Annotated in this window: 55 protein-coding genes and 1 tRNA gene (2 of these 56 cut by a window edge); 49 read left to right on the top strand and 7 right to left on the bottom strand. The window is 44.2% G+C overall.

The genetic code is table 11. The features are described 5' to 3' along the window. The 14 genes from gspG to AAKU61_RS06350 all read left to right on the top strand — a co-directional run. Positions 1–397, top strand: partial view of a type II secretion system major pseudopilin GspG gene (gspG, locus tag AAKU61_RS06415; RefSeq protein ID WP_354330616.1) — the 3' portion only. The gene continues 83 nt to the left of window position 1, outside the view; the window shows 397 of its 480 coding nt (coding positions 84–480); its start codon lies beyond the left edge, outside the window; its stop codon occupies positions 395–397. Positions 398–405: 8 nt separating this feature from the next. Beyond that, positions 406–879 (top strand): GspH/FimT family pseudopilin, encoded by a 474-nt coding sequence (locus AAKU61_RS06410; protein WP_354330614.1) that lies wholly within the window; start codon positions 406–408, stop codon positions 877–879. 2 nt (positions 880–881) lie between these two features. Further along, positions 882–1,286 (top strand): type II secretion system minor pseudopilin GspI, encoded by a 405-nt coding sequence (gene gspI, locus AAKU61_RS06405; protein ID WP_322119106.1) that lies wholly within the window; start codon positions 882–884, stop codon positions 1,284–1,286. A 46-nt stretch (positions 1,287–1,332) separates the two neighbouring features. Continuing rightward, entirely contained in the window at positions 1,333–2,004 is a 672-nt protein-coding gene (locus tag AAKU61_RS06400) for a PulJ/GspJ family protein (protein ID WP_354330612.1), read from the top strand. Beyond that, on the top strand, positions 2,001–3,059 hold the full coding sequence (gene gspK / locus AAKU61_RS06395; protein ID WP_354330610.1) for a type II secretion system minor pseudopilin GspK: 1,059 nt from the start codon (positions 2,001–2,003) through the stop codon (positions 3,057–3,059). The genes AAKU61_RS06400 and gspK overlap by 4 nt, the downstream gene beginning before the upstream one ends. Before the next feature lie 50 nt (positions 3,060–3,109). Next, complete coding sequence (gspL, locus tag AAKU61_RS06390) at positions 3,110–4,441, top strand: type II secretion system protein GspL (RefSeq protein ID WP_354330608.1); 1,332 nt, start codon at positions 3,110–3,112, stop codon at positions 4,439–4,441. Further along, the gene (locus AAKU61_RS06385) at positions 4,438–4,941 is read left to right on the top strand and encodes a type II secretion system protein M (RefSeq protein WP_354330606.1); all 504 of its coding nucleotides are present in this window, start codon (positions 4,438–4,440) and stop codon (positions 4,939–4,941) included. Before gspL ends, AAKU61_RS06385 begins: the two co-directional genes overlap by 4 nt. A 1-nt stretch (position 4,942) precedes the next feature. Further along, a complete protein-coding gene (locus tag AAKU61_RS06380) occupies positions 4,943–5,722 on the top strand; it encodes a type II secretion system protein N (RefSeq protein ID WP_354330604.1) in 780 nt (259 codons plus the stop codon). 29 nt (positions 5,723–5,751) lie between these two features. Further along, positions 5,752–7,905 carry a type II secretion system secretin GspD gene (gene gspD / locus AAKU61_RS06375; RefSeq protein WP_354330602.1) on the top strand — a complete coding sequence of 718 codons (2,154 nt, stop codon included), beginning with the start codon at positions 5,752–5,754 and terminating at the stop codon, positions 7,903–7,905. A gap of 4 nt (positions 7,906–7,909) precedes the next feature. Beyond that, entirely contained in the window at positions 7,910–9,340 is a 1,431-nt protein-coding gene (gene gspE, locus AAKU61_RS06370; protein ID WP_354330600.1) for a type II secretion system ATPase GspE, read from the top strand. A gap of 6 nt (positions 9,341–9,346) precedes the next feature. Further along, complete coding sequence (gspF, locus tag AAKU61_RS06365; RefSeq protein WP_322119098.1) at positions 9,347–10,567, top strand: type II secretion system inner membrane protein GspF; 1,221 nt, start codon at positions 9,347–9,349, stop codon at positions 10,565–10,567. A 138-nt stretch (positions 10,568–10,705) separates the two neighbouring features. Further along, entirely contained in the window at positions 10,706–11,290 is a 585-nt protein-coding gene (locus AAKU61_RS06360) for a type II secretion system protein N (protein WP_354330598.1), read from the top strand. Between the two features lie 65 nt (positions 11,291–11,355). After that, entirely contained in the window at positions 11,356–12,156 is an 801-nt protein-coding gene (locus AAKU61_RS06355; protein WP_354330596.1) for a uracil-DNA glycosylase family protein, read from the top strand. Between the two features lie 211 nt (positions 12,157–12,367). Further along, a complete protein-coding gene (locus AAKU61_RS06350) occupies positions 12,368–13,615 on the top strand; it encodes a cyclic di-GMP phosphodiesterase (protein ID WP_354330594.1) in 1,248 nt (415 codons plus the stop codon). 395 nt (positions 13,616–14,010) lie between these two features. Here the strand turns inward: AAKU61_RS06350 and AAKU61_RS06345 are convergent, their stop codons facing one another. Beyond that, entirely contained in the window at positions 14,011–14,991 is a 981-nt protein-coding gene (locus AAKU61_RS06345) for an NADPH:quinone oxidoreductase family protein (RefSeq protein ID WP_354330593.1), read from the bottom strand. Positions 14,992–15,099: 108 nt separating this feature from the next. On the opposite strand from AAKU61_RS06345, the gene surE reads away from it, so the two are divergent. The 22 genes from surE (at position 15,100) to trhA (ending at position 38,201) form a co-directional block, all read left to right on the top strand. Beyond that, entirely contained in the window at positions 15,100–15,849 is a 750-nt protein-coding gene (gene surE, locus AAKU61_RS06340) for a 5'/3'-nucleotidase SurE (protein WP_354330592.1), read from the top strand. After that, positions 15,846–16,733: a protein-L-isoaspartate(D-aspartate) O-methyltransferase gene (locus AAKU61_RS06335; protein ID WP_354330590.1), complete on the top strand. Its 888-nt coding sequence runs from the start codon at positions 15,846–15,848 to the stop codon at positions 16,731–16,733. The genes surE and AAKU61_RS06335 overlap by 4 nt, the downstream gene beginning before the upstream one ends. A 43-nt stretch (positions 16,734–16,776) precedes the next feature. Beyond that, positions 16,777–17,754, top strand: a complete 978-nt coding sequence (locus AAKU61_RS06330) for a peptidoglycan DD-metalloendopeptidase family protein (RefSeq protein WP_354330627.1) — start codon at positions 16,777–16,779, stop codon at positions 17,752–17,754. Positions 17,755–17,868: 114 nt separating this feature from the next. Further along, positions 17,869–18,918, top strand: coding sequence for an RNA polymerase sigma factor RpoS (rpoS, locus tag AAKU61_RS06325; protein ID WP_354330588.1), 1,050 nt, complete (start codon positions 17,869–17,871; stop codon positions 18,916–18,918). A 165-nt stretch (positions 18,919–19,083) separates the two neighbouring features. Next, positions 19,084–20,418 carry a 23S rRNA (uracil(1939)-C(5))-methyltransferase RlmD gene (gene rlmD, locus AAKU61_RS06320; protein ID WP_354330586.1) on the top strand — a complete coding sequence of 445 codons (1,335 nt, stop codon included), beginning with the start codon at positions 19,084–19,086 and terminating at the stop codon, positions 20,416–20,418. Positions 20,419–20,767: 349 nt separating this feature from the next. Next, positions 20,768–21,193 carry a nucleoside-diphosphate kinase gene (ndk, locus tag AAKU61_RS06315; RefSeq protein WP_354330584.1) on the top strand — a complete coding sequence of 142 codons (426 nt, stop codon included), beginning with the start codon at positions 20,768–20,770 and terminating at the stop codon, positions 21,191–21,193. Positions 21,194–21,258: 65 nt separating this feature from the next. Further along, positions 21,259–22,416 (top strand): dual-specificity RNA methyltransferase RlmN, encoded by a 1,158-nt coding sequence (gene rlmN, locus AAKU61_RS06310; protein ID WP_354330582.1) that lies wholly within the window; start codon positions 21,259–21,261, stop codon positions 22,414–22,416. Continuing rightward, positions 22,413–23,213: a type IV pilus biogenesis/stability protein PilW gene (gene pilW, locus AAKU61_RS06305; protein ID WP_354330580.1), complete on the top strand. Its 801-nt coding sequence runs from the start codon at positions 22,413–22,415 to the stop codon at positions 23,211–23,213. The genes rlmN and pilW overlap by 4 nt, the downstream gene beginning before the upstream one ends. Beyond that, the gene (locus AAKU61_RS06300) at positions 23,206–24,231 is read left to right on the top strand and encodes a RodZ domain-containing protein (RefSeq protein WP_354330578.1); all 1,026 of its coding nucleotides are present in this window, start codon (positions 23,206–23,208) and stop codon (positions 24,229–24,231) included. The genes pilW and AAKU61_RS06300 overlap by 8 nt, the downstream gene beginning before the upstream one ends. A 2-nt stretch (positions 24,232–24,233) precedes the next feature. Beyond that, the gene (ispG, locus tag AAKU61_RS06295) at positions 24,234–25,499 is read left to right on the top strand and encodes a flavodoxin-dependent (E)-4-hydroxy-3-methylbut-2-enyl-diphosphate synthase (protein ID WP_354330576.1); all 1,266 of its coding nucleotides are present in this window, start codon (positions 24,234–24,236) and stop codon (positions 25,497–25,499) included. 38 nt (positions 25,500–25,537) lie between these two features. Then, positions 25,538–26,899: a histidine--tRNA ligase gene (gene hisS / locus AAKU61_RS06290; protein WP_354330574.1), complete on the top strand. Its 1,362-nt coding sequence runs from the start codon at positions 25,538–25,540 to the stop codon at positions 26,897–26,899. Between the two features lie 12 nt (positions 26,900–26,911). Further along, positions 26,912–27,577: a YfgM family protein gene (locus AAKU61_RS06285; RefSeq protein ID WP_354330572.1), complete on the top strand. Its 666-nt coding sequence runs from the start codon at positions 26,912–26,914 to the stop codon at positions 27,575–27,577. A gap of 12 nt (positions 27,578–27,589) precedes the next feature. Beyond that, positions 27,590–28,738 (top strand): outer membrane protein assembly factor BamB, encoded by a 1,149-nt coding sequence (gene bamB, locus AAKU61_RS06280; protein WP_354330570.1) that lies wholly within the window; start codon positions 27,590–27,592, stop codon positions 28,736–28,738. 6 nt (positions 28,739–28,744) lie between these two features. After that, positions 28,745–30,088 carry a ribosome biogenesis GTPase Der gene (gene der, locus AAKU61_RS06275; RefSeq protein WP_354330568.1) on the top strand — a complete coding sequence of 448 codons (1,344 nt, stop codon included), beginning with the start codon at positions 28,745–28,747 and terminating at the stop codon, positions 30,086–30,088. A 142-nt stretch (positions 30,089–30,230) separates the two neighbouring features. Then, positions 30,231–30,467, top strand: coding sequence for an RNA chaperone Hfq (gene hfq, locus AAKU61_RS06270; RefSeq protein ID WP_322119080.1), 237 nt, complete (start codon positions 30,231–30,233; stop codon positions 30,465–30,467). A gap of 38 nt (positions 30,468–30,505) precedes the next feature. Beyond that, a complete protein-coding gene (gene hflX / locus AAKU61_RS06265; RefSeq protein WP_354330567.1) occupies positions 30,506–31,630 on the top strand; it encodes a GTPase HflX in 1,125 nt (374 codons plus the stop codon). Between the two features lie 62 nt (positions 31,631–31,692). Beyond that, complete coding sequence (gene hflK / locus AAKU61_RS06260) at positions 31,693–32,982, top strand: FtsH protease activity modulator HflK (protein ID WP_354330565.1); 1,290 nt, start codon at positions 31,693–31,695, stop codon at positions 32,980–32,982. Then, entirely contained in the window at positions 32,982–33,893 is a 912-nt protein-coding gene (gene hflC, locus AAKU61_RS06255; RefSeq protein WP_354330563.1) for a protease modulator HflC, read from the top strand. The genes hflK and hflC overlap by 1 nt, the downstream gene beginning before the upstream one ends. A 133-nt stretch (positions 33,894–34,026) precedes the next feature. Beyond that, positions 34,027–35,178 carry an ATP phosphoribosyltransferase regulatory subunit gene (locus tag AAKU61_RS06250; protein WP_354330561.1) on the top strand — a complete coding sequence of 384 codons (1,152 nt, stop codon included), beginning with the start codon at positions 34,027–34,029 and terminating at the stop codon, positions 35,176–35,178. A gap of 3 nt (positions 35,179–35,181) precedes the next feature. Beyond that, a complete protein-coding gene (locus AAKU61_RS06245) occupies positions 35,182–36,495 on the top strand; it encodes an adenylosuccinate synthase (RefSeq protein WP_354330559.1) in 1,314 nt (437 codons plus the stop codon). Positions 36,496–36,532: 37 nt separating this feature from the next. Then, the gene (locus AAKU61_RS06240; RefSeq protein ID WP_322121577.1) at positions 36,533–37,072 is read left to right on the top strand and encodes a phosphoribosyltransferase; all 540 of its coding nucleotides are present in this window, start codon (positions 36,533–36,535) and stop codon (positions 37,070–37,072) included. A gap of 511 nt (positions 37,073–37,583) precedes the next feature. Beyond that, the gene (trhA, locus tag AAKU61_RS06235; protein WP_354330557.1) at positions 37,584–38,201 is read left to right on the top strand and encodes a PAQR family membrane homeostasis protein TrhA; all 618 of its coding nucleotides are present in this window, start codon (positions 37,584–37,586) and stop codon (positions 38,199–38,201) included. A gap of 390 nt (positions 38,202–38,591) precedes the next feature. Here the strand turns inward: trhA and AAKU61_RS06230 are convergent. Next, positions 38,592–38,676, bottom strand: a tRNA-Leu gene (locus tag AAKU61_RS06230). A gap of 175 nt (positions 38,677–38,851) precedes the next feature. Between AAKU61_RS06230 and rnr the strand changes: the two genes are divergently transcribed. The 3 genes from rnr (at position 38,852) to cysE (ending at position 43,192) form a co-directional block, all read left to right on the top strand. Then, positions 38,852–41,326: a ribonuclease R gene (rnr, locus tag AAKU61_RS06225; RefSeq protein ID WP_354330555.1), complete on the top strand. Its 2,475-nt coding sequence runs from the start codon at positions 38,852–38,854 to the stop codon at positions 41,324–41,326. Positions 41,327–41,535: 209 nt separating this feature from the next. Continuing rightward, entirely contained in the window at positions 41,536–42,279 is a 744-nt protein-coding gene (gene rlmB, locus AAKU61_RS06220; RefSeq protein ID WP_354330553.1) for a 23S rRNA (guanosine(2251)-2'-O)-methyltransferase RlmB, read from the top strand. A 169-nt stretch (positions 42,280–42,448) separates the two neighbouring features. After that, positions 42,449–43,192, top strand: coding sequence for a serine O-acetyltransferase (cysE, locus tag AAKU61_RS06215; RefSeq protein ID WP_354330551.1), 744 nt, complete (start codon positions 42,449–42,451; stop codon positions 43,190–43,192). A gap of 246 nt (positions 43,193–43,438) precedes the next feature. Here cysE and AAKU61_RS06210 read toward each other — a convergent pair whose 3' ends face one another. From AAKU61_RS06210 to AAKU61_RS06190, 5 genes are all read right to left on the bottom strand, one after another. Then, entirely contained in the window at positions 43,439–44,248 is an 810-nt protein-coding gene (locus AAKU61_RS06210; protein WP_354330549.1) for a UDP-2,3-diacylglucosamine diphosphatase, read from the bottom strand. Between the two features lie 29 nt (positions 44,249–44,277). Further along, positions 44,278–44,766, bottom strand: a complete 489-nt coding sequence (locus tag AAKU61_RS06205; RefSeq protein ID WP_354330547.1) for a peptidylprolyl isomerase — start codon at positions 44,764–44,766, stop codon at positions 44,278–44,280. Positions 44,767–44,824: 58 nt separating this feature from the next. Next, positions 44,825–45,496, bottom strand: a complete 672-nt coding sequence (locus tag AAKU61_RS06200) for a peptidylprolyl isomerase (protein ID WP_354330545.1) — start codon at positions 45,494–45,496, stop codon at positions 44,825–44,827. A 16-nt stretch (positions 45,497–45,512) separates the two neighbouring features. Further along, on the bottom strand, positions 45,513–46,697 hold the full coding sequence (locus tag AAKU61_RS06195; RefSeq protein ID WP_354330543.1) for a L,D-transpeptidase family protein: 1,185 nt from the start codon (positions 46,695–46,697) through the stop codon (positions 45,513–45,515). An 83-nt stretch (positions 46,698–46,780) separates the two neighbouring features. Then, positions 46,781–47,815 carry a L,D-transpeptidase Cds6 family protein gene (locus AAKU61_RS06190; RefSeq protein ID WP_354330541.1) on the bottom strand — a complete coding sequence of 345 codons (1,035 nt, stop codon included), beginning with the start codon at positions 47,813–47,815 and terminating at the stop codon, positions 46,781–46,783. A 206-nt stretch (positions 47,816–48,021) separates the two neighbouring features. Between AAKU61_RS06190 and cysS the strand changes: the two genes are divergently transcribed. From cysS to motB, 10 genes are all read left to right on the top strand, one after another. Continuing rightward, positions 48,022–49,413: a cysteine--tRNA ligase gene (gene cysS / locus AAKU61_RS06185; protein WP_354330539.1), complete on the top strand. Its 1,392-nt coding sequence runs from the start codon at positions 48,022–48,024 to the stop codon at positions 49,411–49,413. After that, positions 49,410–50,066 (top strand): DNA-3-methyladenine glycosylase family protein, encoded by a 657-nt coding sequence (locus AAKU61_RS06180; RefSeq protein WP_354330625.1) that lies wholly within the window; start codon positions 49,410–49,412, stop codon positions 50,064–50,066. Before cysS ends, AAKU61_RS06180 begins: the two co-directional genes overlap by 4 nt. Before the next feature lie 72 nt (positions 50,067–50,138). Then, positions 50,139–51,113 carry an acetyl-CoA carboxylase carboxyltransferase subunit alpha gene (locus tag AAKU61_RS06175; RefSeq protein ID WP_322119064.1) on the top strand — a complete coding sequence of 325 codons (975 nt, stop codon included), beginning with the start codon at positions 50,139–50,141 and terminating at the stop codon, positions 51,111–51,113. Continuing rightward, positions 51,110–52,507: a tRNA lysidine(34) synthetase TilS gene (gene tilS, locus AAKU61_RS06170; RefSeq protein ID WP_354330537.1), complete on the top strand. Its 1,398-nt coding sequence runs from the start codon at positions 51,110–51,112 to the stop codon at positions 52,505–52,507. Before AAKU61_RS06175 ends, tilS begins: the two co-directional genes overlap by 4 nt. Positions 52,508–52,832: 325 nt before the next feature. Continuing rightward, positions 52,833–53,561 carry a DNA polymerase III subunit epsilon gene (gene dnaQ / locus AAKU61_RS06165; RefSeq protein ID WP_354330535.1) on the top strand — a complete coding sequence of 243 codons (729 nt, stop codon included), beginning with the start codon at positions 52,833–52,835 and terminating at the stop codon, positions 53,559–53,561. A 558-nt stretch (positions 53,562–54,119) separates the two neighbouring features. Next, positions 54,120–54,437, top strand: a complete 318-nt coding sequence (flhD, locus tag AAKU61_RS06160) for a flagellar transcriptional regulator FlhD (protein ID WP_262836001.1) — start codon at positions 54,120–54,122, stop codon at positions 54,435–54,437. 55 nt (positions 54,438–54,492) lie between these two features. Then, entirely contained in the window at positions 54,493–55,044 is a 552-nt protein-coding gene (flhC, locus tag AAKU61_RS06155) for a flagellar transcriptional regulator FlhC (RefSeq protein ID WP_322119061.1), read from the top strand. A 24-nt stretch (positions 55,045–55,068) separates the two neighbouring features. After that, positions 55,069–55,872: a class I SAM-dependent methyltransferase gene (locus AAKU61_RS06150; protein WP_354330533.1), complete on the top strand. Its 804-nt coding sequence runs from the start codon at positions 55,069–55,071 to the stop codon at positions 55,870–55,872. Between the two features lie 458 nt (positions 55,873–56,330). Beyond that, positions 56,331–57,191: a flagellar motor stator protein MotA gene (gene motA, locus AAKU61_RS06145; protein WP_322119059.1), complete on the top strand. Its 861-nt coding sequence runs from the start codon at positions 56,331–56,333 to the stop codon at positions 57,189–57,191. Between the two features lie 22 nt (positions 57,192–57,213). Beyond that, positions 57,214–57,671, top strand: the start of a protein-coding gene (motB, locus tag AAKU61_RS06140) for a flagellar motor protein MotB (protein ID WP_322119058.1). Its footprint extends 472 nt past the window's final position; 458 of the gene's 930 nt are visible here — the first part of the coding sequence; its start codon is at positions 57,214–57,216; its stop codon lies off the right edge, out of view.

Here is a 57,671-nt window from a genome sequence, read left to right as displayed (position 1 = left end):
GATTGAAATCATGGTTGTTGTCGTTATCATGGGGATTTTGGCAGCCTTAGTCGTGCCTAAATTAATGGGGCGCACAGACGATGCTCGTATTGCTGCTGCCAAGCAAGATATTTCAACCTTGATGCAAGCGCTCAAGTTATATCGCCTTGACAATCAACGTTACCCAACCACTGAGCAGGGCTTGCAGGCCTTAATCGTAAAACCAACTTCAGGCCCTGCTGCCAATGGTTGGAAAACTGGTGGCTACATCGATAAACTCCCGAAAGATCCTTGGGGTAATCCTTACCAATATTTATCTCCTGGAATTAAAGGGGAGGTTGATATTTTTTCCTTGGGCGCAGATGGTCAGCCTAATGGTACTGGCAACGATGCAGATATCGGTTCGTGGGATCTGTAAGTTTCTCCGTGTCGCGCTCTTCTCGCTATAACTCAGGTTTTAGTTTACTGGAGTTGCTGGTGGTGCTGGTAATCGCCGGCATTATGCTGGGTGCCGTGTCATTCAATGCGATGCAAAGTAGCCGTCAGCGTTTGCAAACAGATGCGCAACGTATTGCTTTGCTGTTGCAATTAGCCCGGGAAGAAGCAATTGTCCGAAACCATCCTATTGCATTCGAGGCAGATCAAAATCGGTACCATTTTTTAGTACGTAACGATCTGACATGGGAGCCAATCCTTGATGTTGACATGTTGCGCGAACGCGAATTCTCTATGAGCCCAGTTCAACTGGCTATTGATCCAGTATCACTTGCCAACACTACCGACCTGCGGATTGTATTTGGTCGTGAACCAGTTGATAAGCCATTTGTCCTGAGTATGATTGTCGGGGAAGACAAGATAGTCATACGTGCAGATGGCATTGGCCATTTTGTGGTGGAGTAGGTATGAAGTTGAGTACGTATTGCGCGACGCCATATCAATTGAAAAAAACTTCAGGCTTTACTTTGCTTGAGGTTCTAGTTGCGCTAGTGATAGTCGGGACCGCATTAGGGGCGAGCTTGCGTGCGATAGGAAGCCTGACTCAAAATAGTAATGATTTACGGGCTGCAATGATGGCTAGTTGGTCAGCAGAAAACCGATTGGCGCAAATCAGGCTTGGTTCCGAATGGCCTGCCGTTGGGGAGCGTTCTTTCCCTTGTCCTCAGGGTGAGTTGAATCTGGTTTGTGAGGAGCATGTATTGGCAACGCCAAATCCTTTGTTTAGACGAGTGGAAGTTTATGTATTTGATGCCAATCATCCAGAACGAAGGATTGTTAAATTAACGCAGGTGGTGCCCAATGCCATCTAATAAAAATCGCTTCAACATTTCGACTGATCTTTCGACTGATCTTTCAATGAATTGCTCAACTAATAACAGACCAAAACAAGTAAAAAAAATAGTTGGTTTTACTTTGGTTGAGTTGCTCGTCGCAATTACTATTTTGGCGATTGTTGCTGTTCTCGGCTGGCGTGGTCTGGATAGTATTGTCAGGGCGCGTATCACTTTGACCAATGAACTTGAGCAGTCTCGTGGAACGCAGATTAGTTTTGCTCAGTTAGAAAACGACAGCGCGCATCTTGCCGGGACAGATTTGCTTGCGACCCGTGAGAGTCTTCGAGCATCACCGCAAGGCTTGTACATGATACGTACAGTGTTTGATGATAACCAACCGTTGCGCTTGCAAATAGTCGCCTATCGCCTGAAAGATGGGATCTTGAGTCGTCGAGAGTCTGTCGCTACCCGTGACTTAAAAATGCTGGATGCCGATTGGCAAAATGCCCTTAACGAGACTGACAATATGTCTATCGTTGTATTGCAAACAGATGTCGCATCCATCTCTATGCGTACCTGGAATAAGGATGAGAATACTTGGAGGGTAGCAGGCACTGATATTGATACATCACAAAATGCCACAACAGGTTCTGCAAGTAAGCCCATCCCTCTGAAAAGTGGGCTTGAGGTATCGCTCCAGCTATTGGGGCGCGAGAACGTGATCTTAAAAGTATTCTTGCTGGGGGCGGCGTGAAAAAACTGCCACATTATCAAGCTGGTGTCGCCGTTGTGACGGCGCTATTGCTGACAACGCTAGCCATCACCATTGTTGCTAGTTTATTTTGGCAGCAGCAAGTTCAGGTTCGCTCAATTGAAAATCAACGACTGCAACTGCAAAAAAAATGGGTCTTGCGTGGTGCTTTAGATTTGGCTCGTCTGATTTTGCGTGAGGATGGTCGTGGAAGTAACGTTGATCATCTTAAAGAAGCCTGGGCGACGCCTTTGGCAGAAACTCGTCTTGATGAATATGTTGAAAATGGTCGTGCGGATACCGAGGCCTCTGACGCTACTTTATCCGGTCAAATTACGGATGCTCAGTCTCGTTTTAATATAAATAATCTCTCTACGGATGGGGTCATTAACCCTAAAGAGGTAATTGCATTTGAGCGTTTACTTACCAATATCAAGCTAGACCCCTCTCTGGCCGCTGCAACAGCTACTGCTGTAGCTAATTCCCAAACAAAAAAAACAACTGCTCCTAGTGGTCCCTCAATAGTAACCAGCGCTGCTAGCGCATCTAGTGTTGCTGATACTTCAACGGCTACTGTAACGAATACAACAGATGCATCAAAAAGTGCGAGCAATACTGGACAAGCGTCAACTGATGCAATTCCTGAAGTACAATTCTTGCGCTTTACTCAGATCGACGATGTGTTGTCGGTCCCAGGATTTACTTCAGATATGTTGTTAAAACTGAGGGATTTTGTGACGGTGCTTCCGCATGCCACGCCCATCAACGTGAATACGGCATCGGCAGAAGTACTATCGGCAAGAATTGCAGCGCTCTCCTTATCCGATGCAGCCGCAATTATTGCAAGTCGTGACCGGGCAGAGTTTTTTGGCCTAACTGACTTTAAGCAGCGCTTCCCGGATAAATTAACAGATGTCTCTGCTAACGACCTATCCTTCGCAACAAACTACTTTATTGTTGCCGGTAAGATAAAATTAGGACGATCAACACTGAATTTTAGTGCTTTGATCGAGCGAATCAAGATAGATACAAAAATTATCTGGATAAGAGAGCTTTGATAGTCGTGATGCAGGTAAATTTTGTATCGCACTAAAATAGAAAATTGAATATGGCAAGTACACTGTACATACTATCACCGTCAAAAATCATTGGCCAAAATGGTAGCGATTGGACGACTCAAGCTCGTCCATTTGCATTGGTTTCTAATAATGGCACAATAGAGCAACAAGGCCATCAAACGCTAGTTCAATTAAAAACTATGATTAGCATGGCGCGCCAAGTCGTATTGTTGTTGGCCGCTAGCGACGTCAGTGTGTTGCAAGCTAAAGTGCCGCCGATGTCAGCCGCAAAACTGCGCCAGTCTTTACCAAATTTATTAGAAGATCAGTTGGCAACCGATGCTGCAGATGTAATTCTGCAATCGACCATGGTCGTTAACGGCATGTGCTCAGTTGCCGTGGTTGATAAAAACTGGATGGAGTCGCTTGCAAAAAGTATGCTGTTATTTGGCGCAAAAAAAATCTCTGCATATCCCGTACAAATGGCGATGGAGCACAACAGTGATAGTGCCACCGTTATGTACGAACAGGAGGGCAATATGCTGGAGTTTGCTGCTTGCTCCCTTGACGGTAATTTTTTGGGTTTAGGTTTGAGTGTTGACGAGATAGCTCAGCGCTCTGATGTGAATGAGAAATTGGACGTTGAGCTAAACACGGTTTTACAGACTTTGAAGTTGTTTCTGTCAGAAGATAGTGTTGTTGTTTATCTTGAGCCTAAAAAAATAGAGGCTTATCAACAAGCCATACAAAAAGATATAGAGCTTGCCCAGAGAATTACCTTGCAGCCAATTCAATGGAAAAACCGGATTGCTGGTCTCACTCCGGCCAGCCCAGATCTGATGGCCGGCGTAGCTTTGGCAAATCCGTCGGCGATTGATTTGTTTGCATGGCGTTGGCCAATAGGTTTAGCTGCTGCGGTTCTAATCATCAATTTGATTGGCATAAATTTTGAGTGGTTTTCACTCAAGCGCGAGGCTCAGCAACTGAGTTCGTCACTAGTGCAATCTTATCGTGCTGCTTATCCTAAAGAAACCGTCATCATTGATCCGCTAGCGCAAATGCAGCAAAAAATCAGTTTATCTAAAAAACTAGCTGGACAATCGGTGCCAGACGATTTTGTTGTTCTCGCTGCCCAGTTCTCTCAAATATGGGACAGAATCAGTGGTGCTTCCCCAGGAGCTAGCGTGCTCAGTATGGAATACCGCGAACATAGTTTGTTCGTAAAAACACGTTCGTTTAATCAGCAGGACCAGCTTAAAGCTGCGTTACAAGAGCAATCTTTGACTTTAGTATCCTTTAAAGATGGTTTGTTACAGGTCAAGACTGGTCTTAGTCTTGATGCTAAAAACAATACTGCCGCAAGCTCAGGGGGCTTGAAATGAAAAACTCGATGCTGGTAGAAAGCTTATCTTTGTTTTGGCAGCAGCGTGTGCCGCGGGAGCGCTGGATGTTGTCGTTAGCCTTGCTTACGATAGTTTGTGCTTTAATTTATGTGATTGGTATTAATCCCGCTTTATCAGGTAAGCAGAGTTTACAAAAAGCCATACCGCAATTAAGACAGCAAGTCGCAGAAATGGATTTAATGAGTAAGCAAAGCGCGCAACTCGGCAACGCTATGTCTGAAAATATAGATACTGTGTCGCGTGAATCGATTGAGACATCTTTGGCTCGCCGTAGCATTAAAGCACAAAATTTATCTGTGAATGACGATGTTGTCAGATTTCAGATTTCTACCGTTGCCTATGCCAATTTGATGGAATGGTTACTCGAAGCGCAAAAATCAACGAGATTAACGGTCGAAGAAGCGAAGCTAGCAGCGTTGCCAGAGAGTGGTCAGGTCAGTGTAACGATCACCTTAAAGCAGCAAAAGAATAATCTCTGACATGTTTAAGATTAGTCGATTGCTTTGGGTTTTTGCAGCTATTCTCAGCATGGTATTTACAGTGTTAATTTTTTTGCCGGCAAGTTGGTTAGCTCTGTTGGTTGAGAAGCAAACGATGGGACGTATTAGTTTAGGGGATGCCCAAGGTAGTTTTTGGCGCGGCTCTGCATTTATTGGAGGGGCTCCGAATGGAAATGCTCCGCTAACTCCCTTGCTTCCAGGACGTTTTACCTGGCGTATTTCACCCTCAATAATATTGGGGCAGCTTGATATAAATTTGGATAATCCGACATCTTTATCTCAAGCTATAAAATTAGAAGGTAATCTGGGTCAATGGAGCGTTAGTGGCTCAAGTTTGATTGTGCCGCCGGAGCGGTTGGAGGGGCTGGGAGCCCCGTTAAATACGATAGGTCCCTCCGGTCAATTGCGTTTGTCTTGGAATAGTTTGCAGTTCATAAGACAGGGCGTGAAATTGGATATTATTGGCGCCATGCGTTTAGAAATGAATGAAATGGCGTCGCGTTTATCACCCATAAAACCATTAGGTAGTTATTTGCTGACTATGGATTGGAAAGGCTCTACAGCGAACATTACATTGACCAGTATCAAGGGTCCAATGTTGCTAAGTGGAGCGGGGAATTTGTATGATGGACATATGCAATTTTCTGGGCGGGCAATGGCAGAGACAGGGCAAGAAGACAGGTTGGCAAATTTATTGAATTTGCTTGGACAGCGCCGTAGGGACGGCAATAAAGATGTGATAGCGTTAGAGTTCAAATGAGAAAAAATCTATTGAAAGTAATATCTGCCATGAGCGTATCAGTACAGAATGTGTTGCATCCCCAACAGAGTCGGCAAACTAATTTGAAGCGATTGCCGATAGCCGCATTCATAACGGCCGCCTGTTTTACGCTAAGTTTGTGTCCCGCGTATGCGCAAGATCCATCGCAAAATACTGCGGCGCTTAATTTTGTCGGGGCCGATATTGAATCTGTGATCAAGGCAATTGGTCACTATACTGGTGTGACATTTATTATCGATCCACGAGTAAAGGGACAAATTAACTTAGTCTCCGAAAAGCCTTTAAGTAAGGATCAGGCGTTCAAACTACTGACTTCTAGTTTGCGCTTGCAGGGATATTCGGTAGTCACCGGGGACGGTTATACAAAAGTGGTTCCTGAGTCAGATGCCAAGTTGCAAGCGGGACCAATACAAGCTGAATCGCTAAAAGGTGATCAGATTGCTACTCAGATTTACCGCTTAAATTATGAGTCGGCAAATAATATCGTTACTGTTCTGCGTCCATTGATTTCGCCTAATAACACGATCAATGCCAACCCTGGGAACAATTCCGTAGTTATTACAGATTACGCTGATAATTTAAAGCGTCTTACAAAAATAATTGGCGCATTAGATGTGCCCGCATCAAATGATGTCGACGTCATTCCAGTTAAAAATGCAATTGCTAGTGATATCGCAACGATGGTCACTCGTTTAACTGAAAGTGGTGGCGCATCTGCTGAAGGTGGAAAAGCTGTTCTGTTGGCAGATTCGCGTACTAACTCCATCATGATTAAAGCGCCTTCAGCAGCGCGAGCCAATTTAATCAAATCCTTAATCGCTAAATTGGATCAGCCGACTACTTTGCCAGGTAACGTGCATGTGGTTTATCTGAAGAACGCAGAGGCAGTGAAGTTAGCTCAAACCTTGCGTTCGATTATTACTCAAGACAGCTCATTGCCGTCCAGTGGAAATTCTTCTCTATCTTCAAGTAGTAACGGCGCGAGTTCTTTGGGTAGCAGCACTAACTCTAATGCTAGCCTTGGCGGGTCATCGACGAGTGGCTTATCCTCTGGATCGTCCACTGCTAGCTCTTCTCAAAGTAGCTTGTCGAGTGGTGGTGCAGGTGGTTTTATTCAGGCAGATGCAGCAACTAATACTTTGATTATTACTGCAAGTGAGACCGTTTATCGAAATTTGAGAACGATTATTGACCAGTTAGATGCACGCCGTGCCCAAGTATATGTTGAGGCTTTAATCGTTGAAATTAAAGCGAGTAAAGAGAACGATTTTGGTATTCAATGGTTGGGATTATCTGGTAATAGCAATAGCGATTATCGCGTTGGCGGCGGTACGTCATTTCAAACTACCACGAGCAATAACATTGGTGCGCTAATCGCAGGCAATGGAAAGGCACTGCCTGGCGCTGGTTTGACCTTGGGATTGTTTAAACAGGTAAATGGCCAGCTTGGCTTAGGTGCGCTGGCGCATGCTCTTGAATCCAATGGCAATGGGAATGTCCTCTCAATTCCAACTTTGATTACTCTTGATAATGAAGAAGCGAAAATTATCGTTGGTCAAAACGTTCCCTTCATTACTGGTCAATATGCGACATCTGCTTCTGCTGGCGGTAGTGCTGGCGTAAATCCATTCACTACGGTGGAGCGTAAAGATGTGGGTTTGTCTTTAAAAGTCAAACCACAAATATCTGATGGTGGCTCAATCAGAATGTCGATTTATCAGGAAGTATCAAGCGTAGACAACACGACGACGAATAGTGCAGGTCTAATCACAAACAAGAGCGTGATCGAATCTAATGTGTTGGTCGATGATGGACAAATTATCGCACTTGGTGGTTTGATGAAAGACTCGATCGAAGATTCTAGCGAGGGCGTACCTCTGCTAAGTAATATTCCTGTATTAGGTAATTTATTCAAATATCAAACTAAGACCCGCGGTAAAACAAGTCTGATGATTTTTATACGGCCAGTCGTGATTCGTAATGCAGAACAAAGCGGCAATGTATCCCTGGATCGCTACGACTATATGCGTACGCAGATTGCCCCGGTAAAAGGAACTGATATGAATAGTCTGTTGCCGGAAATTGAAAAAGGTAAGTTATTTAAAACACCTGTTGTAAATCCGGGTGATAAATCTGCGACGGAAAGCAAAGAGAGTAAATAACAGCATGCTAGAGAACCGATTATTGTCGTATGCGTATGCCCGTGACTTTTCAGTACTTGCTTGTCGTGATTTGAACGATTCAGCGGCATGTGTAGAACTAGCTGTATCCACCGAAACTAAACCTGCCGCTATTGCTGAGGTAGGGCGCCGTTTTGGCCGCGTTAAATTAAACGTGATGCCGCATGCAGACTTGCTGGAAATGATCGCCAGAACCTATGCAGGATCTGGCGGTGATGCTGCTGACGTAGTTGGTGAAGTAGAGTCTGATCTAGATTTGGCGAAGCTGATGCTGGATATGCCAGCGATTGAGGATTTGCTGGAGTCTGCCGATGATGCACCAGTCATTCGAATGATTAACGCTCTGCTGACACAAGCATTGCGGGACGGTGCATCAGATATTCATATTGAGCCGTTTGAGCAAATTTCGATAGTGCGTTTTCGTATTGATGGTTCATTGCGCGATGTAGTGCGTCCGAAAAAAGCGATTCATGCCTCATTAGTATCGCGAATTAAAATCATGGCGCAGCTAGATATTGCCGAAAAGCGATTACCACAAGATGGACGTATTACTTTGCGTATTGGTGGTAAACCGGTTGATGTCCGCGTCTCCACCTTACCAACAGGGCATGGCGAACGCGCAGTATTGCGTCTGCTTGATAAAGAGGCGGGTCGGTTAGATCTGAGTACCTTAGGGATGAGCCCCGATGTGCTGCCACAGTTTGATAAATTGATCGCGCAGCCACACGGTATCGTGCTGGTCACCGGGCCTACTGGCTCAGGTAAAACGACTACGCTGTATGCGGCATTGTCACGTTTAAATGCGGGTAAGACCAATATCCTGACAGTAGAAGATCCGATTGAATACGAACTTGCTGGCGTGGGACAAACTCAGGTTAATGCGCGTATTGATATGACGTTTGCCAAGGCACTTCGCGCTATCTTACGACAAGATCCCGACGTCATCATGATTGGCGAGATTCGCGATTTAGAGACAGCGCAAATCGCGGTGCAAGCGTCGTTGACTGGGCATTTGGTGTTAGCGACTTTGCATACGAATGACTCTGCGGCAGCAGTTACTCGCTTGCTTGATATGGGCATAGAACCGTTCTTGCTGTCATCGTCTTTACTCGGTGTTATCGCACAGCGATTAGTGCGTAAGCTCTGCACCCATTGCAAACGTTTTGATGGTCAGGACTGGCATTCAGTCGGCTGTGAGCATTGTGGTCATACCGGGTATCAAGGACGAGTAGGAGTTTATGAATTGTTGCTGACGACAGAAGAAATTCGTTCGCAAATTCATCATCAGGCTTCAGAGGCAGAAGTCCGCACGGTAGCGCAGCGAGATGGTATGAAAACGATGCGTGAAGATGGCGATCGTTGGTTGACGGCAGGCGTTACCACCCGGGAAGAATTATTGCGAGTAACGAAAGAGTAAACCATCGTGCCAGCATTCAGATATGAAGCCATTGATCCAGATGGACTAAGCAAAAAAGGTGTGGTCAACGCAGATAGTGCGCGCGCAGCGCGTGCCGATTTGCGTAGCCAGAATTTTTTACCCATCACCGTTGAACTCATTGCCAATCAACTCGATGCAGAAGGTAAGAAGCGACGTAGTATTTTTGGTGAGCACTTATCTACCGTTGAACTTGCGCTATTTACCAGACAGTTAGCAAGCTTGTTAGAAGCAGGCTTACCCTTGGAACAATCGTTGTCAGCCTTGTTAGAGCAATCAGAGCGCAGTTATATCCGTGATTTGATTGCATCTATTCGATCAGAAGTGATGGCCGGCGCGTCTCTGTCCGATGGTCTAAAACAGCATCCAAATGACTTTGCCGATATCTATTGCGCGCTGGTTGCTTCCGGCGAGCAAATCGGCCATTTGTCGCGTGTATTATCGCGTTTGGCAGATTATATTGAGCGTCGCAATGCCTTGGTGCAAAAAGTCAAATTAGCCTTTACTTACCCGGCCATTGTCACAGTAGTTGCGTTTGCGATTGTGATATTTTTGTTGACCTATGTGGTGCCGCAGATCGTCTCTGTATTTGCCAATACAAAACAAAAATTACCTTTCTTGACGGTGATGATGTTGGCGATATCCGATTTTGTACGTAGCTATGGATTGTTCGTCGGAATCGTGATTGCAGTTGCCTTCTGGAGCTGGCGCATGGCGCTTAAAAATCCAGATGTCAAAATGCGCTGGCATACCTGGTTGTTAACGGCACCTTTATATGGCAAGTTTGAACGTAGTTTAAATACCTCACGCTTTGCCAGCACTCTGGCGATTACTACTGGCTCTGGCGTACCTATTTTGCGCGCTTTGCAAACCAGTCGGGAGACCTTGTCTAATGTCGCAATGCGCCAGCAAGTGGAAGATGCGACCGCCAGTGTACGTGAAGGTGTGGGCTTAGCGCGCGCGCTGTCAGCACATAAACACTTTCCGCCAATGTTGATTCATATGATACGTGCAGGAGAAGTCACCGGAGAGCTGCCTGCGATGCTGGAGCGTGCATCTAACGCGCAGGAGCAAGATTTAGAACGCCGTGCATTGACGATGGCAGGTCTACTGGAACCAGCATTAATTCTGGCAATGGGTGTAGTTGTGCTACTGATTGTACTTGCCGTGTTGATGCCGATTATTGAAATTAATCAACTGGTTCGCTGACAACTTAATCACCGATATTGCAAACACTACCAAGCTATTGATCCTGACTAATCAGGCCAATTTATTGGGTAGATTAATCAAGGCGATTAACTTAGATGATTAACTAAGTTGAGTTATCTGCCATAAGCAAGGAATGAAATGAAGCGTGCCCCATTAATAGTCAGTTTTTTGATGTTTATTACCTTATGTATGTCCCTCAGTTTTTGGGGTATCCATCTATTTAAACCGCAAGCACGTGCTGTAGCCGTACCGATGCAGTCTGCTGCATTTGAGCCAGGTGCTGGCCAGTGGGGTAGTGTATTTGGTCAAAGTCAGGTAGCACAAGCGGCTAGTAATTATCAATTAAAAGGCGTGATACTCGCTGTTCGACAAATAGAAAGTGTCGCCATCATCAGCGCCAATGGCAGGCCAGCTCAAGCTGTTGGGATTGATCAAGAGTTATCTCCAGGGGTCACGCTGAAGGCCGTTTATGATCAATATATTTTGATTTCTGAAAACGGTATTTCCAAGCGAGTTGAACTGCCACCATCAGCAACCATTACCAGCGCACCGATCAGTCCAAATGGTGCTGCTACCATAGCTCCGCCAAATCCAATTGCGTTCCCATCAAATAGTCGTCAGGTTTTTAGTGGAAATAATCCTGGTATTTCTATTAGTGGTGGCGTACCTGTTTTAACGCCGCAACCAGCCTCTACACCAACGCCTCCAGATAATCAGCAATAACTGAAGATTAGTCTCAATACGGCCCAATCAAGCCGGTAAGTCTTCTAAGTCTATTAAGCCTATTAGTGAATACACTTCCTCAATTTTTACAAGATGCCTTGGCTCAGGCTCATCCATCCTGGCATCCAGCTTTGTACCAAGGCTTGGCCGCAGTAAAAGCGGCAGATCCAGAGTATTTGAGTAATCTGTCAGGCTCCCATTTTTTACCTACTGCGGGACGTTTATTTGCTGCATTTGCCATACCTATTGATGCGGTACGCCATGTGCTGGTAGGTGAGGGACCTTATCCTCGGGAAGATAGTGCGACTGGATTTTGTTTTATGGATGGTGCCGTCACAGATTTATGGTCGCAAGAGTCTGGTGGTGGTTTATCCAAAAAAGTGAATCGTGCAACATCGCTGCGTAATTTCATCAAGATGTTATTGGTTACTGGCGGATATTTGACGCTAGAAAACACCTCTATTTCTGCGGTTGCTGAGGTCGCAAGCAAAGCGAAAGCGGCTGATTCTGTCTTCATTAAATCTCTGCCAGAGTTGCAAGAGAATTTGCTTGCAGAGGGATTTTTATTGTTGAACGCGTCATTGGTATTTCGACCGGATGTTGCGCCTATCAAAGATGCAAAAGCGTGGCTGCCGTTTCTTCAATCCATTTTTTTTGCATTGAACAAACAACAAAATAGAACAGCAGTCAAGCCTACCATTTTAGTCTTATGGGGCAAAATTGCTGAGCAGTTGCAGCAGATGCCAGTGGTAGCTTTATTTCAACAACAGATTGCAGAGCATCCTTATAACTTGTCATTTATTGGGAACAAAAATATGCAAGATTTTTTCGCCCCGCTGAACTTGTTGTATAAACGTCTTGCATAAATACTTCTACTTGTTCTAATCATTAGCTATATTTGCCATTGCCGGAAATAACTATAAGAAAAATACTTTAGATACTGATAAAAATCTCCATTTGTAGAATAAACTAAGACCAGAAACTTCAACGCTTTACATAGCTGTAAGTTGCTGCAGCCTAAACTACCGAAGATCAAATCATCGCTTGTCGAGATAGTCAGTGTAACTAAGATCAAACATGTTGAAAAAAATAGAAACTAATCAATTGCGCGTAGGGATGTACGTGCAGGAATTGTGTAGTTCCTGGATGGATACCCCCTTTTGGCAAAAGTCTTTTTTGTTAGAAGATCAGAGCGTATTGAATAAAGTAATTAGTACAAAGATTAAAGAAGCTTGGATTGATACGATAAAAGGACTTGATGTTTTTCAGCCGATAGAGGAGGTTGAAGAGCCAGTTGCAGAATCTGAAATCGTGGTGCCTGTTAAAGAAATTCAAGTGCCGTCTTTTAAAGATATCCAGACCGTTTCGATGGATGAGGAAGTTGGGCGAGCCGCAAAAATTGTTAGCAAATCGAAGCAAGCTGTTTTTTCGATGTTCCATGAGGCGCGCATGGGCAATGCTGTCGACGTAGAAAATGCCTTGCCATTGGTGGAGGAAATTGCTTCTTCAGTGATGCGTAATTCTGGTGCTTTAATTGGCCTGGTTAGACTCAAAACCAAAGACGATTACACCTACATGCATTCCATCGCGGTATGTGCATTGATGATTGCACTATCTAAGCAATTAGGTTTGAACGATGCCCAAATACGTGAAGCTGGCTTAGCTGGTTTGTTGCATGATATTGGTAAAATGATGGTGCCCGCAGATATCCTGAACAAGCCAGGAAAATTGACAGCCGATGAGTTCATATCTGTGAAGGAACATCCTGAAGCTGGCTACAATATGCTGCTGGAGGTGAAGGGTATTAGTGATATCGCTCTGGATGTTTGTTTGCATCATCATGAGAAAATGGATGGCACCGGATATCCTGATCGCCTCTCTGGTCAACAAATAAGTTTGTTTGCTCGTATGGGTGCCGTGTGCGATGTGTACGATGCGATCACTTCTGATCGTCCATATAAGCAAGGTTGGTGTCCCGCAGAGTCTTTGCGAAAGATGGCTGAATGGAGTAAAGGTCATTTCGATGAAAAAGTATTCCAGGCTTTTGTAAAAAGTATCGGGATATTCCCAGTCGGAACGCTTATACGGTTGGAGTCAGGTCGGCTTGGCGTGGTAGTCGAGCAGCAAGTCGGTAAGTCCTTATTGCTGCCAAAAGTCAGAGTCTTTTTTTCTGTCAAATCTCTGGCGTATATTGTTCCAGAACTGATTGATTTAGCACGGCCTGGCTCACAAGATAAAATTATAGGCCGTGAAGATGCGAGTACGTGGGGATTAAAAGATATTAGTCGTTATTGGCTTGGTGAGGCGAGTGCGCCTGCTGCTTGATTTAGGCACCTGAAGAAACGATCCTTGATATTTGTTACTACGTGAATATGCACTCATTTTGAGTGCTTTTTTATTTGGATTGCTATCTTGGATAAATCTAATACTCATAGTGAGTATATTTTGGTCGTCCATATATCAAAAGGACAATAAGGCATATTTTTTAAAAATTCTGAGGAGTATATGGACTTTGAGCGTATTGAACTTGCGTGAAATGAGGTTGGAAATCTTCCCAGTCTCTTTTGGGATTGGTTTTTTTGCGCAAGTTTTACGTCGATATCTCTAATTAAGACTTACGCAAAATTGTCCCAGTAAAGCGCAGCGACGAAGAAATTACTTTAGTGCTGTAAGAAGCTGGGCGGCTTTGCGTAAGTCTTATGCATGCAAAAAACTGAAAATTACTTCTCTGGCTGTATAACAACTTTGCCGGTAACTTTGCGAGCGGCTATATCGTTCAACGCAATTGCCGTATCTTTTAATGCATAGCGCCCAGAAATTCGTGGTTTGATTTTGCCTTCAGCTAACCAGCCAATTAATTCGCGCATTGCTGCCCGATTTGCTTTGGGTTCGCGTTTGGCAAATTCTCCCCAAAACACACCGACTAAAGAAGCGCCTTTGAGCAGCGTTAAGTTCAATGGCAATTTCGGGATTTCACCATTTGCAAATCCCACGACCAAGTAACGTCCGCGCCAAGCAATGGAGCGGAATGCAGGTTCTGCATAGATGCCACCAACCGGATCGTAAATAACATCTGGCCCTTTACCATCTGTTGCCGCTTTGATTGCCTCACGCAGGTCTTGCGTACTGTAATTGATCGTCAGATCGGCGCCATGTTCTTTGCAAATAGCAAGCTTCTCATCGGACGAGGCCGCGGCGATTACGCGTGCCCCTAATGCTTTGCCGATTTCAATCGCTGCCAGGCCAACGCCACCGGCAGCGCCTAGCACCAACATCGTTTCTCCGGCTTTTAACTGAGCACGATCGACTATCGCGTGATGCGATGTGCCGTAGGTGAGAGTAATCGCTGCTGCAGTATCGAAATCCATCCCCGGTGGCATAGGCATCACCGCTTGCGCAGGTGCCACGACCTGTTGTGCGAATGCGCCGTGACCGATGAAGGCAATTACTTTATCGCCGACTTTGATATTGCTGACGCCATCACCGATAGCTCTTACCACGCCAGACAATTCGCTGCCTGGGGTGAATGGCAGTTCTGGTTTAAATTGATATTTGTTTTGGATGATCAGCACATCCGGGAAGTTAACCCCGGCGGCTTTTACATCAATCACCACTTGTCCAGCACCTGCAACAAGATCTGGCAACTCTTCTACGACCAAGGTATCGGGTAAACCCCAAGCTTTGCAAAGTACGGCTTTCATGTATTTGTCTCCTCTTTAAAATAGTACGACCGTTTGATTTTGTGATTATGCCGCAAAAATCCGACGCTTGTCTCAAATTACAATGTTGCATCGGTTAAAATGTTTCTTATGAAAATCCTGATCAGTAATGACGATGGTTACCTCGCTCCTGGCATTGTCGCTTTGGCCGATGCATTAGCATCGATTGCCGACATTGTCGTGGTCGCGCCTGACAGCAATCGCTCCGGTAGTTCTAACGCCTTGACATTGGATCGACCCTTGTCAGCACAGCGCGCGTCGAATGGTTTTTATTTTGTGAATGGTACTCCCTCCGATTGCGTGCACATTGCGCTGACATCAATCATGCAAGAGAAGCCGGATTTGATCGTTTCTGGTATTAATCAGGGACAGAATATGGGGGACGATACTTTGTATTCTGGTACGGTAGCCGCCGCGACTGAGGGATATTTATTTGGCATCCCTGCCATCGCTTTTTCGCAAGTAGATAAAGGATGGTCACATCTTGAGGATGCGGCAAAAATAGCACTGAACATGGTCAAGCAAGGTTTTGCCGCGCTGCCCAGACCCTATTTGTTGAATGTGAATATCCCTAATTTGCCTATGTCGGATATTAAAGGGATGCGTGCCGCGCGCCTGGGCAAGCGTCATATGTCCGAGCCGGTGATTAAAGCGCAAGATCCACATGGTCGTGATATTTATTGGATAGGCCCACCAGGTAAAGCAAAAGAGGCAGGCGAGGGCACAGATTTTTTTGTTACGGTGCAAGGCTATGTATCGGTTACGCCTTTGCAAATTGATCTGACCAACATAAAACAACTGTCGCAATTGCAAGACGATTTTGGTGCGGGTGAAGCATGACCAAAAATGAAAAACGTTTTCCCTTGCAATTGTCTTCCGTGATGGATAGCGCTAAGCAGCAAACGCATCGTCAATCTATTTCAGCGCATTTGGTAAAAACGGCGACACCCCAGACCGCGACGCAGAATGCCGCCAAACATGGAGCGTCTAAACAAGATGCCGCAAAAAATTCGCTCCGGTCATCGTCGCTCAGTCCTAATCCAACGACAAAATCTGATCAGACATCTTCCAACGTAGTGAGCTCTCGTCCTTTAGTATCGGATGGTGTGCGGCGCGCAATGGTGGCACGTGTTGCTCAGCAAGGCGTCAAAGATCGCTTAGTATTAGCTGCGCTGGAGGCAATTCCACGCCACCTTTTTATTGAGTCTGGTATGTCAAGTCAGGCTTACGTTGATGCCTCGCTTCCGATTGGGCATCACCAAACGATTTCACAGCCTTATATCGTGGCGCGTATGATAGAAATTATGCGTAATGATGGCAAACTCAATCGTGTTTTAGAAATCGGAACTGGCTGCGGCTATCAGGCTGCCGTATTGTCCTTGGTGGCAAAAGAGGTCTATTCGATTGAGCGGATTAAAGCACTGCACGAACTGGCTAAAAATAACCTGCGCCCCATGCGAATTGCAAATATTCGATTGCATTATGGCGATGGTATGTTGGGCTTGCCTCAAGTTGAGCCATTTGACGGTATCATCTTGGCTGCTGCAGGTATGGAAGTGCCAAAGGCATTATTGGAGCAGCTAGCAATTGGTGGCCGCCTGATCGCACCAGTGGGTGGCGCTAAACAAGTTTTACAATTAATTCAGCGTACCGCAAAACATGAGTGGCAAAGTTCGATACTTGAGCAATGTCATTTCGTCCCTTTACATCAAGGCGTCATCTAAATTTGATGAATCCATTATTTAATTAATTGAATCTGCAATGAGTATGAAGAAATTAAAGTTATTAATCACATTAGTCCCCGCAGTTGCTCTATCAGGTTTTATCACTGCTTGTAGTACCACGCCCAATAATGCCCCGGTGATTGATCGCGGAAGTGACAGCATAAAAGCGGACTCCAAAGGTGTTACGGACGTATCAAAAGTCGTGCCAAAACCCGCCGATACTCGCGGTACTTATGTTGTTAAGCGCGGCGATACTTTATTCAGAATTGCTTTAGACAATGGGCAAAGTTATAGCGATCTGGTCGCATGGAATAACTTAAAAAATCCGAATGATATTAAAGTAGATCAAGTTTTGCGCGTAGCGCCGCCAGACGGAACCACCTCTGTACAAACAGGTAGCGTCAATACCAGTGGTGTAGAGGTGAGGTCGCTTACGGCGGCACCAATAAATCCATCAACCAATAAGACCAGTCCACGGGGTGATAAGCGTCCATATTCAGACGCCAATTTAGCTGAACTGCAAAAGCTTGATTCGACCGGCGCAGTGAGTCCCGTAACTCCTGGTGTGGCTAAATCAGATGTCGTGCCTCCGGCTGCGGTAGTCGCTGTGCCTAAGAGAGATAAACCAATTGAAGCCACAGCTCCAGAGAGTGATGTAGTGGATTGGATCTGGCCAGCAGAAGGGAAAGTAATCGCCGGATTTGATGATGCAAAAAATAAGGGACTCGATATTTCAGGCAAGCTGGGACAGAGTGTCATGGCTGCTGGCGCTGGCAAAGTTATGTATGCCGGTAACGGTATTCGTGGATATGGTAATCTTGTGATCATCAAGCATACAAGCACCTTGCTCTCTGCATATGCTCACAATAAAACCATTTTGGTTACTGAAGGACAGACTATTGCAAAAGGGCAGAGAATCGCCGAGATGGGTGATTCTGATAGTGATACTGTGAAGTTGCATTTTGAAATCAGACAGCAAGGTAAGCCAGTTGATCCGTCTAAATTTTTGCCGCATCAGTAGTTAGTAATCGGTAACTAGAAACAACGCTAGAATCAAGAGCAATCATTATTTAATTTTGGTTAGAAAATAATTAGTCAGTAAGTTCAAAATAGGATAAGTCGTTTAACTCACACTATGCCCAATACTTCAACTAAACATCAACTGCAATCGCCTGAAACGGACGACGATCAAGATCAAGATGGTCTGGTTGATGCCAACGCTGAACGAACCAACCCATCAGACTTCTCTGAGGATGAGGTTGAAGAGGCTGAGGATGGGCAAAACGATAATCCGATTTCTTTAATCGTTGCTCCGATTGATGAGCTGAAAACAGTATTAGCCGCTGAGTTATCGACCGATACGACGCAGCACTATTTAAATCAAATCGGCACTCGCCCATTGTTCTCTGTCGCAGAAGAATTACACTACGCGACTTTGGCCAAGCAAGGTAATTTTGAAGCGCGCCAAAAAATGATAGAGCACAATTTGCGGCTCGTCGTTTCCATTGCTAAGCATTACATCAATCGCGGCGTCGCCTTGCTCGATATGATAGAGGAGGGTAATCTGGGTTTGATGCATGCGATTGATAAGTTTGAGCCTGAGCGCGGTTTTCGTTTTTCGACTTACGCCACATGGTGGATACGCCAGAGTATTGAGCGCGCCATCATGAACCAAGCGCGCACTATCCGTTTGCCTGTGCACATGGTACGTGAACTGAACCTGATTTTACGTGCCAAATATCATCTGGAATCACAGCAGCATGATGGTCGTGATGCGGCGTTAGAAGATATCGCCCATCTGGTCGACAGACCGCTGGATGAGGTGCAAGATATTCTTGCTTTGTCTGAGCATGCAACGTCGCTAGATACGCCTCTGGATAATGATCCGCAATCTAGTTTGATGGACATGCTGCCAGGTGACAGCGAAGACACACCGGATATTCGTGCAGAACAGCATGAGATGACTATTTTGGTCAGAGATTGGTTGTCTAAGCTGCCGGACAAGCAACGCATCGTCATCGTGCGTAGGTTTGGCCTTGATAATGATGATCCCGCAACGCTAGAGACCTTGGCGGATGAAATGGGTATCACGCGTGAACGTGTGCGACAAATTCAGCAAGAGGCGCTGATTAAGCTCAAGCGATCCTTCTCATCACGTGGTGTAGGACGTGATGCGCTGTTGTGATTTGCCTGACTGATCTGCTTTGGGCTGCACTGTAAGTAAAGTAATTTCTAGCTGTTTGCGAACCTGCTCCCAAGTTTCTACGCGCTTTCTCCATAGTTTCTCCTATAATCCCGTTTTCTGAATTAAACCTGATCGGCGTGATCTGTGCATCACGCCGCAATTATTATGAATACTATTAATATCCGTTCTTTCGACATGGACGCCCGTGGCGTTGGTCATCTGGAAAATGAAGATGGCACTCCAGGAAAAGTTGTTTTTGTTGAAGGGGCTTTGCCGGGTGAGGTGGTTGGCTTCAGCACATTCAAAAAGAAGGCGACCTGGGAAGCTGCAAATATGACGCAGTTGGTGCGTGAGTCGTCACAACGGGTTAAGCCTAAATGTGAATTTTTTGGCGTATGTGGCGGTTGCTCTATGCAGCATCTGGAGTCAAATGCACAAGTAGCGATGAAGCAGCGCGTGCTGGAAGATAATCTCTGGCATATCAGCAAGGTGAAAGCAGAGACAATGTTGCGACCAATTTATGGTCCGACTTGGGGTTACCGTTATCGCGCCCGGCTTTCTGTGCGTAATGTACATAAAAAAGGCATGGTTTTAGTCGGTTTTCATGAGAAAAAATCTCGCTATGTCGCCAATATGGAAACCTGTGAGATTTTGCCGCCGCATGTGTCTGCAATGCTCATGCCATTGCGTGATCTGATTTCGTCTTTATCGATTATTGAGGCATTGCCGCAAATCGAACTGGCGATCGGTGAGGGTGTAACTGCGATGGTGTTGCGCATAATGGAGGCGCTGACTGCCGAGGATGAAATAAAGCTGAAGGCTTTTGCGGATCAATATCAAGTGCAATGGTGGTTGCAAACCAAAGGGCCAGAAACAGCTACTCCGTTTTATCCAGAGCACAGTGAATTGCATTATTTATTACCCGAGTTTGGTATAAAAATGCCATTTAAGCCGACTGATTTTACTCAGGTTAATCATCATATCAATCGCGTTCTGGTAGAGCGCGCTCTGCGTTTGCTGGATGTCCAAAAAGGCGAGCGTATTGCTGATTTGTTCTGCGGTTTAGGTAATTTCACGTTACCGATTGCAACTTTAGCAAAAGAAGTTGTGGGGATCGAGGGTAGTTCAACGTTGACAGAGCGGGCAATGGAGAATGCTCGTGCCAACGGATTAGAGGCAACGACTTCATTTGGTACGCGTAATTTGTTCGAGGTTACTGCGCAAGATTTCGTTGCCTTGGGTAAGTTTGATCGCTTTTTAGTCGATCCCCCGCGCGATGGTGCAATGGCAGTTTGCCAAGCCCTGATCGATTTGGGCAGTCTAGCACCAGAGTTGAAGCCCAAGCGCATTGTGTATGTGTCATGTAGCCCGTCTACGCTAGCACGTGATGCTGGCATGTTGGTCAATCAGGCCGGCTATCGCTTGAGCTTTGCTGGCGTCGTCAATATGTTCCCACACACGTCCCACGTAGAATCGATGGCAGTTTTTGATTTGGATTAATTTAATACTGGGTGGGTGTATTTAAAGTTGTCCATAGAAACGCTGGATAATATGGCTAATTATGCATATACTCCCTGTAATCCTAAAAAATTTCTAAATTTAACGCTGACTTAGTTAGCCAAGCTGATCATCCCATATTCTATTTTGCGGTTTTTGTACTCGCTTTGGGGGATAAGGAACTGATCTGATTGGTGCTTTCGGCGCCCAAGTACTTATTTAATAATAATTCTTGCAGGTAATTGTCTTTATTGGCAACTTACCTTAGGTGGGTCGTTTTTATGATAAAATCGAAGGTTAGATGAATTCTTGAAATTTTGTCTTAACCCTTTCATTTTATTGGAGTTTTTAGATGGCTATCGAACGTACATTGTCTATTATTAAGCCTGATGCAGTTGCAAAAAACGTTATTGGTCAAATTGTCAGCCGCTTTGAAGCTGCTGGCTTGAAAGTAGTCGCTGCTCGCTTGACACAATTGTCCCGCGCTGAAGCAGAAGGTTTCTATGCAGTTCACGCTGCACGCCCATTCTTCAAAGACCTGGTTGATTTCATGATCTCTGGCCCAGTCTTTGTTCAAGCATTAGAAGGCGAAGGCGCGATTTTGAAAAATCGTGATCTGATGGGTGCAACAGATCCAAAGAAAGCAGAAAAAGGCACAATTCGTGCAGATTTCGCAGAATCAATCGACGCAAATGCAGTACATGGTTCCGATGCAGTTGAAACAGCCGCCATCGAAATCGCTTACTTCTTCCCAGCGTTGAACGTGTACTCACGTTAATCACAGTTTGTAATATCGTCTTGGTTTTGTAGTGATACTTAAGCAGGATGTGAAGGAAGATGCATATGACGGCTCTCACCAATTTGTTGGACCTGGATCCCGCGCAACTCGTCGCTTATTGCGGTGAGTTGGGTGAGAAGCCGTTTCGCGCCAAGCAATTGCAGCGCTGGATACACCAGTTCGGTGCCGGTAGCTTCGAAGAAATGAGCGATCTCGCAAAATCGCTAAGAGAAAAATTATCTACGCGAGCCTTTATTGCCGCTCCTGCAATTATTAGCGACCATACGTCAACAGATGGGACGCGCAAATGGTTGTTGGATGTGGGGCAGGGCAATGCTGTAGAAGCAGTATTTATCCCCGAAGAGAATCGTGGAACCTTGTGTATCTCCACTCAGGCCGGTTGTGCAGTCAATTGCCGCTTTTGCTCAACGGGTAAGCAAGGATTTAATCGTAATTTAAGCGTTGGTGAAATTATTGGCCAACTTTGGATGGCTGAGTTTTTATTGCGTAAAACTAAAGGTATAGCACCGGGACCAAAAGGCGAACGTCAAATTACTAATGTAGTAATGATGGGGATGGGCGAACCTTTATTGAATTTTGAGCCAACGGTCACTGCTTTGCGTCTGATGTTAGATGATAATGCCTATGGTTTATCACGTCGTCGTGTTACGTTGTCTACCAGCGGTGTGGTGCCAATGATTGATAAGTTGTCCCAAGAGTGTGCAGTGGCGTTGGCAGTGTCTTTGCATGCCTCAAACGACACTCTGCGCGACAGCTTAATACCGTTAAATAAAAAATATCCGTTGCATGAATTAATGGCGGCTTGCAAGCGGTATTTGGATTATGCTCCACGTGATTTCGTGACATTTGAATACTGCATGTTGGATGGCGTAAATGATACGGATCAACATGCTCGTGAGCTGGTGCAATTAGTTAAAAATGTTCCCTGTAAGTTTAACTTGATTCCGTTTAACCCTTTTCCGGAATCGGGTTTAAAACGTTCAGCCAATCCTCGTATAAAGGCTTTTGCCCAAGTGCTGATGGATGCGGGATTAGTGACAACCATACGTAAGACGCGAGGCGATGATATTGATGCCGCCTGTGGGCAGTTAGCAGGTGAGGTTCAGGACAGAACGCGAGTGCAAGAGCGTATGCAAAAAATGGCGGAATATCAAACCAAGTTTGGTAAAAATTTTGGCAAGATCGTGGAGATCACTCAGTGAAAATTTTTGGATTGCACTATCGTTTTTTATCTGGCGTGTTACTGGCGCTGATGTTGTCCGCATGTGCAAGCAAAAAGCCTGAGGGGTTTAAGCCTGAGAATAACCAGCCAACTGAAAGTGTTGATTTGCAAAAGAGAGCATCCATTCGTATGGAATTGGCGATTGGTTATTATCAGCAAGGACAATACAAAGTCGCGCTGGATGAAATTAGACAGGCGTTAATCATGTCCCCTGATTTGGTTGATGCCTATAGTGTCAGAGCTTTGGTTTACATGGATATGGGTGAGAAGTCCTTGGCTGAAGAGAACTTTCAGCGTGCCTTAAAACTGGCGCCAAATAATTCAGATATTGCTAATAATTATGGTTGGTTTCTATGTCAAAACGGACATGAAAAACAAGGCATGACTTACTTCGACAAAGTACTAAAAGACCCAACCTACACTACACCGATAAAAGTCCTTCACAACGCAGGTGTTTGTAGTCTTAGATTGAAAGATACAGTTAAGGCAGAAAACTATTTTATGCAAGGTTTTCGTATTGATCCGGGTAGTCCGACAATCAATGCTAATCTGGCCAAAATTTATTTGGATCGTACTGAATACGAAAAGGCAAAATTTTATATAAACAGAGTACTCAAAGAAGACATATTTGCGGCAGACGTACTTTGGTTGGCGATAAAAATAGAAAATAAACTGGGAGACCAATCCGCCGTAGCTGGTTTGGGTACACAGTTGCGTAGACGCTATCCTAATTCCAAAGAGTACGCTCTGTTTCAGCGAGGGGCTTTTGATGAGTGATGCAGGTATGAATTTATCCGTAGAGAAATTAAATACCTCAGATATGAATGAAGATAATAAGCCTGAGTTATCGGCAACTCGCTCTGCTGGAGCGCTTCTAGCAGCTGCTCGTGAGCAAAAAGACTGGACAGTCCAGCATATTGCTGATCAATTAAAACTTTCAGTAAGGCAGATAATCGCAATTGAATCAAATCATTTTAACGAACTTCCTAAGATGGTGATAGTGCGAGGCTTTATCAGGTCTTATGCTAAGTTGTTAAAAATTGATGCTGAGCCAATCATTGAGTTGCTACCTAAAGAGAATGACTTGTCTGTAGAGTCGACGGGTGTTCGGCCGGTATTAGCTACTCCTTTTCTTGAGTCTAGATTGCCTCTAATGGGGCGGCAAGATGTCAATAATGGTAAGTACGTCTGGGGTGCTGTGGTGCTTGCGATACTTGCGCTTGTTTTTTTTGTATTGCAAAAATATGAGCATATTAGTTATATTCAGAATCTAATTTCACCTAAAGTGTCATCCAGTTTGGAAGCGCCCGCGAGCGCAGCGACTTCTAAAAATTCGACTAATTCTGTTGCCTTGGATACTGCCTCTGTAGAAAATAAATCGGAGGGGCAAGTGAATCTACCGTCATCTGAAGTGGCATCTCCAAATACTTCTCAGTCTGGTTCAAGCTCTATATCTGATATTGTGGTGCCATCAACAGTATCTGCGCCAGTTTTGTCCTCCAGTACTGTTAATCAGCAGCTAGCTGACCCGGCTCAGGCTGTTGTGCTTAATTCTGCAAATAATTTAATGAAATTTAAATTTCGGCAGGATTCCTGGATACAATTAAAACGTGAAAATGGCAGTGTAGTGACGTCTCATTTAGCAAGGGCTGGGACAGAAGAGAGTTTCGATCTCAAAGAGCCTTTGCAGATCAAAATTGGTAATGCGGCTGGTGTCGATGGGACATTACGTGGGGTTTCTTTAAATATTGCGCCGACAAAAGAGAGCAATGTTTTTAATCTAAGTGTGAAGTAAGTATGACATCTTCTTTTTCTGGCATAGCATCCGGACCATTTGTACGTCGCTTGAGCCGAAGTGCAAAAATTGTATATGGCTCACGTCAAGTTGTCGTTGGTGGTTCTGCACCAGTGGTGGTTCAGTCGATGACAAACACGGATACCGCTGATGTAATTGGTACTGCCATTCAAATTAAAGAGTTAGCAAGGGCTGGTTCTGAACTGGTAAGGTTGACTGTTAATAATGCGGAAGCTGCGGCAGCAGTACCAGCGATTCGTGCGCAATTGGATAAGATGGAAATAGATGTTCCCTTGGTTGGGGATTTTCATTACAACGGACATACGTTGCTAAAAGACTTTCCTGATTGTGCCCGGGCTTTATCCAAGTATCGTATAAATCCAGGAAATGTAGGGCAGGGCGCAAAACGCGATACTCAGTTTGCACAGATGATAGAGATGGCATGTTTCTACGACAAGCCTGTTCGTATCGGAGTGAACTGGGGGAGTCTCGATCAAGCTTTACTCGCTCGCATTATGGATGAAAATGCACAGCGTGCAGAGCCGTGGAGTGCGCAAACGGTGATGTATGAGGCGTTGATTACATCTGCAATAGAAAATGCACAACGAGCTGAAGAGCTAGGTTTAGCTGGCGATAAGATTATTCTGTCTTGCAAGGTTTCAGGAGTGCAGGATTTAATTGCTGTATATCGAGAACTTGCGCAGCGCTGTGACTATCCTTTGCATTTAGGCTTGACAGAAGCAGGTATGGGCAGCAAAGGTATCGTGGCATCGACAGCAGCACTATCTGTGTTGTTGCAAGAGGGGATTGGCGATACGATTCGTATTTCTCTTACTCCTGAGCCAGGCGGTGATCGTTGTAAGGAAGTCGTAGTTGGGCAAGAAATTTTACAGACGATGGGTTTAAGAAAATTCACTCCTATGGTGATTGCTTGCCCAGGATGCGGGCGTACTACTTCTACTGTATTCCAAGAATTGGCAGATAGTATTCAAACCTTTTTACGCGATCAGATGCCTGTTTGGAAAAAACAATATCCCGGTGTGGAAAGCATGAATGTTGCGGTGATGGGCTGTATCGTAAATGGTCCCGGAGAATCCAAACATGCCAATATTGGAATTAGCTTGCCTGGTACTGGCGAGTCTCCTTCTGCGCCAGTTTTTATTGATGGAGCAAAGGCGTTAACTTTGCGAGGCGATAACATCTCAGAAGAATTCCAAGCTATCGTATTAGATTATGTGAAGACTCATTACACTCCGTCTACTGTGTAACAAACGTATTTGGCTAATAAATAATTAGGTTGTAAAGTATGTCTGAAAATAAAAAAATAGAAAAAATCGTTGGCGTGAAAGGGATGAATGACCTTCTTCCAACCGATTCTCCCTTATGGGAATTGTTTGAAAATACGGTGCAGTCTGTTTTGAAGAGTTATGGCTTTCAACAAATTCGTACGCCTATCGTTGAGCCTACGGCCTTATTTGCTCGCGGTCTTGGTGAAGTTACTGATATCGTTGAGAAGGAAATGTACTCCTTTGAAGATGCAATGAATGGGGATAAATTAACCCTGCGTCCAGAGAACACGGCCGGCGTTGTGCGTGCAGCACTAGAGCATAATTTGACTTACGAAGGTCCACGACGTCTTTGGTACAACGGCCCCATGTTTAGGCATGAAAAGCCGCAACGTGGACGCTATCGTCAATTCCATCAAGTAGGGGCTGAGGCTTTAGGTTTTAGTGGTCCTGATATCGATGCAGAATTAATCATGATGTGTCAGCGTCTTTGGGATGATTTAGGTATGCAAGACTTACGTCTAGAACTAAATTCGATTGGTGACGCAGAAGAGCGTATTAAGCATCGTGTAGCATTGATTGCCTACTTTGAACAACATGAAGATATTTTAGATGCCGAGGCGCAGCGACGTTTGCATAGTAATCCACTGCGTATTCTTGATACTAAAAATCCGGCAATGCAAGAAATGGTAAATTCTGCACCTAAGCTGCTTAGTTATCTTGGTGAAGAGTCTATGTCACATTTCTTGGGTGTTCAAAAAATATTGCGTGACAATAGTATTCCATTCACGATCAATACACGTCTGGTGCGAGGCATGGATTATTACAACCGTACAGTTTTTGAGTGGGTAACTGATCAATTGGGTTCACAAGGTACAGTGTGTGCTGGTGGTCGCTATGATTCCTTATTTAGTATTTTCGGCGGTAAACCTACTCCCGCTTGTGGCTTCGCAATGGGCATTGAACGATTGTTGGAGTTAATGAAAGCATCTGGCGAAACACATGCGCCAGCCCAATGCGATATCTATCTTGTGCATCAAGGTAGCAAAGCACAAGAACAATCTTTCGTATTAGGCGAGCGTTTGCGCGATGCGGGGCTAGATGTTGTGTTACATTGCGCAACTGCAAGCGGTGTAGGTAGTTTTAAATCGCAAATGAAAAAAGCAGACGGTAGTGGAGCAGCCTACGCAGTCATCATTGGTGAGGATGAGTCCGCATCGAATACTGTCAGTATCAAGGCAATGCGCACGGAAGATATGGAGAATAACCAAGTCACGGTGCCGTTTGATACTGCTGTTGATTACTTGGTTGACCAGATCGCTGGGATCGGTGATGCAGGCGAATGCTGTGACGATCCAACTCATATTCATATTCATCACTAGACTTTATACAAAATGGCATACGATCTCGAAGAACAAGAGCAATTAGACACTCTCAAAGCATGGTGGAAACAATACGGCAACCTGGTTACTTGGCTGTTGGTAATCGCTTTATCTGCTTACGCTGCATGGACGGGTTGGACCAGCTATCAGCGTGATCAGTCAAGTCAGGCGTCACAATTGTATGACGTGCTACAAAAGGCAGTACAAGCTAAAGATAATGCAGAAGTGCAGCGAGCGGCTAATGATGTTGTCGAAAAATTTTCTAAAACACCATATGCGGCTATGTCCGCATTGACAGCAGCTAAGAGTGCTTTTGATGCTGGAGATATCAAAGTAGTCAAAGCCCAATTACGTTGGGTCATTGATCATAGTAGCGTGGAAGAATATAAAGCGATCGCAAAAATCCGTTTAGCAGGTATTGCCTTGGATGAAAAAGCTTACGATGAAGGACTAGCTTTTTTATCAGGTGATTTTTCGTCAGAATTTGCTGGAGATATTGCTGATCGGAAAGGCGATATTTATCTCGCTCAAAATAAACCTGTAGAAGCCCGCGCTGCATTTCAGAGCGCATTAGAAAAGACAAAAGAGAAAAATCCTGCGCGTCAGTTAATCCAGATAAAGCTCGATGCTCTTGGTGGTGCCGAGGCTAAGCTTGCAAGTAGTTCAGCTAGTAAATAATAGGAGTAGTTCATGCATTTTTCTGGCAAATTGCTGGCCTCATTAGTATTGCTTTCCCTCGCGGCTTGTTCCTCTATGAATCCGTTTGCGAGTAAGTCTGAAACAAAAAATATTCCGGCGACCTTGGAGGATTTTACCGTGACCATGCCAGTGAAGACTCTTTGGTCAAGCTCGGTTGGCTCATCAGGTGAATATGTATTTACGCCTGCTCAAGTTGGTGCGGATATATATGCGGCTGCAGTGGATGGTACTGTAATTAGATTGGATGCTGCTAATGGTCGGGCGGTCTGGCGTATCAATGCAGGTTCTTCTTTGACTGCTGGAGTTGGTGCTAGCGCTTCTGTAGTAGTTGTTGCAGGGCGAAAAGGTATGTTATTCGCTTTTGATACCGAGGGTAAGTTGCGCTGGAGTGTGCAAACTTCCAGCGAGATACTTTCCTCTCCAGCTGTCGCCAAAGATGTTGTGGTTGTTCGTAGTATGGATAACAAAATCGCGGCGTACGATATAGCAACAGGAACAAAAAAATGGTCTGTCGAGAGACCACTGCCAATTTTGACCTTACGTACTATTCAAGGCATCGCAATCGCGGATCAGTGGGCTATAGTCGCATTGCCTGGTGGTAAGCTAGCATCTTTTTCTTTAACTAATGGCGGTTTGCGTTGGGAGATTGCTGTTGCAGATCCTAAAGGTGCGACTGAGCTTGAGCGAATTACCGATGTTTCTGGAACTCCGTTTATTATCGGAAATGAGGCTTGTGTTTCTGCTTATCAAGGACGTGTTGGTTGTTATGACTTAACCACTGGTGCTGCGCGCTGGGCGAAAACTTTATCCAGCGAAGTTGGTGTAAGTGTAGATGAGCGATTTGTTTTTGCAGCGGATAATTCGGGTGCTGTATCCGCTTATGCTCGTAGTACCGGTGCTAGTGTTTGGCGAAATGATAAATTAGCTTACAGGCGTTTGTCCGCACCAATTTCTTTCGGTCGAGCTGTTGCTGTTGGCGACGGTTCTGGCTTTATCCATTTTCTCTCACGAGAGGATGGTTCTTTCATCGGTCGTATTAGTACCGATGGCAGTCAAATTTTGGCAGCTCCAACTGTAGTTGGCTCGAGTTTGATCGTTCAAACCAAATCAGGGGCAGTGGTTGCATTGACAACCGAGTAATACTAAATGAAGCCGGTTATTGCACTTATAGGTCGACCAAATGTCGGCAAATCCACGCTGTTCAATCGACTTACTCGCTCTCGTGATGCGTTAGTGGCAGATCTTCCTGGTTTGACAAGGGATAGACATTACGGTGAGGGACGTATTGGTGAACGTCCATTTTTGGTTATAGATACTGGTGGTTTCGAGCCCGTTGCCAAAGAAGGCATCATGCATGAAATGGCCAAGCAAACTAAGCAGGCTGTAGCTGAGGCTGATGTGGTTGTGTTTATCGTTGATGGACGTCAGGGTTTGACTCCGCATGATAAAACTATTACGGATTTTTTGCGAAAATCTGGACGCTCCGTGATGTTGGTAGTAAATAAAGCTGAGGGTATGAAATATAGCTCTGTTACAGCCGATTTTTATGAATTAGGATTAGGCGATCCGTACGTCATTTCAGCAGCGCACGGAGATGGCGTAACAGATTTAGTTGAGGAGTCGTTAGACATTGCGTTTGCGCAAAGACCTCCAGAATTGGAGGAGCCAGATGATGTCGTAAGGGGAATCAAGCTCGCGATAGTTGGGCGTCCCAATGTTGGTAAATCAACTTTAGTTAATACACTATTGGGCGAGGATCGGGTCATAGCATTTGATATGCCCGGCACTACCCGTGATTCGATTGAAATTCCTTTTGAGCGCGATGGAAAACATTACACTTTGATTGACACAGCGGGTATTCGCCGCCGTGGAAAAGTGTTTGAGGCAATAGAGAAATTTTCTGTAGTCAAGACTTTACAATCGGTTTCGGAAGCAAATGTTGTGTTGCTTATGCTCGATGCGCAGCAAGATATATCTGAGCAAGATGCACATATAGCTGGCTTTATCTTGGAGTCTGGACGAGCCTTAGTTATTGGTGTCAATAAATGGGATGGCTTGCAAAGCGACAGACGCGATGAAATCAAATTGGATATTGAACGTAAGCTGAATTTTTTGACATTTGCTAAGTTTCATTTTATTTCTGCTTTAAAAGCTAGCGGTATCGCTCCTTTAATGAAGTCCGTCGATGCTGCTTATGCTGCAGCAACAGCGAACTTATCTACGCCAAAATTAACTCGTGCGCTGATAGAAGCTGTTGAGCATCAGCAGCCGAAGCGTAAAGGCTCGATAAGACCTAAGCTGCGTTATGCCCACCAAGGCGGTCAAAATCCACCCATTATTGTTATTCATGGCAATGCCTTGGATTCCATTGGTGATGTATATAAACGCTATTTGGAAAAACATTTTCGAGAAACCTTTTCTTTAGTGGGAACCCCTTTGCGCATAGAAATGCGCTCAGGTAAAAATCCTTTCTCTAAAACTGAAAAATAAGAATTTTCATTTGATCGTTGGTGGATCTAGCAAGCAGCACAAGCGAAAATAGATTACAGTTACAAGGTAATCAACTATTGGGACTCTTGAACTTTTGCAATGTGTCCCCAACTCCTGATCACAACAACATATTGGAGCTGTTATGAGTAATAAAGGGCAACTGTTACAAGACCCGTTCTTGAATGCACTTCGTAAAGAACATATTCCTGTATCCATCTATTTGGTGAATGGCATTAAGTTGCAAGGTCATATTGAATCTTTTGATCAATACGTAGTTTTATTGCGTAATACAGTGACGCAGATGGTATACAAACACGCCATTTCTACTGTTGTTCCCGCACGTGCTGTGACCATCAATACTGAGTCAGAGCCCGAGTAATTATTAGGCATTTATTTTTTGAAAAATAAAATTTTTCTATGCGCGCCGTTTTAATCGGTGTGGACTTCGGTAAAGATGATTTTGCCGCTAGTTTAGAAGAACTATCTCTGCTCTCCCGATCTGCGGGGGCAGAGCCCATGACAACCATTACCTGCAAGCGCTCTAGTCCTGATGCTGCGTTATTTGTAGGCTCTGGTAAAGCGGATGAGATTGCAAATACCATTGCTGATGCTGAGCTCGATATTGCAATCTTTAATCATGCATTATCACCTGCGCAACAGCGGAATTTAGAGCGACGTTTGAAAATACGGGTGGTAGACAGAACTAGTCTGATTCTTGATATTTTCGCGCAGCGTGCTCATAGTCATGAAGGTAAAGTCCAAGTCGAATTGGCGCAGTTGCAGCATCTTGCTACAAGGTTGATACGCGGCTGGACTCATCTGGAGCGACAAAAGGGTGGTATTGGTTTGCGCGGGCCTGGAGAGACTCAGCTTGAAACTGATCGCCGTTTAATCGGTGACCGAGTTAAAGCACTTAAAGCTCGTATGGATAAGTTGCATAAGCAGCGTGAAACACAAAGACGTTCGCGTGGTAGAAGCCACACCTTTTCAGTATCTTTGGTTGGTTATACCAATGCTGGTAAATCTACGTTATTTAATTCGTTGACGAAGGCGGGTGCTTACGCAGCAGACCAGTTGTTTGCTACGTTAGACACTACATCACGACGTTTGTATCTTGCCGATGCAGGTAGTGTTGTGATATCTGACACGGTAGGGTTCATCAGGGAGCTACCGCATCAATTGGTCGATGCATTTCGTGCTACTTTGGAAGAGACAATTCATGCCGATTTGTTGTTGCATGTAGTTGATGCAAGTAGTCCAGTGCGCTTAGACCAAATTCAACAAGTTAATGACGTATTGAAAGAGATCGGTGCTGACCATATTCCTCAATTATTGGTTTGGAATAAGATCGATTTGGCTGGCTTGGAGCCGAGTTTGGAGCTAGGTGAGTATGATAAAATTCAAAGAGTTTTTTTGAGTGCGCAAACTGGTGCCGGAGTAGGTTTGTTGCGGCAAGCGGTTACAGAGTTTGCTAAAGACTATGCATTTAAAAGAAACAATCCAGTAGAGATCGCCCAGTTTGATGATGCGCGGTTTGTCTAAAAATTTATTCAGTATTAAGTCTATTTGTAGTTCAACTCATTATTTTATTGGATAACGACAGAATGTTCGTTTCACTTCTAAAAAAAATTGGCTTAACGATGTCGTTGAACGATCCTCAGTGGGGTCGTGGCTCTCAAAATAACGACAAGGATGGCAAGAAGCCACCTGAGGGTCCACCCGATTTAGAGAAATTATGGCGCGACTTTAATGAACGCATTAGTCGTTTCCTAGGCTCAAAAAATAATGGTAATAACGGCGGCGGTGGTGGCGGATTCACTCCTGATGCTGCCAGTGCTAAATTAGGTGTAAGCATCATCGTTGTTGTGCTGGCGTTTATTTGGTTAATCAGTGGATTCTTCATTGTTCAAGAAGGTCAAACCGGCGTTATTACGACATTTGGTAAGTTCAGCCATACAACAATGTCCGGTTTTAACTGGCGTTGGCCTTACCCGATTCAGGCTCATGAAATCGTCGACGTTTCTCAGGTACGCACCGTCGAAGTTGGTTATCGCTCTAATGTAAAAAATAAAGAGCCAAAAGAAGCACTGATGTTGACCGAGGATGAAAATATCATCGATATTCAGTTTGCCGTTCAATATAAATTAAAGAGTGCGTCTGATTGGCTGTTTAATAATCGTGATCCAGAGGGTATGATCAAGCAAGTGGCAGAAACTGCGATTCGTGAAGTTGTAGGGAAAAGTAAAATGGATTTTGTTCTGTACGAGGGACGAGAAAAGGTAGCGCAAGATGTCGGTGCTTTAATGCAGCAAATTCTTGAACGGTATCAAGCCGGTGTACAGGTTGCGAATGTCACGATGCAAGGTGTGCAGCCTCCTGAGCAAGTACAAGCAGCTTTTGATGATGCCGTAAAAGCAGGTCAGGATAAAGAACGTCAAAAAAATGAAGGCCAAGCCTACGCAAATGATGTGATCCCGAAAGCACGTGGTGAGGCATCGCGCATGTTGCAAGAGTCGGAAGCATACGAGTCAAGAATTGTAGCGACCGCCGAAGGTAATGCATCGCGTTTTAAGCAAGTGTTGGCTGAATATCAAAAGGCGCCTGCAGTTACGCGAGACCGTATGTATCTTGAAACGATGCAGCAAATTTTCTCTAGTACGACTAAAGTCATGATGGATTCTAAGAGTGGTAACAATATGATTTATCTTCCTTTAGATAAGTTAATTCCAGCGTCGGATAATGCCAATGTTAAGTCCTCACCTTCATCTGTAACAACGACACCGGCAGCACCAACCCCGCAAGTAACTGAGCAGATTCCGACGGTTGAGTTGCGCTACAGTAAAGACGGCAGATCCCGTGATAGTCGTGATTCTCGTGATCGGGAGGTAAGATAATGAATAAGTTATTTTCCTCGATACTTGCACTCATCATTGCAATCATGATTTTGTATTCCACGATTTTTGTTGTGGATCAAAAATCATATGCCATTGTTTTTGCATTAGGTGAAGTAAAAGCGGTGATTAGCGAGCCAGGCTTGCATTTCAAATTACCACCACCGTTTCAAAATGTTTTGTTTTTAGATAAACGTATTTTGACGATAGATACTCCAGATGCAGATCGTTTTATTACGGCAGAAAAGAAAAACATACTGGTTGATGCTTTCGTAAAATGGCACATTATTGAGCCAAAATTGTATTACGTTAGCTTTAAGGGTGATGAGGGCAGAGCTCGTGATCGCTTATATCAAATTGTGAAAGCAGCCTTAAATGATGAAATCACTAAACGTACTGTACGTGAAGTTATTTCGGGTGAGCGTGGCAAAGTTATGGAAGCGATCCGCGTCAAAGTTACTGATGAGGCAAAGCAAATCGGCGTAGAGATTATTGATGTGCGATTGAAACGCGTTGATTACGTAGATCAGATCAATAGTTCAGTTTACGATCGAATGAAAGCAGAGCGTACTCGCGTGGCTAATGAATTACGCTCTACAGGATCTGCCGATTCCGAAAAAATCAGAGCAGACGCAGATAAACAAAGAACTGTAATTCTGGCGGAAGCATATCGTGAGGCTGAAAAGATGCGTGGCGCTGGTGATGCTGAAGCGTCACAAATCTATGCGCAGGCATTCGGTCAAAATCCAGAGTTTTACAAATTTTATCGCAGCTTGGAGGCATATCGTGCCAGCTTTAAAACTAAGAACGATGTGATGGTAGTTGATCCAAATTCTGAGTTTTTTAAATATTTTAAAGCGCCTGGCGTAGGTGGCTCAAGTGGTTCAGCCGTCGCTCCAAGTAAGTCAAAGTAATTAATTTATTAAGTAATACTCGTAACTGACAAGGTGATAACGTAGGTCGTGCTATCTAATATGATGGCAGACCTACGTTTGTTGCGTTTGAGGTTTGATAATTTGTTGTTTGTTTTTATTTGATTGTAAGCTCATGCCAAATTGGCTTTTACCGGAAAATATTGCTGATGTTTTGCCATCCGAAGCACGCAAAATAGAAGAGTTACGACGTGTGTTGTTGGACAATTTTAGGTTGTATGGCTACGAGTTGGTCATGCCACCTTTACTCGAATACATAGAATCCTTGCTGACAGGTGCCGGTCAGGACATGGATTTGCGTATGTTTAAATTGGTTGATCAATTATCCGGCCGAACCATGGGAGTTCGGGCTGATATGACAACTCAGGTCGCAAGGATTGATGCGCATTTACTGAACCGTAATTCTGTAACGCGTTTATGTTATGCAGGCAGTGTATTGCATACGCGCCCGTCTGGCCTGCATGCAACACGTGAGCCGATTCAGATTGGTGCTGAAATTTATGGGCATGCTGGTTTAGAGGCGGATGCCGAAATCCAGGAATTAGCGTTAGCTTCTTTAGCAATAGCAAATATCTCAGAAGTGCACCTTGACCTTTGCCATGTCGGTGTACTGAGATCGCTGTTAGAAAGTGATCCCGTTGCTAAAAAGCATGCGTCCAGTTTATTTGCCTTATTGGAAGCGAAAGACTTACCTGCAATAGAGTTAATTTCTAAAGAGTTTAGTCCGGTCGTAAGGCAAGCTTTGTTGGATTTGCCTAAGTTATATGGCGATATCTCGGTGATTGAGCGCGCACGCGCCATATTGCCGCCATTTGCTGGAATTGCTGTTGCCTTGGATGAGCTTGATTATCTGGTGAAGCTCGCCGGTAGTGCGAAAGTTACGATAGATTTGGCAGATTTACGTGGATATCATTACCACAGCGGAGTAATGTTTAATGCTTTTGTGCCAGGCTTACCAAATGCAGTTGCTCGCGGCGGACGTTACGATCATGTTGGTGAAGCTTTTGGCCGTGCTCGCCCAGCGACTGGATTTTCACTTGATTTGCGCGAGCTAGCGCGTCTAATGCCATCGGCAGAGCGCAAAGATGCGATCCTTGCCCCATGGAGTAAAGATCCTGCACTGCGAATAAAGATTGGTGAATTACGCAAAAGTGGAGAAATTGTTATTCAAAGTTTGCCAGGTCATGAGAGCGAACAGGACGAATTTGACTGTAATAGGGCAGTCGTATTTGATGGTAGTCATTGGATTCTTAAAAGTGTAGGTTAAGTGATGTCACAAAATAAAATCGCAAAAAACGTCGTCGTTATTGGTACCCAGTGGGGCGATGAAGGTAAGGGCAAAATCGTTGACTGGTTGACGGATCATGCGCAAGGCGTGGTTCGTTTTCAAGGTGGACATAATGCTGGTCACACTTTGGTGATTGGTGGGCAAAAAACGGCGTTGCAATTGATTCCCTCTGGCATCATGCGCGCTGGCACTGCTTGCTATATCGGGAATGGCGTTGTGTTGTCAGTACCTGATTTATTACGTGAAATTGATAAACTGCAGGCCAATGGCGTAGAGGTTGTATCGCGCCTCAAAATTTCAGAAGCTTGCCCGGTAATTCTGCCTTACCACACGGCACTTGATGCAGCGCGTGAAGTAGCGCGTGGCGCGGCCAAAATTGGTACGACTGGAAAAGGCATCGGCCCAGCGTATGAAGATAAAGTCGCTCGTCGTGCGATTCGCGTTGCCGATTTGCTTAACGCAGAACGCTTTGCTGAAAAACTCAAAGAGAATCTGGATTATCACAATTTTGTGCTAACCAATTACCTCAAAGCGCCAGCCGTTGATTTTCAAAAAACATTGGATGATACCTTGGCAAATGTGCCGCGTATCCGTCCTATGGTTGCCGATGTTTCTAGCGCCCTTTATGCCGCATATAAAAATGGCGCTAGCTTGCTGTTTGAAGGTGCCCAAGGCAGTTTGTTAGATGTGGATCATGGCACATACCCATTCGTCACTTCTAGCAATTGTGTAGCTGGTAACGCTGCCGCAGGCTCTGGTGTTGGCCCAAATATGTTGCATTACATTTTGGGAATTACTAAAGCCTATACAACCCGTGTTGGCTCTGGTCCTTTCCCTTCTGAACTGCCGACGGATCAAGGTGTTGGAAAACATTTAGCTAGCGTTGGACATGAGTTTGGTACAGTCACTGGCCGCGCTCGTCGTTGCGGCTGGTTTGATGCAGCACTGCTGAAGCGTTCTGTACAGATCAATGGCGTGTCTGGCATGTGCTTAACCAAGCTAGACGTGTTGGATGGTGTTGATACATTGAAGCTGTGTACTGGCTATACCGTTGATGGTAAAGCCGTGGATATCTTCCCGGTTGGCGCCGAAGAGGCAGCTCGTTGTGTCGCTGTTTATGAGGAAATGCCAGGCTGGACAGAAACAACCGTAGGTGCAAAAAGTATGGATGCCTTGCCATTGAACGCGCGTAATTATATTAAGCGTATTGAAGAATTAGTTGGCGTGCCCATTGATATGGTTTCTACTGGCCCGGATCGGGAAGAGACTATCGTTTTGCGTCACCCATTTCTATAATTCAGCAAATAAATAAAATAAGGGAAGTAAGATGACGTTGCCAGCTTCAACAGATAAAGATTTATGGGTTTCATGGGAGTCTTACCATCGCTCCGTCGAGCATTTGGCGTTAAAAGTATATGAGTCTGGTTGGAAGTTTGACCAGATTTTATGTCTCGCGCGTGGTGGCTTGCGTCCCGGTGATACTTTATCCCGTATTTTTGATGTGCCATTGGCAATTTTATCGACTAGCTCGTATCGTGAAGACGCGGGTACAGTGCAGGGATCATTGGATATAGGTAAATATATTTCGATGACTAAGGGTAGTTTGCAAGGACGCGTTTTAGTGGTGGATGATCTGGTCGATTCCGGTGTCACCTTAGAAAAAGTTTTGCATCATCTGCGTGAAAATTTCCCAGGTGTTACTGAGGCCAAATCAGCCGTCATTTGGTATAAGGCTTGCTCGACTGTAAAGCCAGATTTTTATCTGGATTACCTTGCAAGCAATCCTTGGATACATCAACCTTTTGAAGAGTACGACAGTATTCGACCACAGCAATTAAATGCTTGGCTAAAAAAAGGTGAGACAAAAGAGTAATCATCATGATGGGAGCAAACAAAATTTGCTCCCGTTTTTTTTGATATTGACGAGACATAGATAATTCGAATTAACAGAAATCAAGCCTCACGCGAATTCAAAACTAATTACTCAATAGAAATACAAAATCGGTATTACCTATTGTTGAGAGTGATATTTGGTTCATGGATTTATTGAGTTAAATATACTCCCCTATATTTTCAATAAAAATGCTGTATTGTCCAATTAATCTCTCGACGATTAAAATATACTCACTATCAGTATTAATATTTTAGGAGCGTTTAGATCTGTCAATGATGTTCGCATAGCTGCTTATAGTGACTCTTAGTTCGTATCTGTTCGCAGCTTGTGAACAAATATAAAGCGGTATGGTGTTGCTTGAAATTCCGGTTGTTGTACACATAACCAAACTATTCAACGATTGATTACATAGCCTAAACAATTAAGATAAATAAGCAAACAGGCAATCAAAATGATCAGTAAATATTAACAAACAACGGACAAATAACATATGCACTACGGTGAACGTTTCAACAGTATCAGCCATACAGTCGGCGCCGCTTTGGCTGCTATCGGCGGTACTGTCTTAATCGTACTCGCAGCAAAATCTGGTGATCCTTGGAAAATAGTTAGCTTCAGTATTTATACCGCTACCTTATTGATTCTTTATCTGGCGTCCACGCTTTACCACAGCCTGCGTGGAGGAGCTAAAAATGTGTTTCAAAAATTTGATTACTGTGCAATTTACTTATTGATTGCCGGAAGCTACACGCCGTTCACCCTGGTGACCTTGCGTGGTGCTTGGGGATGGACCTTGTTTGGCGTAGTCTGGGGCTTAGCGTTGGCCGGTATTCTTCAGGAAATATGGCTGGCTAAAGGCGCGCGCATTATGTCGCTGATCATTTATGTAATGATGGGCTGGTTGGCATTGATCGGCATTAAGCCTTTATTCACTGCGCTAGGCCCATATGGCTTTGCATGGCTTGCTGCAGGAGGGCTGTTTTATACTTTAGGAATTGGTTTTTATGCTACCGATCATAAGGTGAAGCATGGTCATGGCGTATGGCATCTTTTTGTTTTGGCTGGCAGTATTTGCCACTATGTTGCAGTTTTATTTTACGTTGCCTAGTGATCGTAGGTAAAAGACTGATAGATTTAATTTCTTTAGTAATCAGTATGTTATCTGCAGAGCAGATGAGATAAAAAGCTAGGAGATTTATAAATATAACGATAGTTTTAGATGGGCTTGAGCAAAGATCGGAGTTGATTTTTAGATCGAACACATTTGCTTCGTTTGTGTCATCAATGAGTCGTGTATTCGCAGTTATAATCTTAAAACCGTTCGCTGAACAGATGAGATTTCTCCGCAATCAACTCAGCGACCAAATACTCGATGTGTAATGCATTGAGTAGTGAGTAGAAGCTAGAAGCGGTGTTGAGCGAAAGCGAAAATGGAAACGAATTTAGTCATCCAAATAGCAAAAAGCCTCGTTGAAAAATCAACGAGGCTTAAAATACTTGGTGCCCACGGAGGGACTCGAACCCCCACACCCGAAGGCACATGGACCTGAACCATGCGCGTCTACCAATTCCGCCACGTGGGCAACGAAAGACGTGATTATAAAGTATCCGCGTACTAAGTCAATAGCTTGGCCAGTCCAGGGACGTAAGATAGAGAGTAAAGTTAGGCAATTTGCTTGCTCTCCGGTAAACTAAGTACTTCCTGTAAAAGTGACAGGAACCAATTTTTAATCATACTGAAGAAAAGATTTTCAACTCTTGAATAAACATTCCTACCCCATTCCAAGCCGCGAGGAAATTCTCGGCATCCTGCGCACCTCTAGCTCCAAGCAAAAGGTGGAGACGATTGCAGACCAACTAGGCGTAAAACCTGAGGAGCTTGACGGCATGGTGCGACGATTAAACGCGATGGAAAGAGATGGGCAGGTCAAGCAAGATAAGTCTGGAAACTACACGCTTGCCAATCAGGATAATTTTATTTCCGGTCGAGTTAGCAGTCATCGCGATGGTTATGGGTTTTTAACGCCAGAAGACGGTAGCGAAGATTTGTTTTTGCCAGAACGAGAAATGCAACGCGTATTACATGGTGATCGCGTCACCGCACGTGTTGTCGGCACAGACCGGCGAGGTCGCCTGGAAGGTGGCATTATCGAAATTTTAGAGCGCGCTAATACCCATATCATTGGGCGGCTGCTCAATGAAAACGGCGTGTGGATCGTTGCTCCAGAAGATAAACGATTTAGTCAGGATATTTTGCTGGCGGGTTCGCCTGGCAAAGCTAAATCGGGACAAGTTGTTAGCGTAGAACTGACCGAACAACCGACTAAATATGCACAAGCAGTTGGCCGTATTGTTGAGGTATTAGGCGACGTTGATGATCCCGGAATGGAAATCGAAATCGCCGTCAGAAAATTTGGCGTGCCGCATGAGTTTTCTGAATCAGCAAAAAAAGCAGCCCGTAAATTGCCCTCAGAGATCCGCGATGCTGATTTAGTTGATCGCGTTGATTTGCGTGACATCCCGCTAGTAACAATTGATGGTGAAGACGCACGCGACTTTGATGATGCCGTATATTGCGAAGCCATTAAAACTGGTCGATCAAAAGGCTATCGTCTGATCGTTGCGATTGCCGATGTTAGTCATTACGTCAAACCAAATGACGCACTCGATCAAGATGCATTATTACGCAGTACATCGGTTTACTTCCCGCGCCGGGTTATCCCGATGCTGCCGGAAAAATTGTCGAATGGACTGTGCTCGCTGAATCCCGATGTTGATCGATTGACTTTAGTCTGCGATATGGTTATTTCTCTCGACGGGGAAGTGACAGCGTATCAATTTTATCCATCTGTTATTCATTCTTCCGCTCGCTTTACTTACACAGAAGTCGCTGCAATTTTAGGTAATACCAAAGGTCCTGAGGCAAACAAACGTCTGACCTTAGTACCGCACTTATTGGATTTATACGACTGTTTCCAGGCATTGTTAAAAGCCCGCCATCGTCGTGGTGCAATTGATTTTGAGACGACGGAAACCTACATCGTTTGCAATGCCGCCGGCAAGATAGAAAAAATTCTGCCGCGTAATCGCAATGATGCGCACAAGCTGATCGAAGAATGCATGTTGGCCGCCAATGTATGTGCTGCTAATTTGCTGGAGACATACAAGCAACCGGGAACCTATCGAATTCATGCAGGACCGACCAAAGAAAAATTGACGCAAGTCAGAAACTTCTTAAAGCAAGTCGGCCTTAATTTAACGGGTGGGGATAAACCATCCGCCTCTGATTATGCTGAACTCATGGGCAAAATCAAAGGGCGTCCAGACTCTAGTTTGCTGCAAACCATGTTGCTGCGCTCTATGCAACAAGCGGTCTACAGCCCGGATAATATCGGTCATTTTGGTTTGTCCTATGACGCTTATGCGCATTTCACCAGCCCGATCCGGCGTTATCCTGATCTGTTGACGCATAGAGCGATCAAAGCCATTTTGTTAGGCAAAAAATATGAACCAAAAGGGATAGATACCAGCTTGCTCAATACGACGGTTTCTAATGCTGCTCGTAAACAGCAAATTATTGATAAGGCTGCTGGTAAAAAGCCTAAAGCAGAACAAGATCTGACCATTTGGGATGCTCTTGGTGTGCATTGCTCTGCCAATGAGCGCAGAGCAGATGAGGCGTCCCGCGACGTGGAAGCCTGGCTGAAATGTTATTTCATCAGGAATAAACTCGGTGAAGAATTTAGCGGCACTATTTCGGGCGTAACGCAGTTTGGTATTTTCGTGCAGTTGGATGATATTTATATCGAAGGCCTGGTTCATATTACTGAACTTGGTGCAGATTATTTCCAGTTCGATGATGCACGTCACGAGTTGCGTGGTGAGCGCACTGGCAAGCGTTATCAACTAGCAGACAAAATCAAAGTGCAGGTTAGTCGGGTTGATCTTGACGCACGAAAAATCGACTTGGCAATTGTGCCAGCCAGCGGTACTGGTGCTCGCATTGCACCAGCGGCAGATGCCCGTGGTAATTCAGGCGCTACTGAGCGCGCTAAAGCAGGTAAAGCCAGCGTAGGTAAAGCTGGCGTGAAGACAAATAAGGCAAGTGCAAAAGCGCCGAATAAAATCGCTGCTAAGGCCGCTAGTCCTGCTGCGAATTCGCGTTCCGGTAAGCCTGCAACTACCGAACGCGCACCTCGCGCAGCATCTAGAAGCGGTAAAAAGAAACGCTAGAAGAAACGCTCAATTCCTGCATCAAAAAGCAGGTAATTGAGAGTGCTAAAGTAAAACAGATATGCATACGACATGTTAGATTTGCTGCAAATGCAGTAAGTGCTACAAACATTGTAAATATCCGATGTAGTAAATATTTCATGTCGTAAGTGCCCATGGAATAAGTGTCCCATTTAGTTGAACAAAGAAATAAATTAAAGAAGTAAATAATGAAAAATAAAATGATTTTTGGTTTCCATGCTGTGACATCTCGTATTCGTCATGAGGCGTCCTCAGTAGAGGAAATTTACGTGGATTCTTCGCGTGTTGATGGCCGTATGAAAGACCTGTTAAGTGCAGCAAAAGCAGCAGGTGTGCGTATTATTCCGGCAGATGATCAGCGTTTATCCAATATTGTCGGCACTCGCCGTCATCAAGGTGTTGTGGCAAAAGCAGGTGAGTTATCTTTAGCACGCAATCTGGATGAATTATTGGATGCAATTGAAGGTCCACCCTTATTGCTCATCTTGGATGGCATCACCGATCCGCATAATCTGGGCGCATGTTTACGGGTAGCCGATGGTGCCGGTGCTCACGCAGTCATTGCGCCAAAAGACCGGGCTGTTGGTTTAAACGCGACTGCAGCCAAAGTCGCCAGCGGCGCGGCAGAGACGGTGCCGTACATCACAGTAACGAATCTGGCGCGTACTTTGCGCGAATTAAAAGAACGCGACATCATGTTGGTCGGTACCTCTGATGAAGTGGATAAGACGATTTACGACGTTGATTTTAAGGGCGGTATTGCGATCGTCATGGGCTCAGAAGGCGAGGGCATGCGTCGCTTGACTAGAGAAATCTGCGATGCATTGGTTAGTATTCCAATGTTTGGTTCGGTTGAAAGTTTAAATGTCTCAGTTGCCTCTGGCTTGTGTCTATACGAAGCTCGTAGACAGCGTTTGCCGGGTGTCCGATAATATTCTTGTCTCTATATCGACATTTCTTTAGCGGTGCTCTGATCTGTTCATCTTAGCTCGGACTCCTCAGGAGTTCGTTTAGTGTCGGCAGGAATTTTCTGGACGCGCTAAGATGCATCTCCCTTTTGGTTTCTGCCATTATCCTTTTTTATCTTTTATAGATCACATCATGTTTAGCCGCTTGCGCGAAGATATCGCCAACATCATCCAACGAGATCCTGCTGCCCGCAATACTTGGGAGGTCGTGACTTGTTATCCAGGCTTTCATGCAATCTTGATGCATGGTTGGGCAAAGTGGTGCTGGACTCGTGGTTTGAAGTGGCTGGGGCGTTTTATTGCCCATTTGGCGCGCATAGTGACTGGGATAGAAATCCATCCGGGCGCAACCATAGGACGCAGAGTTTTTATCGATCATGGTTTTGGTGTTGTGATTGGTGAGACCGCGGAGATCGGTGACGACTGCACGATCTACCAGGGAGTGACGTTAGGTGGGACTTCACTCTCTAAAGGCGCCAAGCGGCATCCGACTTTAGAGCCAGGTGTGATTGTCGGTGCCGGTGCTAAAGTGTTAGGTGGTTTTACAATTGGTGCCGGTGCCAAAATTGGTTCTAATTCTGTCGTGGTCAAACCCGTGCCAGCTGGCGCAACTGCCGTCGGCAATCCGGCTCATATCGTAAAAAAAGAATCCGCGTCCGATGTTGGTACAGGCAATTTGTTTAGTGCCTATGGCGTAACGTCGAACGGTGATGATCCGATCTCTAAAGTGCTACATAAGTTAATTGACCATGCCGCTGCACAGCAAGAGCAAATAGAAAAATTAACCATCGCACTTGCCAGTGCAGGCATCGCCTGTGAGCAACAAGCGGCCACCGATAAGCTCAATCCAGAACAAATTAATAGTTTGGTTGATTGATTTATCTGCGGTGGTAATTTTATTCTTTTAGGACTTACGCAAAATCGATAATGTACTTTGCTTTTCTTACAGAGCTAAAATAATTTAGTCGGCCAGACCCTGGAAATATCAATCAAAAATGGCATTGAATTATTACATGTCGGATTAATATACTCCCCCCTTAAATTCGTCAAAATAGCCGTATCGACCAGATTATTAATGGACATCTAAATATACCGTATAGGAGTATATTCTAGGCGAGAGTGTTCAGATTGCTTCAGATGGAGTATCTAAGCGTGTTCCATCAAACTGATAACTGACGAATTCTCCATTGTCGTAGAGCGCAAGCCAGCCACCACGAGCTAGCTCCGTTGTGCCTACATCGCAATCCCAATCAGGTAAGACATAGCGTGTAGTTTGTCCGTGCTGGTGTATTGCAGGCCTGTGTGTGTGTCCATGAACCATGATCTTAGCGCCGCTCTCTGAGAAAAGCTTTTCTATCGCTGCTTGATTGACATCCATGATCGCAAGGCTTTTGCCTTTTTGTTCCATCTTGCTGTCTTTGCGCATACCTTCAATAATAGCTTTGCGCTGTGTCAGTGGCATGTTGAGAAACTGTGTTTGCCACGCCGTTTGACGTACTTGATTGCGAAACGCTATATATGCAACATCGTCAGTACATTGTGCGTCACCGTGGGCAATTACTATTTCCTTGCCAGTCAGCGTAATCACGCTTGGGTCAGGTAGTAACTGAGCGCCGGTCGCCTCTGCAAATAGATCGCCAATTAAAAAATCCCGATTGCCGGCGATCCAGAAGATCTCTGTTCCGGTATCGTTCACTGCGCGTAGAGCGTCGACTATTTTTTGATTATAGTCATCGACAATATCGTCATCGCCAGCCCAATATTCAAACAAATCACCCAACAAAAATAATTGTTTTGCTTGAGGTGCCTGCGTTTTTAAAAACGCAAAAAAAGCTTGGCTAGTTTTTGGGAGCAATGCGCGTAAATGCACATCAGAAGCAAAAAGCGCAACCAAAGTTGGCTGCGCTTTTGAGTGGTTATATGGAGCGATCACTATCGACTAATTTCTTTTCGTTTAATGATTTAAACGATTTCTGCTTTTTCAATCAAAACATTTTCTACTGGCACATCTTGGAACATGCCGGTACGGGTTGTTTTGACCGATTTGATTTTATCTACAATATCCTTACCTTCTGTCACTGTGCCAAAGACACAGTAGCCCCAGCCATCTTGTCCCGGATAATCCAGAAAACTGTTATTGCCAGTATTAATGAAGAACTGCGCAGAAGCAGAATGAGGGTCGCCAGTACGCGCCATTGCGATGGTGTAATGTTGATTTTTTAAACCATTTTTTGCTTCATTTTCAATCGGAGCATTAGTCGGTTTTTGCTTCATGCCTGGCTCAAAGCCGCCGCCTTGAATCATAAAGCCATCGATAACGCGGTGAAAAATCGTGCCGCTGTAGTGGCCGGACTCGACATAAGCGATAAAGTTAGCGACTGTTTTAGGCGCTTTTTCGGCATCGAGTTCGATTTTGATATTGCCATGATTGGTGGTCAGAATAACGGCCATGATAGTCCTTGATAAGTAAAGATGAAGAGGTTTTATTAGTTAGATACTTGATTGTATATTATTTGATTAGCTTGGCAGATTCTATAATGACAGGACGATTGGGAACGTTTTCCATCATGCCTGAACTACTGGTTTCGACTGCTTTGATTTTATTCACTACGTCCATGCCGCTAATGACTTTGCCAAAAACAGCATAACCGGCGGTGGCTAACAAGGCCTCTGCACGTGGCGCTTTAGTCAGATTGCCTCTGCGGCTAAATTCTACAGGATCACCTTCCGACAATACCTGATGATTTAAAAATTCGTTATCGTTGACGTTAATAAAAAATTGGGCTGTCGCCGAATTAGGATCATTGGTGCGTGCCATAGCAACGGTGCCGACATCATTTTTCCAGCCAGCTTCCAAGGACTGACGTGCTTCTAGCGCGATAGGCTTATTGGTTGATTTTTCTTTCATGTTTTTATCAAAACCGCCACCTTGGATCATGAAGTTATCAATCACACGATGAAAAATCGTGCCATTGTAATGGCCTGCTTTGACATAACGGATAAAATTTTCTACCGTTTTGGGCGCTGCTTCAGGATGTAATTCCAACACAATTTCACCCAAATTCGTTTTTAATGCCACTTTGGGAAAGTCTTGTGCGACGGCGAATGTGGTATTTAAAGCCAGAACGGATCCGGCCAATAAAGATAATAAGGAGAGCGCGCGACGGCGGTTGTATGACATAGTTTTCCTTGGCTGGTTAAACTTGTGCTTCATAGATGATTCTCCACTTAGCAGCTTCTTTGATCCAATACTGACGTTTACGTACGCTACTTTTACTTTTACCTGCAATCGTCTCCTGGGTGAAGGTGCTGACGATTAACTCATCTTTGCCTGGGTAACGGAATTGCGTTACTTCTTTCAGCTTGATAGACAGATGCTGCAAGCCCTCAATCGCTTGTTGCTGCTTTGGAAACCAAACGTTGAGATTGTCGCCCTGCATGGTCTTAAAATTTCTTGAATAATTATTCAGCAGACGATTCGGATTTTGACTTTCTAAATCCGCACGCCAGTCTTCTAACATTTTACTGGCAGATTGTTTCTCTACATTCCATTTTGCTGCCGTCAAAAATTCTAATTGCTCGCTGATGATCACAGGTGTTTTGCCGATGTCAATCATGGCAGCAATTTTTAAAAAATCAGGATTAGTCAAAACAACGCATCCATCAGATGCCATAGGCGGGCGGCTAAAATTTTCTGATGGAACACCATGCAACCAAATGCCTGATCCGCTGCGGCCATTGATTTTATCCCATTCGTTTGGATAGTTAACTGGTAGCGCACCAGGACCATAAAAGTCAGGGAGTTTAGAGCCGGACAGATGACTCGTAATGTAGTACACACCTATCGGCGTCTTTTGATCGCCTTCTTTTGATTTATTGATGCCAAACTTGCCTTGGCTGACATAAAAATCGGTAAGGAATTTGAGTTGTCCATGCTCGTTTTCATACAAATACAGACGTGATTTTTTTGCGTCAACTAGTAAGACTTGTTTTTGATCTTCTCTGAGCTGCAGAATATTTCGTGGCACTAGATTAGGGTCTGGTTTTTCACGAATCGCTTTTAGTCGGACAATCGCCTCGTCACGCAGGTCTTTGAGTTTTTCTGCCGATCCGTTTGAGCTGCCACCAAAGCTATTCACCGGGCGGGTATGCATCAAGAGTAAATCTCCGCGTATCAAATGTCCTAATTGGAAATTTGGATAGGCTTCTACCAGATCATCCGCTTTTAACTGAGCCTCTTGCAAATGATTTGCGGCAAGATTTTTATAGACTTCAATTAATAAAATATCTGGATCAGGCAGGTGCTGAATGGCATCGGCAGACGCTGTTTTCTCATTACGTGACTTAGCATGAAGTAATGATGGCACTGTGAAAAGTGACATCGTTATCAACAATAAAAAACTCAAACAAAAATATTGTCTAGCTTTAAGCAGACGAGAATAAAAAAACACAGCAGAGCGATACATCAGCTACCCGCACGCTCCTGCTTGATGAGCCATTTCCCATCCTGTTTTACCAGCGCTAAGGTTTTGCGACTATTGGCTGTCAGTTGGTCAGAGCTATAAATTTGACGGAATTTTACGGTGGCATTGTTACCATCAATACTGACTTTAGCTGATTCAATCTTGACGTTAATGTGACCTTTGCCCTCAATTCTGGCGCGACGTTCTTCGGCCCAAGCTTTGCGGGTTTCACCTTTGGGAGTATCGAAGTCTTTGGCGTAATGGGCAAGATATGCACTGGTATCTTTACCACTCCATGCTTTTGCCCAGCTTTCTACTACTTTCAAAGCGTCATCCTGATCATTATTTGTTGCGGCAATAACCGGTTTTGCTTCTACTTTTGGATCGGTTTTTGGTGTCGCTTTAGTCTCAACTTTTGCTGTTTTAACCGGGTCTGGCTCTGCTCTGGCCGGAGCGACTTTAGTTGGATTTGCCGCAGCGACGGCAGGCGCGCTGCTTGCTGCTTTAGGGTTGGTGCCGCCTGTCGTATTGCCAATCAGATTTTTGACTAGCGTCAGTTTTAGTTTTGCACCGGTGTTTGCAGAATCAAGTTGCAGGGCTTTGTCGTACGATTGGCTCGCTAATTTCGCGTAGACGTCACCTAAGTTCTCATGCGCTGTGCCATAAGTAGGGTTAGTCCGAATCGCCATTTCTAACGATGCTCTGGCTTTATCGTATTGTCCTGTGGAGGCATACAATACTGCCAGATTATTATAAGGTTCTGGCAACTCAGGGTAATCGTCGGTCAACTTGGAAAATACCGTAATCGCTTCTGATGATTTATTTTGATCAGTCAGAATCAAACCTTTAAGAAAGCGTAATTGCGCGTCTTTAGGGCGTTGGACTAATAATGCGTCCAGTTTTGCAGAGGCCTCTACCGTTTGTCCAGCACGAAACATTTTAGAAATATCCGATGCGTCATCCGCAAAAGATGGCGATGACATCAGCGCCAAAGACAGGCTTGATAACGCAAAAACACTTTTAAAGATGTGGCGCATAGTAAATGGACTTGGTTTCATTAGTGAACAGAGGAACATCGCTTCGGCAATGTTATACTGAGTATAAAGCGACATCTTAACAAAGATGCGCACAAAATGGGTTTTTGACACGTTTTAGCTTTAACAAGTAAACATGCCGACAACGGAGTTTATTTGCTTAATGCCATTGCGCGCAATCATCTTGCAAAACAATTTACACGCAGCTCATGACTAAACAAAAAATATACAACACCCTGACTCGCGAAAAGCAAATCTTCGTCCCGATTGAACCTGGCAAAATTCGTATGTATGTATGCGGTATGACGGTCTATGACTATTGTCATTTAGGGCATGCGCGCGTGATGGTCGTATTTGATATGGTGCAGCGCTGGTTGAGAAATTCTGGTTTTGATGTGACCTATGTACGGAATATCACGGACATCGACGACAAAATCATCAAACGCGCAGTTGAGAACGGTGAAACAATTTCGCAACTGACCGGTCGTTTTATCGATTATATGAATGAGGATGCTGAGGCCTTGGGTGTGCAGGCACCTGATTATGCGCCGCGGGCAACGCAATATATTCCACAAATGCTCAATTTGATCGGCAAGTTGGAAGCAAATGGTTTGGCGTATAAAGCAACTGATGGTGATGTTAATTATTCTGTTCGTGACTTTGCTGGTTATGGCAAGTTATCGGGTAAGTCATTAGACGATCTGCGCGCTGGTGAAAGAATCGATATTAATACCGGTAAACGTGACCCTTTGGATTTTGTACTTTGGAAGTCCGCTAAAGAAACCGAACCTGAAGAAGTGAAATGGCAATCGCCATGGGGAACGGGACGACCGGGTTGGCATATTGAATGCTCAGCAATGGCAGGTGATTTATTGGGTGAGCAATTTGATATTCATGGTGGCGGGCAAGATTTGCAGTTCCCTCATCATGAAAACGAAATTGCGCAGTCTGAGGGCGCTCATCAGCACACTTTCGTTAATTATTGGATGCATAACGGGTTTGTACGTTTGGACAACGAAAAAATGTCTAAATCGTTGGGTAACTTTTTTACGATACGTGATGTTCTCAAAAAATACGACCCGGAAGTGGTTCGTTTCTTCATATTAAGAGCACATTATCGTAGCCCACTAAATTATTCTGATGCGCATTTGGATGACGCAAAATCAGCTTTGACTCGTTTGTACAATGCTTTAAAAGAAATACCAGGTGACGCATTACCTCTGGATCTGAGTGATGCCTACGCCCAACGTTTTGCTGATGCAATGCTGGATGATTTCAATACACCAATTGCAATCTCTGTCTTGTTTGACTTGGCAAATGACCTGAATAAAACGAAATCCCCTATACTTGCGCGACAATTAAAAGCCTTAGCTGGAACGATAGGCTTGCTACAACGCTCGCCAAGCGAGTATTTGCATGCATCTCCCCAAATTTTGAATGACAACGATATGACCCAGATCCAGTCAAGGATTGATGCGCGTACTGCGGCAAAAATAGCAAAGAATTTTGCGGAATCCGACCGGCTTCGTAACGAACTTTTAGCTGAAGGCATTATTCTTGAGGACAAAGCTGGTGGTTTGACCGAGTGGCGCAGGGCATGAGTGTTATCGAAAAAATAGGTCTTTCATCTAAAGATATGCCGCAAGTACCAGCATATTGGGAGAGTGCAAAAGTTGAGTTGATGAAACGCGATAGAATTATGCGCAAACTGATCCCTCAATTTGGCGATTTGTATCTAATTGGTCGCGACGACCCTTTTACAACCCTCACGCGCTCTATTTTAGCTCAGCAAATTTCGGTAAAATCCGCAGATGCTTTATGGCAACGCTTCCTCGAACTTTGCCCAAAATGTACATATGTACAAGTGTTGAAAGCCGGAAGCGATAAATTGCTTGCCTGCGGCTTGTCCAAACGCAAAACAGAATATATTCTTGACCTTGCTGAGCATTTTAAAGAGAAAAGACTGCACGTCGACAAATGGGCGGAGATGGCCGACGAAGACGTCATTTCGGAGTTAATACAAATTCGGGGCATAGGACGCTGGACAGCAGAGATGTTTTTGATATTTAATCTGCTCCGTCCGAATATTTTGCCTTTGGATGATCCCGGATTACTTAAAGGCATTAGTACTAACTATTTTTCCGGTGAGCCCGTTTCTCGCAGTGATGCAAGAGAGGTGGCTGCAAACTGGGGCACTTGGTGCACGGTGGCAACCTGGTATTTATGGCGCAGCCTTGATCCGGTAGCAGAATAATATTTTAAAGTTAAGAAACAGCGGCTTGGTTTTGACTGATGTTGAGATCAATGTTGTCAATTGGGAGTCACAATGACTAAAACGACATTTCTGGGGTTTGAGCAATCTATTGCAGAGCTCGAAACAAAAATTGAAGAATTGCGCTTTGTGCAAGATGATTCTGCAGTAGATATTTCTGAAGAGATCGACCGGTTATCTAAAAAGAGCCAGATGTTGACCAAAGATATCTATGCAAAACTCACTCCTTGGCAAGTCTCACAAATTTCTCGTCATCCGCAACGTCCTTACACAATGGACTATGTGAACCAGATATTCACTGATTTCCATGAGTTGCACGGCGACCGTAGTTTTGCAGATGATCAGGCGATTGTTGGTGGATTGGCTCGTTTTAACGGGCAATCTTGTATGGTAATCGGGCATCAAAAAGGACGCGACACAAAAGAACGCGCAATGCGTAACTTCGGTATGCCGAAGCCAGAAGGCTACAGAAAAGCCATGCGTCTGATGAAACTGGCTGAGAAATTTAATATTCCCGTATTTACTTTTATCGATACCACCGGTGCCTGGCCTGGGATTGACGCTGAAGAACGCGGACAGTCTGAGGCTATTGGCCACAATTTGTATGTGATGGCAGAGTTAAAAGTGCCACTAATCGCAACTATTATCGGTGAGGGCGGTTCTGGTGGCGCATTGGCACTGGCGGTTGGCGATGCAGTATTGATGCTGCAATATGCAACTTATTCAGTCATTTCGCCTGAGGGCTGCGCTTCTATTTTATGGAAAACTTCTGACCGTGCTGCGGATGCGGCTGAGGCATTAGGTCTTACAGCGCATCGATTAAAAGCGATGGGTTTGATCGATAAAATTATCAATGAGCCTTTAGGTGGCGCGCATCGCGACCCTAAGCAAATGTGTGCTTTCGTAAAGCGTGCATTAGCAGATACTTTGCGTCAATTTCAAGGCGTTAAAACCAAAGATTTATTGGCAGCACGTCATGAAAAATTGATGAGCTATGGTAAGTTCAAGGAAACTAAACTGTCAGAATGACGGCGACCAAAAATGAGCGTACGTTGGCTTATCATTTTGAACGCACGCTTAACGAGATACTTTCAAAAAATGCTTTGTCTTTGCCGGAACAAGGTTTGGCCGTCGCTTATAGCGGCGGTTTAGATTCTTCAGTCTTACTTGCTTTGGCAAATCAGTTTTGCCAGAAACATAAAATCCCACTTTTTGCATTTCATGTACACCATGGTTTAAGCATTAATGCCGATGCTTGGCTCAAACATTGCGCATCGGTTTGTGCTTTGTCAGGTGTTACTTTTGCTGGCGTCAAAGTCATAGTGGATCAGCAAAGCAAGGATGGTATTGAATCCTCTGCACGTGAGGCACGTTATAAAGCGCTAGGTGCTTTATGCCAAGAACGACAACTACCTATTATCCTGACGGCGCATCATCAAGACGATCAGGCCGAAACTGTATTGCTACAGTTATTACGTGGCTCTGGTGTTGCTGGGCTATCCGGGATGGATTTATCTAATAAAGCACCTAAATTATTAGGGTCGGATACCGTCATGTTGGCCAGGCCCTTGCTTGGAGTGACGCGACAAAGCTTGTTGGACTATTCCGATGAAGCAACGATTGCTTATGTCGACGACGAATCTAATGCAGATCAGCGTTATGCCCGAAATGCCTTACGACATCAGGTGATGTCCGTCTTATCGGTGATTTCGCCTGGCTACACTGAACGCTTGGCAAGAAGTGCCTCCCACGCCCAGTCAACAAACCGATTACTGACGGAATTAGCGCGGCAAGATAGAAGTGTCTGCGAAATAGATGGCGCATTGGATATTAGTTTGTTGCGTAATTACAGCATTGACCGCATCGATAATTTATTGCGATTTTGGCTGGGAGAGCAGGGCGTGTGCATGCCAACTACTGCCAGGCTAACAGAAATGCGACATCAGCTTTTTGATGGGCGAGACGACGCAAAAATTAGTGTCTTTCACGATACGTTGGGGATTCATCGATACAAGAATAAAATTTACGCTTCCCCGAAAGATGTTGTAAAAGGCAGTGAGATAACTCCAATACAATTTAGTTGGAATGGCGAGCCCAGCATCCCATTTCTTAGTTACGGTGGAACCTTATATTTTGAAGAGTGTTCTTCGGGAGTTGATCTGATTTGGTTAAAGCAACAAGTTTTGACTATACATCCTCGCCAAGGTGGTGAACGCTTGAAGTTGGCATTTAATCGGCCAACCAGAGATATCAAAAGTCATTACCAAACCTTGAAAATCCCATTTTGGCAACGAGAACGTTTGCCATTTATATCTGCTGGAAGCAAACTCTTGTTTGCTGCTGGTGTCGGCATGGAGTCCGCATTTTTCACAGACGATGCAAACGTAAAAATCTGTATCAAGTGGGAATCTGATGCTAATTAACCGAGCACGTAAAAGAATCATGGTTTTAGAATGAAGCACCAAAATATACGCAGTGTTTATTCTGGTTTATGTTGTCGTCGATGCGTAAATTTAGATGATTATATTTATACTCCAGGTATGTATATTCGGTTGTCCATATAATCATTGAGGTAGCAGCCATTTTTTGGAATTGTTATGGGGAGTATAGTTAGTTTCCTCTAGATTTAATGCGCGAAAGCTATCTAAATTTTCCTGATCTCATCTAATTGATTTAAAAAAATTACGTAGTTTTAAATACTATTGCTATCAATTAGGCAATATTAATAAAAATAATGACGAGTATGAAATGACAAATATGAAGCGACAAATTGTTTTAGATACGGAAACAACAGGACTCAACGCCAGAACTGGCGACAGAGTGATTGAGATTGGTTGTGTAGAATTAATTAACCGCAAGCTAACTGGCAATAATTTTCATCGCTACATTAATCCTGAACGTGACTCGGAAGAGGGCGCGTTAGCCGTTCATGGACTGACAACAGAGTTCTTAAGCGACAAGCCTAAATTTGCAGAAATTGTCCAAGAGTTTTGCGCTTATATTAAAGATGCAGAAGTTGTTATCCATAATGCACCGTTTGACGTCGGTTTTCTTAATGCCGAGTTTCTCCGCCTTAATTTGCCTGTCTTTACCGACTATGTAGAGCAAGTTACTGACACATTAGTGCAGGCAAAGGAGTTGCATCCAGGAAAGCGTAACTCTCTCGATGCCCTCTGTACTCGCTATGACGTTTCTAATTCGCACCGAAAACTCCACGGAGCATTATTAGATGCCGAGTTATTGGCGGATGTGTTCCTGGCGATGTCTCGTGGGCAAAATAGTTTTGCTATAGAGGCTGAAGTGGAAGAAAAAGTGTCTGTGGTAGAGGAGATACTTCCAGACATTCCGCTGCAAGGCGTTATTGTTGTTTGCGCCTCTGATGATGAGCTTGCTGCACATGAGACCTTGTTGGTCGGTTTAGGTAAAGAAGTGCGTGGCCAAAGTATTTGGCATTCAAATAGTCAAACAGCAGAATAAATCTCTGCATTGACTGCAATTTTCAATTGCACATGATTATATTTTCAACTTTTGTCAGTAGTTCATCCTTCCACAATTCCAAATCCATACAAATTAATAATAAAAAATCATTGATTTGTATGGTTTTCGGCATGTTTTGTTGCAAGCAAGCGATTTCTTCCAAAATATTTTTCAATTTTTTACTAAAGTTTTGGATTTTTGCGTCGTTAAACAAACATAGATAAATAAAAAAATATTTTTAATAAACCCTAAAGTTATTGATTTCGGTGCCGTTAATAGTACTGAAGATAGAACAAAGTATATTAATTTTTTACCTAAGTTCTTGATTTAATTGAACAAACTATTTTTTCTAAAAATAATAAAAATCAAAAATTCTTTTCAAATTCTTTCTAAAAGAAATCAAATATAGCTCGTAGGAAAAACTCCTACGAGTTTTTTCTGTTTTTCCTCATCTTAAATACCTCTTCCTGCCTATACTCCGGTATTTTTCTTGCATCCACAATGTATCTCACTGGCAACGAACTCTGTGCCGGGTTAAACAAGATGGAGGGTAGAAAAATGACACCGAACGATATGATGGCTGAAATTCGCGACGCTAACTTAAGTTATCTGATGCTCGCTCAGCAAATGATTCGTGCTGACAAAGCTACTGCGATATTTCGTTTAGGCATAGCGAAAGAAATCGCTGACCTGATTGAAGGGTTGAACAACGCACAAATTCTTAAGCTTGCTGGCTCTAACATGATGCTTGCTCGCTTTAGATTTGAAGACAGTGCCATTTTGTGCATGTTGACAAATTATAATAAAGAACGCGCCTTGGCACATTCTCATGCTGCAATTTTAATGGCTGGACAAGCTGTTGAGGAAATTCATTAAAGAGATTCATTAGTTTCTGACTATTTAATAATTTTTCAACACTGAGGTGATCAAAATGGCTAGCAAAAGCGTAGTAAATGAAGCACACGAAATTCGGTTGGCAATTGATTTAGTCAATCTTGGCGCACGTTTGCAGCTTTTGGAGTCCGAAACGAGTTTGTCTCGTGAGCGATTGTTGAAAATATATAAAGAGCTAAAGGGTGTGTCACCTCCTAAAGGGATGCTGCCTTTTTCTACAGAATGGTTTATTACTTGGCAGCCAAATATCCATTCATCGTTATTTATGAACATTCACAAGTATTTGCATGATCATGCAGATATCAGTGGCATTGAGGCTGTTGTCAAAGCTTATCGACTTTATTTAGAACAAACACCGCCTCAAGCAGGTGATGAGCCAGTGCTGTCATTGACGCGTGCTTGGACCTTGGTGAGGTTTTTTGATGCGAAAATTCTGAAATTCACAAAATGCAACAAATGTGGCGGGCAATTTGTTGCACACACATTGGATTTGCATGATGATTATGCATGTGGTTTATGCCATGTCCCTTCACGAGCAGGCAAGACTAAAAGAGCCCGTGAATTAGACTCAATAGCGATGGTTGCATAATGCAGACGATTTTTCGGAGCCTTTTTGAACCTAAGGTCAAAGCAAACAAACGAAAATGATATTTCTTTGGCGGGTAAGCCATTGCTCCCGCCTGCCTTGCAGTCGTTATTGATACAGATTTTTTCCCTCCTTCTTTGCCTCGTCGTTGCTCTTGTTGTAGGCGTCAGCTTCAAAAAAAATATTCCTCCAATTACCATCATTTTTGCGCAAGCAATTGTCGCCTGTTGTTTTTCATATTGGCGAAAAATGGATTGGTGGTGGTGGATTATTCACTTCCTCTTTCCCCTTGCTGTCTTCGTACTCTTGGCCTTTGATATTCCACGTTATTACTATTTATGTGGTTTTATTTTTTTGGCTTTACTTTTTTGGAGTACGTTTCGCACGCAGGTGCCGTATTACCCATCTAAATCCTCTTTGTTACCGACATTATTTGAGTTATTGCCAGACAGACCTGTCCATTTTGTTGATGTTGGCAGTGGGCTGGGCGGCTTGGTTCTCAAATTGGTGCAAGTAAGACGGGACAGTTTTTTTTATGGTGTTGAAATCGCGCCATTGCCTTGGTTTATCAGTTATTTAAGAGCGAAATTTAATCGAGCCAAAGTTGAGTTTTTATTCTGTAGCTACGAGAGAATTGATTTGAACCAATTCGATGTTGTATTTGCTTATCTTTCGCCTGCTGCAATGCCATCGTTATGGGAGAAAGTGCGGAAAGAAATGACGCCAGGGTCATTACTGCTTAGCTATGAATTTATAGTGCCGAATGTTGCTCCCGACTTGTGTATAAATAAAAATCCTAATGATCCAACACTATATGTATGGCGCATATAATAGTAATCATGTAATGTATTCCTCAGGCAATACTCAATTGCTTTTAAGCTTCAAGAGAATAGTGCAGAGCTGCTAAGAATAAAATATTTGGCTTAGCCAAGAGCTTGAAGTAGTGAGAAATAAACGTCTCTTTATGTAAATTTTTCGTACCTTTTGCGTTATTGTTGTTTGAACTTTGATTGTGATTGGCTATGGTACTCCTAGGTAGTATATTTTATTGTCCAGGTAATACTTGGACAGTAAGGTGTTTTTAATAAAAATAATGGGGAGTATATTGAATTTACGTATATTCTATTCCCGTAAAAAGCAGCGAAGCGTTGTCTCTTATTTTTGTTGATAGATTCGGTTTTTTGCAATTGTTTCCTGTAACTCTTAATTGATCAAATTGATGTGATGATTAATTCACTGATTAATTTCCACGCTTATATTTGGTTCTTTTCTCATAAGGAGTCTGGCTCGTGCTAGTCATCGTTGGCTATATAGTTGTGATGGGGTCAGTGTTCGGTGGATTTGTTATGTCCGGCGGACATATCGCCGTCTTATTTCAGCCACTCGAATTGCTGATGATCGGTGGTGCCGCCGTTGGGGCTTCCTTGGTCGGCAATAACGGTAAAACCCTGAAGGCATCTTTAAAAGCAATTCCTGGTGTATTAAAAGGCTCCAAATACACCAGAGCCTTGTATATGGAATTGATGACCATGCTGTTTGATGTGCTGACAAAAATACGTAAAGAGGGCTTAATGTCAATTGAGGGTGATATTGAAAAGCCGGAAGAGAGTCCTCTTTTTAGCAAGTATCCACTCGTTGCCTCTGACCATCACTTAATGGAATTCATTGCGGATTATTTACGGTTGATGGTGTCCGGAAATATGGATGCATTTCAGATCGAAAATCTGATGGATAACGAGCTGGAAACGCATCACCATGAAGGTGCGGCACCGGCACATTTTATTGCTAAGTTAGGTGATGGTTTGCCTGCTTTTGGTATTGTTGCTGCGGTGATGGGCGTGGTGCATACAATGGAGTCAGTTGGTATCCCGCCAGCAGAGCTCGGTATATTGATTGCACATGCGCTGGTTGGAACATTCTTAGGTATTTTGCTCGCTTATGGTTTCGTTGGGCCGTTGGCTGGTTTGATGGAGCAACAATTGGACGAGTCCTCTAAAACCTTTCAATGCATAAAAGTAACTTTATTAGCTAGCTTAAACGGATACGCTCCGGCGCTTGCTGTTGAGTTTGGACGTAAGGTTTTGTACTCGACGGAGCGACCTACATTTAGTGAGCTGGAAGAACACATTAAGCAATCTAAATCTAAGTAGATAGTCTGATCAGGAATGCATAATGGCTAATGAGGAACTAAGACCGATTATCGTCAAGCGAATAAAAAAAGTCGCTGGCGGGCATCATGGCGGAGCATGGAAAATTGCCTATGCTGACTTTGTTACCGCGATGATGGCATTTTTTCTGTTGATGTGGTTGCTTGGTTCAACAGCAAAAGGTAATCTGAATGGGATTGCGGAGTATTTTCAAACTCCCCTGAAGGTCGCCATGGCCGGCGGTGATGGTAGTGGCGACAGCTCTAGTGTCATTAAAGGTGGTGGTAAAGATCTCACTTTGCGCGACGGCCAAAATAAAAAAGGCGATGTTGAGGCGCAAAAAAAGAGCTACAACCTTCAAGCTGCAGAGGCCGCATTGGCAAAAGCAGATGCCGAGCGTCTTAAAGTCTTGAAGGGCAAAATTGAGACGGCAATCGAATCGAATGCGATACTAAAGCAATATAAAAAGCAGCTATTGTTAGA

Source organism: Undibacterium sp. GrIS 1.2, assembly GCF_040544435.1.
In the GTDB taxonomy this organism is placed as follows: Bacteria; Pseudomonadota; Gammaproteobacteria; order Burkholderiales; family Burkholderiaceae_D; genus Undibacterium.
Note: the sequence above shows the minus strand (reverse complement) of the source record. Positions and strands in the feature narration are given on the sequence as shown.

Bases quoted from the DNA above. Each gene is read 5' to 3' on its own strand.
- gspI (WP_322119106.1), top strand. From the start codon at position 882: ATGAAGTTGAGTACGTATTGCGCGACGCCATATCAATTGAAAAAAACT.
- AAKU61_RS06400 (WP_354330612.1), top strand. From the start codon at position 1,333: ATGAATTGCTCAACTAATAACAGACCAAAACAAGTAAAAAAAATAGTT.
- gspL (WP_354330608.1), top strand. From the start codon at position 3,110: ATGGCAAGTACACTGTACATACTATCACCGTCAAAAATCATTGGCCAA.
- AAKU61_RS06385 (WP_354330606.1), top strand. From the start codon at position 4,438: ATGAAAAACTCGATGCTGGTAGAAAGCTTATCTTTGTTTTGGCAGCAG.
- AAKU61_RS06380 (WP_354330604.1), top strand. From the start codon at position 4,943: ATGTTTAAGATTAGTCGATTGCTTTGGGTTTTTGCAGCTATTCTCAGC.
- gspD (WP_354330602.1), top strand. From the start codon at position 5,752: ATGAGCGTATCAGTACAGAATGTGTTGCATCCCCAACAGAGTCGGCAA.
- gspE (WP_354330600.1), top strand. From the start codon at position 7,910: ATGCTAGAGAACCGATTATTGTCGTATGCGTATGCCCGTGACTTTTCA.
- AAKU61_RS06360 (WP_354330598.1), top strand. From the start codon at position 10,706: ATGAAGCGTGCCCCATTAATAGTCAGTTTTTTGATGTTTATTACCTTA.
- AAKU61_RS06350 (WP_354330594.1), top strand. From the start codon at position 12,368: ATGTTGAAAAAAATAGAAACTAATCAATTGCGCGTAGGGATGTACGTG.
- AAKU61_RS06345 (WP_354330593.1), bottom strand. From the start codon at position 14,991: ATGAAAGCCGTACTTTGCAAAGCTTGGGGTTTACCCGATACCTTGGTC.
- surE (WP_354330592.1), top strand. From the start codon at position 15,100: ATGAAAATCCTGATCAGTAATGACGATGGTTACCTCGCTCCTGGCATT.
- AAKU61_RS06335 (WP_354330590.1), top strand. From the start codon at position 15,846: ATGACCAAAAATGAAAAACGTTTTCCCTTGCAATTGTCTTCCGTGATG.
- AAKU61_RS06330 (WP_354330627.1), top strand. From the start codon at position 16,777: ATGAAGAAATTAAAGTTATTAATCACATTAGTCCCCGCAGTTGCTCTA.
- rpoS (WP_354330588.1), top strand. From the start codon at position 17,869: ATGCCCAATACTTCAACTAAACATCAACTGCAATCGCCTGAAACGGAC.
- rlmD (WP_354330586.1), top strand. From the start codon at position 19,084: ATGAATACTATTAATATCCGTTCTTTCGACATGGACGCCCGTGGCGTT.
- ndk (WP_354330584.1), top strand. From the start codon at position 20,768: ATGGCTATCGAACGTACATTGTCTATTATTAAGCCTGATGCAGTTGCA.
- rlmN (WP_354330582.1), top strand. From the start codon at position 21,259: ATGACGGCTCTCACCAATTTGTTGGACCTGGATCCCGCGCAACTCGTC.
- AAKU61_RS06300 (WP_354330578.1), top strand. From the start codon at position 23,206: ATGAGTGATGCAGGTATGAATTTATCCGTAGAGAAATTAAATACCTCA.
- ispG (WP_354330576.1), top strand. From the start codon at position 24,234: ATGACATCTTCTTTTTCTGGCATAGCATCCGGACCATTTGTACGTCGC.
- hisS (WP_354330574.1), top strand. From the start codon at position 25,538: ATGTCTGAAAATAAAAAAATAGAAAAAATCGTTGGCGTGAAAGGGATG.
- AAKU61_RS06285 (WP_354330572.1), top strand. From the start codon at position 26,912: ATGGCATACGATCTCGAAGAACAAGAGCAATTAGACACTCTCAAAGCA.
- bamB (WP_354330570.1), top strand. From the start codon at position 27,590: ATGCATTTTTCTGGCAAATTGCTGGCCTCATTAGTATTGCTTTCCCTC.
- der (WP_354330568.1), top strand. From the start codon at position 28,745: ATGAAGCCGGTTATTGCACTTATAGGTCGACCAAATGTCGGCAAATCC.
- hfq (WP_322119080.1), top strand. From the start codon at position 30,231: ATGAGTAATAAAGGGCAACTGTTACAAGACCCGTTCTTGAATGCACTT.
- hflX (WP_354330567.1), top strand. From the start codon at position 30,506: ATGCGCGCCGTTTTAATCGGTGTGGACTTCGGTAAAGATGATTTTGCC.
- hflK (WP_354330565.1), top strand. From the start codon at position 31,693: ATGTTCGTTTCACTTCTAAAAAAAATTGGCTTAACGATGTCGTTGAAC.
- hflC (WP_354330563.1), top strand. From the start codon at position 32,982: ATGAATAAGTTATTTTCCTCGATACTTGCACTCATCATTGCAATCATG.
- AAKU61_RS06250 (WP_354330561.1), top strand. From the start codon at position 34,027: ATGCCAAATTGGCTTTTACCGGAAAATATTGCTGATGTTTTGCCATCC.
- AAKU61_RS06245 (WP_354330559.1), top strand. From the start codon at position 35,182: ATGTCACAAAATAAAATCGCAAAAAACGTCGTCGTTATTGGTACCCAG.
- trhA (WP_354330557.1), top strand. From the start codon at position 37,584: ATGCACTACGGTGAACGTTTCAACAGTATCAGCCATACAGTCGGCGCC.
- rlmB (WP_354330553.1), top strand. From the start codon at position 41,536: ATGAAAAATAAAATGATTTTTGGTTTCCATGCTGTGACATCTCGTATT.
- cysE (WP_354330551.1), top strand. From the start codon at position 42,449: ATGTTTAGCCGCTTGCGCGAAGATATCGCCAACATCATCCAACGAGAT.
- AAKU61_RS06205 (WP_354330547.1), bottom strand. From the start codon at position 44,766: ATGGCCGTTATTCTGACCACCAATCATGGCAATATCAAAATCGAACTC.
- AAKU61_RS06200 (WP_354330545.1), bottom strand. From the start codon at position 45,496: ATGTCATACAACCGCCGTCGCGCGCTCTCCTTATTATCTTTATTGGCC.
- AAKU61_RS06195 (WP_354330543.1), bottom strand. From the start codon at position 46,697: ATGTCACTTTTCACAGTGCCATCATTACTTCATGCTAAGTCACGTAAT.
- AAKU61_RS06190 (WP_354330541.1), bottom strand. From the start codon at position 47,815: ATGCGCCACATCTTTAAAAGTGTTTTTGCGTTATCAAGCCTGTCTTTG.
- cysS (WP_354330539.1), top strand. From the start codon at position 48,022: ATGACTAAACAAAAAATATACAACACCCTGACTCGCGAAAAGCAAATC.
- AAKU61_RS06180 (WP_354330625.1), top strand. From the start codon at position 49,410: ATGAGTGTTATCGAAAAAATAGGTCTTTCATCTAAAGATATGCCGCAA.
- AAKU61_RS06175 (WP_322119064.1), top strand. From the start codon at position 50,139: ATGACTAAAACGACATTTCTGGGGTTTGAGCAATCTATTGCAGAGCTC.
- tilS (WP_354330537.1), top strand. From the start codon at position 51,110: ATGACGGCGACCAAAAATGAGCGTACGTTGGCTTATCATTTTGAACGC.
- dnaQ (WP_354330535.1), top strand. From the start codon at position 52,833: ATGACAAATATGAAGCGACAAATTGTTTTAGATACGGAAACAACAGGA.
- flhD (WP_262836001.1), top strand. From the start codon at position 54,120: ATGACACCGAACGATATGATGGCTGAAATTCGCGACGCTAACTTAAGT.
- flhC (WP_322119061.1), top strand. From the start codon at position 54,493: ATGGCTAGCAAAAGCGTAGTAAATGAAGCACACGAAATTCGGTTGGCA.